Genomic DNA, 55,895 nt, shown 5'->3' with positions numbered 1-55,895 from the left:
AAGAAAAGGAAACGAATACAGCAGCTGTAGAGCACGTCGAAGAAGACATAGAGTCTGAATCTGATTCTGATCCGCATGTGGAAGGCTATGAGCAAAATAAAAAATTTAAAGAAATGACATTAAAAGAACGTATAGAATACTTTGCTAGGACGCCTAGCCATATTCCAAAGATGCGCTGCGAGTTAAAAACAGAAGAGAAAACGTATCGCGGGGTAATCACTGATTTTGATGGTGAAAGCATTACTATGAGAACAGGTCGAAGAACACAAACGATAACAATTCCTTTTGAGGCTGCACAGCAAGTACGAATGCTAGGATTTTAATAGCATTCATTCGCTTGTGGAAAATGGAAGCATGATAAAATACCCCATTGCAATGAGGGGGGCTCGTTGCAATGGGAATAAAGGAAGACTATGCGTTACCAAAAAGAGAAACTGCTGGTAAGCAAGTAACGTGACAGAAGCAGTGTAGATCAACTGTGATACAAATACCTGTTCCGTATAAATTAGTTGTTTCTTGCTTGCACGGATCATCAAGGTGCTTACAAGGTGTATTTTCATCTGCAGATTTAATTAATTCTATTACAGCACAGCAATCATCATCGACACGCTTTACACGGAATAAGAAGCTTGCTTTTATCGGACCTGTACTGTTGTCAGCACTGTTTGGCAAAGCACCGAAGCCCTTAAATGGCTTACAGGAGTCTTTGCAATAAAGAATGATTGGTACCGTGTCTAAGCCATTACCTGGCTCAGTTTCTCCTAATAGATCGCTAATTGATTGCTCACAGCTTGTCGTACAACAATTCTCTACAACATCGTTTTGAGCGGCCTCGATTTCCTTTAGAATGTCACATACACATTGGCCAGTTTTAAAATCTTTACCACATCCACAACCCATGAATGAATTCTCCTTTCTTGTGTTTGATGACTTATCCCTAATAGAATATGTACGGTCGCTTGGAAGGTGTGGGCAGCTGTTTGAATTTAGAAAAAACAAGAAAAAAGCTGCTGAATCCAACTTCTAAATTAATTCGTAAATACGGGCAATCGTCCATACATTCCACTTTTGACCACATAAACTATTAACGACTAACATGCAAAAGGAGTGATAGCAGGATGTCCGAAAAAAATAAAAAGGTAATCCATGTGCGGGATCTTGTCATTAAGGCAGATCAAGTACATCTTGAGCAGCCACCTCCACCGCGTCGTAAATCACCATTTTGGGGATTCGGTCCCGATGATCGTGAGCACGAAAGCAGAGAAGATGGGAGAGAATCTCATAATCAAACTTCGATGAGAAGACAGCGTGGAGAAGAAGGGGAGGAAGGAGAGTCCTCCAATAGAGAACGCGTAGATCCATTTTGGGGTAGACCGATGAGAAGAGAGCCGGAGCATGTTGAATCAGCAAGCAAGGAATCGGAGTCACATGAAAGCAGCAGTCACGAAGATGAGGAAAGTAATGATGATCGTCGTGAGCGAAGGCCATTTTCTTGGATTTAATCATTAAAGCACAGCTTATTACCTGTTCGTAGCCCAACTGCTTTTAAGGATGAGACAAAACAAGCGCATTTGTATCAAAAATCCGAATAATTCCTTGCAGTTTGAATATCGATCTGCTTTTTACCACTGGCATAAGCAAGTCATCGGCTCAAACTGTTCCCGCTGGAGTCTTACTCATTTCAACTGCTAGATAAATCTACTTTATTAATTTTAAATGAATGTCGTCCATATTTCGCTTGGATTTTTGGGTATAAAATTGTTTTGTCCCAGCCTCTTTTTTTTGAAAATATGGACAGACATCTAGTAGCTGTTAGCTCATAAAAAGTGTTGGTATGGTATGCCCCGTAATGTTGAGGAGGAGGCGATAACATGGCAGAAAAGCCAGAAATTCCATTTGTCAAACAGTTGGATATTATAGAAAAGCATTTAGATAAAAATGAAAAATGGTTTCAATACCCCGAGGGAAGAATGCTTGACTTCGATAAAATGATGAGTTCATGGAATACCGGGTTTCTTGAGCAAATGCAGCAGCTTGAAAAAATCATGAAGGATTTAGAAAAGCAATTTGGTGATTGATAATAGGTTTCATCATGTATAAGAAAGGGTATAGCTAAATAAGTCATAAATTTTTGTTGTTTAACGAATCATATAGTAAGAGAAAAGGCATTTGCTGGAGGGGGTATTTATATGGGGTATATCCTACCAATTCAAAGCTTTCAATATACGGATTATCAGAGTCGTCTAAACAAACCAACCAATTCTATTCCTACCGTTGAAAAACCTTATAAGGTTGTGTTTGAATCACAATATGAAGATGTAAAAGAAGAGCCAAAGCAAGCAAGTGGTGCTTTCCCAAAATATTATCAACAAAAATTGTTTGAGGAAGCACGAGGTAAAGACTCTTTCCCGTTATTTACAGGGAAGGGCTATTATATAAATGAACACGTATAATATAAAAGGCAAGTGCAAATCGCACTTGCCTTTTATATATGAAAAAGCATCCCTGATTAATCGCTTTCTCTTTTTTTCTCTTCAATGAATGGCTGAAGAAAGAGCTTTTGTCCTTTTACATATTCACCATAAAAAATATCTTTTACACTAGTATAACCTTGCCGTTTTATCTCGTTATGAAGCCATTCTTCTGTTAATCCAGCTTCAATGATATTATCCATTAGTATCTCCCCATCACTAACAACTGTGAAGGGTAAGAACGGTTCCGTTGGATAAACATTTAAATCTTTTTTATTTGGTGACTGATAGTCGGCTTTCTTTAAAACAGACAATTGTCCATTCGTTTCTAGAATGGCGTATTCTACTTCTTGCACAGAAAAAACATCCTTTACGCGCAATAAATGCTGTAGCTCGCCAATATCAATTTTATTTTTCTTCATTTCTTTGCGGATAATATTTCCTTTATGGATAACGAGAGAAGGCTTTCCTTCTAACAAATACCTTGTACGTTTAAACCTCTGCGTGGTAATTTCTACACCATATAATAATCCACCCCATAAAATAATGACAAAGGCAATTTCTAGGATGCCTGCTTCTTTATCGAACAAGGCGTTTCCCACGAGCTCACCTAATATAACTGCCGAAATAAAGTCAAATGCTGTAAGCTGTGACATTTGGGTTTTACCGAGAATTTTAGTTAGCACAAACAAGGCAAAAAAACCAAAAATCGTATCAACGAACATTAGCAAATACGAATGCATGTCTGTCCCCCTAACGCAATATCATAATAGTCTTAGCGTAACCAGTTAAAGGGAAGTCATGCGTTTCACCAATAAAAAATCAGGCTCTATGCGGAGAGCCTGTTGTTCGTGTAGAATTTATAATTCATTATGAAAATTCATTATCGGTTTACGAGTTCTTTCAGCATGGTAACATGTGGAATACCAGCATCGATAAATTCCTCTGAAATGACCGTATATCCTAGTCGTTCATAAAACGCAATTGCATGTGTTTGGGCGTTTAGCTTTGCTCTCGTGTACCCGTGCTTCTCGATTACCGCTTCCATTTCTTTAATCATCTGTTTTCCGTAACTTTTTCCACGGGCTTCTTTAAGAACACAGATGCGTTCTAGTTTCCCGTAGTTATCAACGAAGCGTAGTCGGCTTGCTACAATAGGCATCTTGTTTTCATAGCCAATAAAATGAATCGATTCTTGGTCAAAGTCATCGAGTTCTTCTTCTGGAGGTACATGCTGCTCTTCAACGAATACGACCATTCGAACGTAGAATGCATCATCGATTTCTGCTTGGCTTGTTGCGATTTGGATGTTCACAGCTGTTCCTTTCCAAAGACAAAGCTTTCATATACTGTCCATGATCCATTTTCCAATTGATACAAAAGCTGAAAGCGATCGATACGATCCTCAAAATTAAAGGTTTTCATTTTCAAGCTTCCAAAAACATCAGAATACTCATCATGTAATAAATTCTGACCAATCGTAATATGGGGGACAAACGGATGCTCATTACTTTTAGGGAACTTGCCAGAATGCATGTGCGCATATAGATCATCTAGCTCTTTCATTGGTTCTACCTTTAAGTAGATTGTGTTCGTTACTGGGACGAAGGAGCTAACCTTCTTAATTGAAATAGAAAATGGATCTGTAGCGTTTGCGATTTTCTTTAATTCTATAACGAGCTCATTTATTGTATGATCGTCTGCTTCAAATGCTTCTTTAATGGTAATGTGAGGTGGAATTAGTGCATAATGTGGGTCATAGCGTTTTCTATATGAATTCGCTTCATCTTGGATTTCTTTGGATGGAAAAATAGCAATACCATATCTCATTGTAAAACCTCCTATTTTATATTTTCTACATACCATTCTCCGTGACCTTTAGTGTATACGGTTTATTATAACAAAAAACTTCCGTGAATTTAGAGAATGATACTATATTTTTGTTAATAAATAACATTTTAGCTAAAAATTCTACTGAAACATTTGCTTTAATGCGTTTGGCAAGTCCTTTTGCCAATACTTCCATGTGTGTACGCCTTCTGGTAATTCCTTATAATGGTAAATAGCGCCCTTTTCTACTAAAAGCTTATTTAGCTGCCTATTTGGTGTTAAAAAATCGACCTCAGGATTGTCTAATGTTTGAACAGCTGTTTCATCTGCACCAATCGTATGGTATATGTCTATGGTTGCTATATTAGATGCATTGCTGACAGCTTCTAGTACGGTTTTATCTACATAAGGTGATTGCATAATTACTTTGCCAAACGTATTTGGATATTTTAATGCAGTCATTAATGCTAATGTACCTGCAAGTGAATCGCCCATTAATGCTCGTGATTGTCCCATATGATACGTAGGAAGGAGACGATCAAGCATTGGGACGACTTCATGTACAAGAAATTGCATATAGGCTGCTTGTTGCTCTCCTGATGGATGGTATTTTTTTCTGCGATCAAATCGATCCTGATAATGAATTCCGACAAAAACGGTGTTTTCGATTTCTTTGTCCCCATGAAGCCTGTCACTAAATGTAGCAACACGTCCCATTTGAAAATAATCATTTCCATCCTGCATCATACAAACATGATATTTATATAGCGGTGAAAATGTCTCAGGCTGATAAATTTTAATTACCATTGCTTCATTTAGATACGTACTGTTTATTTCTTGTTCGATCATTTTTCCTTTTCTTCCCACTTTGTACACCCCAATTAGAATCACAGCTTGGACACATCTATTAATTTATATTTCCCCTTTATTATACAGGTCAATCTTTTTTGAGTAATCCAAAGCTTGTTCTCTAGTTTATCATTAAAAGTCTGAATATTCCATAGGCTATTGGTATAGTTCTTCGCCTTGTTTTCCTTGCAGCTGCCCTTGATAGAGTGCAGCATATTTTCCTTTTTGTTGAATTAGTTCCTTATGGCTGCCTTGCTCTTGGATTTCCCCGTGCTCAAGCAAGATGATTTTATCGGCGTTTTGTATCGTATTGAGACGGTGAGCAATAATGAAGCTCGTTCTTCCCTGCATGAGGCGATCAAGTGCAGCTTGAATTTTTAATTCTGTAATCGTATCGATATTACTTGTTGCCTCATCTAATATAAGAATGGAAGGCTTGGCAATAAATGCTCGCGCAATTGTAAGGAGCTGTTTTTGACCTTGGCTTATTCCACTTCCATCCTGATCAAGGATCGTATCATAGCCATGTGGTAGCTGTGTGATAAAATCATGTGCATTCGCATTTTGCGCTGCTTGTTCAACTTCCTCGTCAGTTGCATCAAGTCGTCCGTAGCGGATATTTTCCCGTATGGAAGCTTGGAATAGAAAAGCGTCTTGTAAAACAAATGCCATATGACTACGAAGACTGGAACGTTTTATTTTTTTGATATCGATGCCATCCAAGGTTATTTGTCCAGCATCGTAATTGTAAAAACGTGCAATAAGATTAATAATGGTCGTTTTTCCTGCTCCAGTATGTCCGACGAAGGCAATAGATTCGCCAGGCTTTGCTTCAAAGCTAACCTTCTTCAGGATAGCTGTATCCTCGTAGCCGAAGGTAACGGCATTAAATACCATATGTCCTTTTGTTGCGGATAAAGTTATTGCTTGTTGTTCATCTGTTTCTTCCTGTGTCTCATCAAGCACTTGAAATACGCGTTCTGCACCTGCAACAGCAGATAATAAAATATTAAATTGATTGGAAAGCTCGTTTAATGGTCTTGTAAATTGGCGAGCATATTCAGTAAATATAACGATTACACCAACCGTTACATAGCCTTTAATTGCCAATAAACCACCAACAAGTGCAATAAGTGCAAAGCTTAAAAAGTTTAACATGTTCATTACTTTTGGTATGAATCCAGAAATCGTTAATGCCCAAAATCCGGAGTGAACAAGCTTTTTACTCTTTTCATCAAATTCCGCTTTCACACGCTCTTCCTGTGAAAAGGCTTTGATAATATGTTGTCCAGAAACAGTTTCTTCTACATAGCCATTGAGTGTGCCTAAATCCTTTTGTTGGACCTTATACAATGGGCCGGTACGTTTTGTAATCCAGCGCATCGCAATATACATGATTGGAATAATTGTCATTGTCACTCCGGTTAGCAAAGGGCTTAAATAAAGCATGACAGCAATGGTTCCAATGAGTGTAAGCACACTCGAGAAAATCTGGATGACTGACTGATTTAGCGTATTGTTGACATTATCAATATCATTCGTAATTCGACTCATTAATTCACCATGCTGCCGTTTGTCAAAATACCGAATCGGAAGCCGATGAAATTGCTGAAAGAGCTCTTTCCTCAAGGTAAATACAGTTTTTTGTGCAATACCAACCATCCAGTAATTTTGTAAAAAGATCGATAGAGAATGAAGGAGAAAGATTCCAATTAATAAAAGTAGCAGGATTCCTAAGCCAGCACTTTTCTTTGTAACGATAAAATCATCAATCGCCATCCCAATCATAAACGGTCCTAAAAGGCTTAGCCCTGAGCTAGCCATAACTGCGAGGATAACGAGTGTTAACGTTACCTTTTCGCGGGCAAGATATGCACTAATTCGTTTAATTGTACCTGCTGCATCCTTGGCCTTGTTGCGTTTATTGTTTGCAACAGTATCCAAGGGGATTTTTTTATATTGAAAAGGCCGCTTTACTTCATTCAGCATGCTGAATCTCCTCCTTCCCAAATTGGGATGCTACGATTCTTCGGTAGAGATCAGAGGTTTTAATGAGCGCTTTATGTGAGCCAACTGCCAGCAGCCTTCCCTGGTCCATTAAAAGAATGCGATCTGCTTTCATTGCTGTAGATACTTTTTGGGTAATGATGAGCATTGTACTTTGATAATTATTCATTGCCTGCAATAAATTCGCTTCTGTTGCTAAATCGAGTGCACTCGTGCTGTCATCGAGCATTAATATTTTTGGATTTCGAATTAAGGCTCTTGCAATTGAGATACGTTGCTTTTGACCACCGGATAGATTGACCCCTTTTTGACCTACCTTTGTTTCATATTGGTTCGGTAGCGTCATGATCGTATCATGTATTTGTGCAGCGGTCGCCGCTTGGATAACCTCATTCCTTGTTGCGTTCTTTTTCCCCCATGCGATATTATCAGCAATTGTTCCCGTGAATAAAAGTGGGCTTTGCGGAACATATCCAATGCTTTGTCGCAAATGATCTAACGAATACGTTGTAATTGGCTTATCATCAATGGAAATGGATCCTTCTTTTGCATCATATAATCGGGGCAACAGCTGGAAAAGCGATGTTTTCCCAGATCCTGTTGCACCAATAATCGCGAGTTTTTCTCTTGGTGCAACAGAAAAGGTAACATGATCAAGTACCACGTCATCAGCAAGCGGATAGGAAAAGGATACATCGTTAAAAGAAATCTTCCCTTGTTTGATTACTTGCTGCTGGTCGGCATCATGATGATCCTTGAGGTCAATCTCAACAGATAATACATCCTCAATGCGTTCAGCAGATGCTTTTGCCCGTGAAAAGGCTAGAATAATAAATGTAAACATCGAAATCGCCATCGCTACGCGCATCGCATAGTTGACGATCGCAACAACATCACCGACCGCTGTCGTTCCTGCTACTGCCTGCATATTCCCAAACCAAAGAATGGAAATAAGACTTAGATTCATAATGAACAAAAGGACAGGCATGGAAGACTCGATAAAGCGAAAGGTAGTTTGTGTTGTATCTGCTAACGCCTTATTTGCTTTATGGAAGCGCGTTTCTTCATGATTTCGTCGTAAGAACGCTTTAATTAACCGCATTCCTGCGAGATTCTCTTGCATGACACGGTTTACTTTATCAACGCTCTTTTGCACGCCATCGAACATAAAGGTAGCTTTTTTCAACACCCACAGTAAAAAGCCTACTAATAAAGGGACTGTAATACAGAAAATCAAAGCAAGCTTAGCGTTAACGACGAATGCCATAATGACCCCACCGATTACAATTAAAGGTGCTTTTGACATAATACGTAGCGCCATAAAAATGGTATTTTGAATTTGCCGAACATCGTTTGTAAAGCGTGTAACAAGCCCAGATGTTGGATATTGATTTAAGCTAGCGAATGAGAATGCCTGGACTTTCTCAAATAACTTTTTCCGAATGTTATAGGCAAAGCCCCAGCTTGTATGGGAAGCAAAGAAGGTGTTTAGAATCCCTGCTATAAACGAGATGAATGCGAGCGCAATCATGATGCTTCCCCACTTGATAATTGTTTGAACATCCTTATTCATAACACCAGAATCAATCATTTTACCAAGAAAAAAAGGGAGTAGCAGCTCCACAGATAATTCAATTAATGTTAACGCATATGCAATAACAATAGCGATTTTATATGGTTTAAGAAAAGATAAAACAGTTCTCACTTGTGAGGTAACCTCCATTTATATGTAAATTCAGAAATGCAATCATAATTTTCATTTTATTATATCGGAATTAAAATGATATATCCATGAATGTATTTCGGGAATAGAAGTAAAAGGGGAGAGGATGATCCTTTCTAGGATTATTCACTAGATAATGTGAGAGAGCTACATAAAAACAATAGCATGCGTAGTGATGAAGTGAAAATAGATTGACAGAAGGGGATGAACTACCTATAATAAATAGTGCAGTTAAATCCCATACGATTCCGTAGCTCAGTTGGGAGAGCGCTACCTTGACAGGGTAGAGGTCGTTGGTTCGAGCCCAATCGGAATCACTAGTTATACCAAGAGGTTAAGACTCTTGGTATTTTTTATTACTGGTTTTAAAACCAGTAATAGAAGGAGACCGCTATTTAATAACGGTCTCCTATTTTTCTTATAAAATATCCAATTGGGCAACTAATGCAATTAGGATTTGAAGAAGAACTTGAATGGATACAGCCACATCTGTATCAGAGGTTGTTACTTCTACATCGTTTGAGCCTTCAATAAGAAGCTGCTGATGGGGAAGAGGGACTAGAAATAGCCGAGCATTTATAATTATCCGTTTTAAGAAAAAATCTCGGACAAATAAAGAAGAATATTCCATAAAACAATATAGTAAATATTTCCTGGTCATAGTATAATTAATCGATGAAAATGAATAGGAGAAGGATGAGATGAAAGAAATTCACTGTTTCCGTTTTGAAGCAGAAATATATACCAATATTGATTTAGTATCAGAATGTTTGAATAAAGATGAACATGTCTTAAAATGGAATACACAAATAATCGAAAATATTTACGATGGAAGTGAAGATGACTTAGGAGAAGGGGCAACTTTCATTACGAGACAAAAAATAGGGAAAAAAGTATATGAGTTGCAAGGGAAATATACAAAATATGATCCACCAAACTATGCTTCAGTTGAAACTGAAACAAAAGAGGGGATTAGTAAGACAGAATATAGTATGGAAGAAACACCAGAAGGTACAAATTTTATTGTTAACGTTTCTTTAGTTCCTTCGAATTGGATATATAAACTAGCCACACATATGTTTAAGTGGTCGTTTAAATACGTTTATAATGAACAATTCGAGAGATTCATAGAATATGTATACGATGTAGAGTATGAAAGAGCTAGATTTGAAAATGAGTTTATTAAAGATAATCTAGAAATTGGAATGACAGAAAGTGATGTAATCGATCTACTTGGAGAAGCAGATGCGGTAGGGGTAGACGATACAAATGCTTCCCATTTATGGAGATATGATATTGGAGCTATAGATGAGTATAAGAATCCGTTAGATAAACAATTCGCAGAAAAGGGCTTTAATGTTGTTGACGAAAAGGGAATACGAGATGGATTTGTCAAAATGCAATTATTTATAGGCTGGAAAGACGGTAAAATCAGCAGCATAAAGAATACTTACTTAGAAGATGATAAATTGGTTACCTACAGCTTGTTATCGGAATAAATAGAGAGAACAACATATTTTTCCTACAAGCAAGGATAGAATTTTAACATGATACACGATATCTTGGTGAATGTGTTAAAGAATTGTTCTTACTTTGGACGGTTCTTATGTTAGTCTGTCTGGAACCGAATTAAAAACTTTGTGAAGAAAGCCTTCAACGAGGCATGAAAAATGGATACGTTTATGCAGACACATCTGAGTCTTATTTGTCGAAGAAGAAAGTGAAAACACTCCCTCAATGTCCCAACCTGAGAGAGTGCTCTTTCTAGTTAATCAAATATATCAGATGGCTCATATTTTTTAAAAATATTAATGATTTGCTTTCCATCGCTTGCATGCGTCTCAGAATATTGAACAGGGAATAAAGCAAAAAATATATAGTACACAGAAAAGTATCCAAACTGATAAAAGAATTGCAGCTCTGGTAGCCAACCAATCATGATCAAGCTATTGACTATAATTACAGAAATTAAGTTTAGCAGAATACCACCAGCATGTACTAAAATATGCGTTAGTCGATTGTCTATTTTTAAAGATTCGTAATGACATGCGGAATCTAGAAAATAAAAAGCTCTAACTTTTATCGACGTACCGATTTCAAATAGCGTCTTTCCTCTACCTACTACAAGCTCTGAATTGCCTCCAAAGAGCAATGCCATAAGGTAATGGCCAAGCTGATGTATAAGTGTTACCAAAGGGAGCAAAACAAAGAATGCCCAAAATGCTGTGTAAAAATCGTCCCATGCAAACATATAAGATGTACCTCTTTCTATCATGATGTATAGGTGTTTAATAGCCCGTGCGAGTTGATATTAAACCTATCTCTATTAAATCAGTGCTTTTGATCTACAGTGCACAGGATGAAAGTAGGAAGATTTACTAGAATCGTTTAATAGAGAATAGAAAGGGTATAACGTATAAGCAAAGGAGGTGCTCTCATGGCTGAAAAAGACAAAGGTAGAGTAAAACCCGGTGAAGTTAGCAAAGAGAACACAACGAATACAAGTAAGAAAGATTCACGCTTAGAGGGACGTTCTGGCCCTAATAAAAATTCAAAATAACCGTTACAGTACCTGTCCAATTGGATGGGTGCTTTTTATTTTTAGAAAGCAGGGAGATGAGCTGCTATTATATAAGGGTAGATAATATGAAACAGCCTGTAGCTTTTTTAGACTACAGGCTGTTGTAAATAATTTAACGTTTTTCTTTATATGCCCTTGCATATTGGTCAGTAGCATAAATAGCATCGACGACATCGTCGGCAGTAATGTTAAATGCTTGGTGAATGGTTTCGCCCTCAACAGTTGCTGCTTCAGCGACTTTTCTAATATCTTCTTGTGATGCATTCTTTAATTTAATATCTTCCAATGTAACTGGTAAATCTAAGCTAATATATAACTCAATGTAGCGTTCGATTTCGTGAATGCTATGCTGTTCTAAAGTAAGCTGAACAAGCGTTCCGAAGGCGACCTTTTCTCCGTGTGTGAGATTATGAATGTCTCCATGCAACGCGGTGAATCCGTTGTGAATCGCGTGTGCTGCTGCTAGTCCACCACTTTCAAAACCAAGACCACTAAGCAATGTATTCGCCTCGACTACTTCTTCTAATGCTGGTGTAACGGATTTTGCTTTTGCCGACTGATACGCGAGGACTGCATATCGAAATAGAGTTTCTTCACATTTTTCAGCAATCGCTTTTGCAGCGATCGTTGTACTCCCGCCAGCCATCGTTTTACCACCAGCATTAATGACACTGCGAGCTTCTACCCAAGTGGCTAAGGCATCAGCAATACCAGAAGTTAATAGACGTGGTGGTGCTTCAGCAATGATTTTCGTATCGACTAACACTAAATCCGGATTCTTACGATAAAAACGATATCCTTCAAAAGTTCCTTTATCTGTATATACAACAGATAGTGCACTCGTTGGCGCGTCAGTTGAAGCAGTTGTTGGCACAATGACCATATAACCTTTAACCTCATCTGAAACAGCTTTAGCAGTATCAATTGTTTTTCCACCGCCGACACCGATTACAATCTTTGCATTCTTACTATTTGCAACCGAGGCAATACGCTTAATTTCAGATACCGAAGATTCCCCTTTGAAAACAATCTCTTCTGTTTCGATTTTTTCCTGTTTCAAATGTTTAACTACATCATTACCAGCAATTTTCCAAACCGTTTTATCGGCTATAAGAATCGCTTGTTCTCCAAATTCCTTTACAAAATGACCAATTCGTTGAATTACATGCTTTCCTTGTACATATTTAGCAGGACTTATAAAAATACGTTCACTCACAGCTATCCACTCCTTTATTTTTTCTATGAATAGTTTTCCCGATATCTCTATTAAAAAACACTTTTATTATTGTTATTTCACTTTTAAGAAGTTAAAAGATTAGATACCTGGATTGAAAATAAATTACAAGGTATAGTTGGGAGTGGTGTATATTAGGATACGTTTGACCACGTATATAAGACAATCCTCGCTCAGAAAATCCTACTTCGATCTTAAAAGATATAGAAGAAGGGTTACAACAAAAGTCTTTTCTATCCTATGCACTTGTGGTAGACCGAGATAAAGCTATTCAGCAAGCGATTGATATGGCAACTACTGGGGATGTGGTACTTATTGCGGGGAAAGGACACGAAACATATCAAATTATTAAGAATCAAACGATACCATTTGACGATGCAGAGCATGCACGAGAAAAGATTCAACAAAAACTTTATTGAATGTGGAGCTCTCTTTCAGCTAAGAGAGCTCCGTTTCCATGCTTTTTTGAACTTTTTTTAATAACTCGATAAGCTCGCGTTGTTCATTTGCATCAAGTCCTAGAAACTGGGAGGCTTGAAATTGCTCTTGTTCTGGAACAATTTCTGCCATTAGGGATTTTCCCTCTTCTGTCAGAGCAATCGTTTTTGTTTTCCAATTTCGTTCTCGTGTAACCCAACCGAGCTTCTCCATTTTCGTGATTAATTGGGTGATGTTGCCCTTTGTAACAAAAAGCTTTTCGCCAAGCTCTTTTTGCGTAATGGCATGATGAACTCCCACTTGAATGAGTACATCAAATTGAGCACTCGTTAGTCCCCATTTTTTAAGGAAATCATTATTTTTCCGAATGCTATGGTTGTATACGCGCGAAAGACGAAACCAGAGCATTAAACCGAGCCGTTTTTCTTTTTGAGTTAAATTCCATACATCATTCATTTCTGTCATTATCCATAGCCTACTCTCCATGAGTTTTCTGTGATTACGTTTATTTAGTTGGTAATGGCTTTAGCTTTGCCACAATTTGATGTCGCTGTGCTTCTAAAAATGGAGGAAGGGAGAGCTGCTCACCTAAATGCTCTAATGATTCGTCGATCATAAAACCTGGTCCATCTGTCGCTAGTTCAAATAAAATGCCATTTGGTTCACGAAAATATAGGGAACGAAAATAGTATCGATCAATGAAACCTGAACTTTGAAAGCCATCCTCCTCGATATGTGCAACCCATTGCTTTAGTTCTTCTTCTGTCTGAACACGGAATGCTACATGATGCACACCACCCCGACCTTGTCTTTCTTCAGGGAGATCCTTTCGTTCTTCCAGATGAATGGCTGTCCCGTTTCCTCCTTGACCAGTTTCCAATACATGAATGATCGAATCAGGGTTATTGTTAGAGGAATAACTCCCAACAGCTCTATAACCCATCAGGTCAGTTAGCACTTGAAAAGTAGGCTCGTAATAGCGAACGGTTAATGTTACCGGTCCAAGGCCGATAATGGCAAATTCTTCGGGGATATCCTTGTTAGACCAGGGCTTTCCACCTATTAGCCCTTTGTCATGCTCATCAGAAACCAATGTCATACGATGCCCCTCTGGATCACGGAAGGAGAGTACAGCATTGTGAAACTGGTTTGTAATCTCATCGTGATCTACGTTAAACTGCTCAAACCGATTTTTCCAAAATGTAAGTGCCTTATTTGATGCAACACGAAGTGATATATTGGAAATACTATTTGTCCCTGGATGATTGACAGCCAAATTTGGAATCTCAAAAAAAGTCAATTCTGTACCAGGGCTTCCTTTTTCATCACCATAAAACAGATGATAATTCGATGTATTATCTTGGTTAACCGTTTTTTTAACTAGACGAAGCCCTAATATATTTGTGTAGAAGTGTAAATTTTGTTCAGCGTTTGCAGTGAGTGAAGATATATGGTGAATTCCAGTTAATTGCATCGGAGTTCCTCCTCTTTGTGATAAGTTGAAGCATTGTTACTTGCAAAAAAATAAATGATTATGTATTATCAGTTTAGAGGTAAACTTAAAGGAAGTCAACTTCTATATCTATTTGGTGAGGGTGAAGGGGTGCGATACTTTTTTCATAGAAGCAAGCATTCAGCAGATACATTTATTTTATTCCATGGAACTGGGGGAAGAGAAACGGACTTGTTAAGGGTTGCAGGAAACGTAAATCCTTATTTTTCAGTATTCGGAATAAGAGGGAATGTGATCGAAAATGGGCAACGCAGATATTTTAAGCGATTAAAAGATGGTTCATTTGATAAAATCGATTTAAAAGCACGTACCCAAATTATGCTCCAATTTATAGAACAGAAATTGAAGGAATATCAGGCTGGAGAAACACGCCTTCATTTAATTGGCTATTCGAATGGGGCGAATATGGCTGTTAACCTGCTGCTTCATTCTCCTGAGCATTTTCAAAGTGCGGTTCTGCTGCATCCAAGTGCTTCACCACATGCGATAAGTCATGCTAACTTGTCAAACGTACCTGTTTTTATCACTGCTGGGGCAACAGACCATATCGTTGCACCAGGAGAAGCTGTAACATTAAAAAGACAGTTAACGGAATCAGGTGCATCTGTATCATTATTTCTTACAGATGGTGGACATGAACTGCGTGAGTCGGAAGTTTCCGAGGTTACAAGCTGGTGGAATCATGGAATGCGCATTTAATAACCAAGGATGAGTCGACTATTTTCAGCTATTCTGTCTTGTTCTGCATATTACTAGTGGTGAAGAACAAAAAGAAATTCCAATTGGATATAGTTTTTAATAATTTAGTTTATCCAGTGATACCGCGAAAGTTGGATTTATTACAATATATTTAGGAGTGAGGCATATGAATCATTTAAAAGGAATTCATCATGTAACAGCAATGACAAGTAGCGCAGAAAAAAATTATACATTCTTTACGTATGTGCTTGGAATGCGATTAGTAAAGAAGACGGTAAATCAAGATGATATACGTACGTATCATTTGTTTTTCGCGGATGATAAAGGAAGTCCTGGAACAGACATAACATTCTTTGATTTTCCTAATGTGCAAAAAGGAAAACATGGAACGAATGAAATTTCGAAAACATCGTTTCGTGTACCTTCGGATGAGGCACTTACGTATTGGGAAAAACGTTTTGACCGATTACAGATAGCACATACAGGGATTCAAGAGCAGTTTGGTAAGAAGACGTTAGCGTTTAGTGATTTTGATGATCAGCATTATCAGCTAATTTCTGATTCGTTAAACAAGGGCGTTGCAGCAGGCACACCGTGGCAAAAGGGACCTATTCCTTTAGAGTACGCTATCACAGGGCTTGGTCCTGTTTTTGTACGAGTAGATAATTACGCTTTTTTCAAACAGATACTAGAGGAAGTTCTGTTATTTGAGGAAATTGCAAGTGAAGATTCATTTCATTTATTTGAGGTTGGAGAAGGAGGAAATGGTGCACAGGTTATCGTTGAGCATAATACAACAGCGCCGCATGCAATCCAAGGGTATGGGACCGTCCATCATGTTGCATTCCGAGTAGATAATCGAGCGGTATTAGACGAATGGACAGAAAGACTAAATCGATTTCGTTTACCTAATTCTGGTCATGTGGATCGGTTCTATTTTGAATCGTTATATGCGCGGGTAGCTCCACAGATTTTATTTGAGTTCGCAACTGATGGACCTGGGTTTACTGGGGATGAGCCATATGAAACGTTAGGCGAAAAGCTAGCCCTTCCACCTTTTTTAGAGTCGAAGCGGGAAGAAATTGAACAGATTGTTCGACCAATTGATACAACTAGAAGCACGAAGATTTTTGAGAAAGAGTACGAATAAGCCTTTATTACATGGATTGCCACCATTTTAAGTGGCAATCCTTTTTTTGCATATTAAAGTTCTTCGATGATGAACTTATAATTGGTAGGTAAAAGTAAATCTGTATTTAGCGTTACAACATATTGTTCTGCTTCTTCTATCGTTTTAAAAACAAGCGCTTCTTCATTTTCAGAAACAGTTGCTTGCACACTGTTCTTTCCAATAGCAATGATTTTATACATTGTTTTCCCCCTATTTGTGTGGCTTAAAGCACAAAAAAACCGAAAAGGATGCTTTCCTTTTCGGCTTATGTCTTAGCGCAAATTGTCTAGACATTACCACCAATTTCTTCTTTTTCTAAGATAAACACAATATAACCAATATTCTTTTCGAAATCCCAATCAACAAAGACATCTTGAATCTTTTGTTGGAGAACGCTTTCGATAAATTCTCTGTTTAGTAAATTCTTTTCTAATCTGCGTTTTGTTAATCGAAGCTGTTCACGAAATCCGGTTCGGATAAGTTCTTTTTCAATTAAAACAAGAATGTCTTCTCTTTTGGATATAATGGTACGTTCATTTAATCTATATGAAACAATATTTCTTGGTGTTTTTTGAGCCTTTTTTGTAAAACGGGCAATTTCTTCATGTACTTTTTCCTTCGCATCATAGTCTAAGCTTACTTGTAATTTTTCTTCATTTTGCTTCTCTGTTAATTCTGCAAAAATAATGCCTGATTCTTTTTCTAAATCCCAATCATAATACAATTGTTGTACGGGCATTTGTATTTGGGTAGAAAGAAGAACTTTTAGCTCGGGTACTAATTCTTCCATCATAATATCTCGTGTTTCCTGCACTTTCACTAGACTATTTTGCTTCAATAGAACTTGTTCCATCGGTGCTAGAAAATGTTGGAGATATATAGTTATAAATTTGTTGCTTACAGAGACGTAAATGGTGCGAGGACCTTTACCAAAATACGAACGAAGTAATTTGCCTACAGAGCTTGAAATTTGTGATTCCAAGTTTTTCATATTCAATTGTTCATTCCTTTTATATAGGAAGGCACATTATATTGCATTCCCAGTTTTTAGTGTAACATTACCACAAATAGGTTCAAGCAAAACCTTTTATTTGATTTCAATAATTATGTTATAAAAGCGAATAAGGGGAATCCAGAGGGTTGGTATGGAAAATGGTGATAGCGATTCACTCTTTTCTTACAGCCGAAACTGGTTCACTAAGAAGAGCAGGGAGAGATAAAAAGCCAAACTCCTTGTAGTTTGGCTTTTGCGTATGGGTAACTTATAAAATATCGTCAATATTTTGCTGTGCTTCTTGTACCTGCTGACGGGTATCGTGAAGCGCTTCGTATGCTTGCTGGAAATGTGGATGATTGATTGCTGTTGTGCCATACGTTTGCTGGGCGTTTTTTAATTCGCCTTCTGCCTGATGTAACTGCTCGTATGCTCGCTCTAATAAGGCTTTATTCGTTCCTTGTGCTTGTAAAATGGCATCCTGTGCTTCTTTTATTTTGCTGCTTACATGTTGAAGCTGTAATTGTAGCTTTTCCGTATTCAAATCGATCCCTCCTTAAGACGTGATAAAAATTAGTTTTCGCATGGAAGGGAATCGATATGTATCAATTTTTCTTGTAGCTATTCATTGTTTACGTATTTTTAGTGAAAACTATAAAAAGAAAACAATTAATTGAGCGGCGATAGCAACAAAGATTAGTGCAAAAGGATAAGCAGCTGCATAAGCGATTGCCGGATCCTCTGAATCAATGAGTTGGTTTAATGCTCCAAGCCCTGGCGTACTCGTCATGCCACCTGAAAGCGCTCCTAGCGAATGAATGACACTCAGCTTAAAGATTTTTTTGGCAATGAAATATCCTACGATAATAGGGATAATAGTAATGAATGTTCCTCCAACCATCAGCTTTAGTCCTTCCGTTTGAATAACCTCAACTAAGCCTTGACCAGCTGTTGTCCCAGCACCAGCTAAAAACAATACAAGTCCTAGCTCACGAATAACGTGGTTCGATCGACCATAATAGCGTACATGAATAGGTCCTAGCTTACCAAAGTGTCCAATAATGAGTGCAACAAAAAGGGGACCACCAGCTATACCAAGTGTGATCGTTCCAAGCCCTGGGAGATGAATAGGCAGCATTCCGAATAAGATACCAATTAACAACGTAATACTAATAGAAAAAATATGAATGTTAGTTACAGCAAGCTTTTTCCGTGTAAATAGCCTCTCCACTTCATCTAATCTGCTTTCACTGCTCACGATCGTTAGCACATCGCCACGAAGCAATGGCATATTTGCATTTTGATTAAGTTCAATTCCTTCACGTTGAATCCGTGTCACCGTTGCTCCATAGTTCCTACGCAGCTTTAATTTTTTAATGCTTTTCCCGATTACGTCATCTGCATCAACGGTAATTTTTCGTAGTTGAATATTATCAGGATTGTCTAAATGAGTGTCTACTTTTTCTCCAACATATGCTCCAAAAGCAATAAGCTCCCCTTGAACCCCGACTGTCACAAGTTCATCACCGAGTAATATGACAGTATCACGAAGCGCAATCATCGTATGCTCGTCCCGAATCACACGGCTAATGACAACCGATTTTTTGCTGAAGGCTAGTTCCTTTAATGTTTTTTTATGAAGCGCAGCATTTGTCACCTTAAAGGTCATCACTTCTGGAGATTGCGCTGTCTTTATTGGATTATTTGTTTCCTCTAAATCCTTTTGCAGATCGACTTTCAGAAGGCGTGGTAAGAGCTGAACAAATAATACGACAGCAATTACACCAAAAGGATAAGCTATCCCATAACCAACAGAGGCTAAGGGATCGTTTGTTGCTTGAAGCGCTGCGGCAAGTCCGGGTGTGCTTGTAAGTGCACCTGTCATTAATCCAACGCTTAATGGCGCGGATAAGTGAAAGATTTTTGCAACGAGAATGGTCGTAACGACAGATACAATAACAATACAAAATGCAATCATTCCAAAAACGAGTCCATTCGAACGGAGCATCCGAAAAAAGCGCGGTCCAGCTTGTAATCCAATTGCCACAATGAATAAGCTAAGCCCTAAGTTTTGAATAATCGGGGAGACCTCGTAACCAAAATGACCGAAGACCATGGCAACTAGTAAAACACCAGCCGCTCCAAGACTAAGTCCTTTTATTTTTATTTGTCCAAGAGAAGAGCCTAGAAACAAGATCACAAATACTAAGATAAGTGGTTCATTAAGTAGTTGAAGTATATCGTCCATTGTTTTCTCCTTTATCCCTTATGTAACTAGCGGAACCCATCTTCCAACTTGCCTATCAGGCAAAGATAAGAGGAAAAGTTTGGGATTAAACTGAAAGTTAATAGTCCAACTTCGTTTAACGAACAATCAGTGGGGATAAAAGAAAATCCACCGATTGAAGTTTTGTACAAAGCTTCTTCAAGTATAGTGTACTATAAGTATTTGGATTAAAACGGAAACAAGTAGAAAATTCACGATTTCTTCAATGATAACGTTTTCTATTAGGTAATATGCTCTCACTAATTAAAGATCGAATTAAGCACATAGTTCGATGGGGAAAGGTGTAAAATAATAGGAAGATGACTTTCTTTTTTCCTCTGATAGAAGTTTCATTTTCAGTAAAAAAAGTAGGGTGTCATACGCTATATGTTGGAGGTTTAAAAAATGAAGAATGAAGCATCAAATAAGGAAACGAACAGGAAGGATTTCAACGCTGAGATGTCTTACAATGAAGCAAAGGAATGGATAGCGAAAACGACGGGTGGTCATGGAACATCGATTTATAGTGATACCGATGTAGCAGAAGTAAGAGAACAGAATGCTAAATCAATGGAACAAGCTAAAACGGAGTAAGTATGACGTTTTAATTGAGTAATGAACAGCATTAGAAATGTCAACCTTAGATTGCGAGGATAAATTCATGGAGCAAGAAAAGAATCAAAAGCCTGTTATTTTACTAAATATAGATTCGCTTATGCCCCAAGCGTTAGAAACTGCTATCCAAACTGGACGAGCACCAGCGTTAAAGTTTTTAATGGAAAAGGGATATTATAGCAATGAGCTTGTAACCTCGTTTCCGACAATGTCTGTCACAATTGATACGAGCCTACTTACAGGTACGTATCCAAATGAGCATAAAATTCCGGGTCTGCACTGGTTTGATACGACCTGGAATTCATTTGTAAATTACGGTACAGGTTTTCGAGAGACGATACGGATTGGTGCACGTCGTACCATACATAATATGCTGTATCGTTTGAATAATGTACATATGAATAAGGAAGTAACAACGATTCACGAGGAATTGGCCAAGCTAGAAATACCTACAGCGTCGATTAATTCGTTTGTTTATCGTGGGAATTTTCCGCGACAACTGCATGTACCACGGTTATTACGTCCATTTACACAACTAGAAGCTAGCACCCTGACACCATCCATTTTTTCGTTAGGTGTTTTTTCGCGAATACGCCCAAGAGGGATACCTTTACAAATTACTGCAGGTAACTTCACATATGCTGCGCGTGAGCTTCGTTATTTGATCCAAGAAGAGAAGCTCCCTGGATTCACGTTTTGTATTTTCCAGGACATGGATGCAAGAATTCATTTAAAAGGCCCGTTTGATATGAAAGGGATTAAAAAAGTCGACAAAGAGATTAAAAAAATATTGGATATGTACGACAGCTGGAAAAATGCACTCGATGAAAATATATGGCTTGTTATTGGAGATAATGGGCACGCGGCGACAGGTTCGAAGCGTCGAAATGTTGTAATTGATTTAAGAAAGCTTCTATCAACATATAAACTTGCTCAAATTGAACGCCCAGTAAGGAAAAATGATCAGCTTGCAATTTGTGTAAATCAACGGATGGCTTATATTTATGTTCTAGACGAGGGGACTAAACTAAAAGCGGTTGCTAATTACTTGCATCGTGATCAACGAATTGATGTAATTGCTTGGCGTGAGAATGAATCGATTACGGTTATTTCTGGTGGAAAAAAGAATTCGCTTGTGTTCCAAAGGGGAGGCGATATAGAAGATAGGTATAAGCAATCATGGCGGATTTCGGGGGATTTAACATTACTTGATTTGACGATTAACGATTCAAAGCTTATTTACGGAGATTATCCTGATGCATTAGCAAGACTCTATGGTGCCTTATTTTCGCAGGAAGGAAGATTTCTAGTAGTTAATGCACAGTCGGGTTGTGAATTCAAAGCACAATCAACACCAACGCATTTAAGTGGTGCTGCTCATGGCTCATTAAATAAGCAAGAATCGCTTGTTCCGTTAATTATTGCGGGCACAGAACAAACACCAACATATAATCGTATCATTGATTTAAAAGCATTTATATTAAAATTGCTCACCGAATAAAAGAACTAGTGTGAATCTGGAGAGTAGCTTGTTTGTTCCTTCTTACTTATGCTACGATGTGAACAAAATAGGAATAGGAGTGAAAAGGATGAAAGTTGGTATGATAGGGATCGGTGACATTGCAAAAAAAGCCTACCTTCCAGTGTTAACACAATTAAGTGGAATAGAATTACATGTTTATACGCGGAATGCACATACGCTACAGGAAGTTGCAGCACAATATCGTATTAAACATATTTACACATCATTTGAGGATTTGGTAAACAGTGGCGTAAAAGCAGTGTTTGTGCATTCATCTACCGAATCGCATGAAGCTATAATTGATAAACTATTGAATCATAATTTACATGTATATGTTGATAAGCCGATTACATACGATGGGCCTTCTTCCGAGCGGTTAATTCAAAAAGCAAAGGATAGAGGGCTCCTTTTAATGGTTGGATTTAATCGTCGTTTTGCACCGCCATATCAAGCATTAAAAGATGTGAAAGATCCTAATTTGCTTATTGTAGAAAAGCATCGTGGACACCAGGCTGCAGATCCTCGAACATTTATCTTCGATGATTTTATCCATGTGATTGATACGTTACTTTATTTATTTCCTTATTCAATAGAACATTACCGAGTACGTGCCAAACTGGCTGATAATCAACTTCATCATGTTATGTTGCAGTTAGAAGCAAAAGAAGGCACCGCTATTGGGATAATGAATCGGGAAGCAGGTACTACGGAGGAACAGGTAAAAATTTGTAGTACAACTGAAACGAGAACCGTTCGTAATATACGTGATGAAGCTAGCTTTCAAAATAAAACAATGACCTTAAAGGGAAGTGATGACTGGGAGCCAACTTTATATAAACGAGGCTTTCACCATATTGTCGAGTGCTTTCTACATAAGGTTAGAACGGAAACGATTCAACCAAAAGACTATGCAGAAGACTTAGAACGGCACCTTGTCGCGGAATTAGTTGTAAATGCTATTCATGAAAAGAATTCTGAATTTAGTTAAGGGAGGTATGGAGGTTGTTTGAAGCATCTAAAGTAAAATTGAGGAAAATGTCGCTAGAGGATATCCCGCTTTATCATGCTTGGCGAAACGATACATCGATTATGCAATCTACGAGTCTATCTTTAGATGTTTATGATATCGAAGAGACCACACAGTTCGTCGAAAATATTATGCTTGGACAAGCGAGCGCGAAAACCAATATCATATTATGCATTCCGGGAAATGAACCTCCATCGAGTATCTTTACGTGTGTTTTCTTTCAATAACCGGGCGATTTAATTATATCAAAAGCTAGGATTTGTCCAGGAAGGAACGGCTAGGCAGAGTTTGTTTAGAGCTGGAAACTGGCATGACATTGTTTTTATGGGGTTATTGCAAGAAGAGTATGTTGATTGATTAAACGAAGAAGTCAATATTTACAGATTGTAATTATTGTAAAGTGGGTGAAAGAATGACATTACAACTTCATTATCCATGCAGTGGTATGCAAAGAAAGCTTGGTACTTACACTCATAATGGTATGACATTGGAATATTCTATTGTAGGAGAGGGAAATGAGCCCATACTTGTAATGCATGGTGGGCACTCAAACTGCATGGAAGCGTTTGGTTATGAAGCTTTAATTGAAGAAGGTTACTCGCTTATTACTCCGTCAAGGGCAGGGTATGGAAATACTTCTCGTGAAATTGGAAAAAGTTTAGAAACAGCTGCACAATATTATTTAAATCTATTAGATTATCTGGGGCATGAAAAAACGCATCTTCTTTGTATGTCAGCAGGAGGTCCAAGCGGGATTTATCTTGCTTATAAATATCCTAAGCGGTTTAAAACTATTACGTTACAAAGTGCGGTTTCGAAAGTTTGGCATCAAAAAGGTGACATGCTTTATAAAACTGCTAAAATATTGTTTCATCCAAAAACGGAACGACTGACTTGGAGGATGATTGCAGTTCTTAATGCTTGTGCTCCACACTATTTATTCCAGCAAATGTGGAGTTCTTTTAGCCTTGTACCATATCAACAAATCAAAAGCGAAATAGAGAAGTCAGATATTGAAGCATTTAAAAAAATGAACCAACGCCAGCGCTCATATGAGGGATTTATGATAGATATTGATCAAACGAAAGATATTACGTTAGAACTTTTGCAATGCATTACGACACCTACGCTTATTATGCATAGTGAACAGGATGCAGCAGTGCCAATCGAACATGCTTATCATGCCCATCGTCATATAAACTCGTCGGAATTACTTGTACTTAATTCTCCAGGGCATCTAATCTGGATTGGAAAGGGAAGTAAAGAAGTCACCAATAAATATGTAGGTTTCTTGGAGAAGCATCGGATAAGAAAGTAAGTATAAAAGGTGATTTTTCAATCCATAATCTTCATACGATGGCATACTATAAATATATGTAAAGTCACTATTATTTGTACAGTGGCTTTTTTTATATAAAATGAGTGAATATGCCTTCCCCTTTATATAAAAAATATATTGTTATATCTACTGTTGTTGGTACATGCACGAAATCAAGAAAAATTGAAAATCATGAAATGACACATTTCAGACGAAAATAAAAAGTATATCCGAGAGAACTTCAGCTATAATAAAAATATAAAGTATGTTCAACATTTCACAAAGGTGGAGGAGATCTTATGAAGAATGTATTTATACTTGGTGGAACAGGTTTATTAGGTTATCATACAACGAGAGAGTTATTGAAGCGTGGCTATACAGTTTCAACGGTTTCATTGCCACCGATGCCTAGTGCGGAATTATTACCTCCTGAGGTTGAATGTGAGCTCGGTGATATTAATGAAATGAGTGATGATAAGATACTTGCATTATTAAAAGGAAAAGAAATGTTTATTTATGCGGCGGGTGCAGATGAACGAATTGTTCCAGATGCGCCAGCAGTGCGTTTTTTCTATGAGCAAAACGTGTTACCTACGCAGCGGTTAGCAAGACTAGCGCGTCAAGCAGGTGTGAAGCGTTTTGTGCTTTATGGTTCTTACTTTGCCCACTTTGCAGAAAAATGGCCAGAATTTAAATTGGCAACCGACCAAGCTTATCCAAGAACTAGATTGCTACAGGAAGAAGTAGCGATATTAGAAGGCGAAGGTAAAATGGACGTAATGACCTTGCGTTTGCCGTATATTTTTGGAACAATGCCTGGACGCACACCATTATGGAAAATGTTCCTTCCACAAATTCAAGGAAAGGAATTTGTTCCTGTATTAGGTGGAGGTACGGCAATGGTTACAGTCAAGCAAGTTGCGGAGGCAACCATCGGGGCATTAGAATTCGGGAAGCACGGTGAAAAGTATGCCATTTCCGATACAAATATGAAGTATCAAGCATTTTTCGAGTTGATTGCCGATGTACTAGGGCAAAAAGATACAGTTGTTCAAGTGGTTCCATTAGAGAAAATGAAGCCTGCCTATGCGAAAAGGGATGAACAAGCGGCAGAAGCAGGGAAGGAGCATGCAATTCATGCTGCTGTAACAGCGGATCTTCAAAACCGGGATGCATACATTGACCCGAATGATACGATGCCAATACTAAAATATAACAAAGATGATGTAAAGGCTTCGATTATTGAAACGATAAAATCATGCATAGAATAAATGATTGCAAAGACTATGGTTCTCGAGATGGATAGCAAGATCTAACTTCAAGCCTAAAAGATAAAGGTATACAAACGGAAAATGTCCAGTTCTTTTCTATTAGAAAAAAGCGTCTGATTGAATTTTCGCGTGATAAGGTCAAACTCCCCTCCAACCCATGGAGGGTTTTGTTTTATGAAGGGACGATTTAATTGGTGGAATAATGTGTATTTTCTCAATAAATGCAGAAATTTGTTTTCTTATTACGATATTTAGTATATGATTAAAATTGAAAAAATATGGGGGAGTGAGAGATTATGGATGAAAGAACGACAAGTGATGATCGTTTATTTGCAATGTTAATTTATCTTGTTAGTTTATTTGTTCCAATAATTGGACCGCTTATCATTTGGATGATCAAACGTGATGAATCAGAGTTCGTGGATTATCATGGAAAGGAATATTTTAATTTCTTTATCTCATTTGCCATTTATTCTTTTATTAGCGGAATATTAATACTGGTTTTGATTGGAATTCTTTTAATATTTATTGTTGGTGCGTTAGCATTAATTTTTACACTCATCGCATTGTTTAAGGCATATAATGGAGAGCGTTATCGAATTCCACTTGTTTTTCGTTTAATTAAGTAAATATGTATTCTAAAAAGAGGAAGCTACCATTTTAAACATCATTTTTATGGTAGCTTCTCATTTTTATTGGAAATTACACGGCTATCTTTTATTCTCCTAAATCAACATTATGGTAGACTTGCTGCACATCCTCTAGATCCTCTAAAGCATCGACAAGCTTCTCGAATTGCTCTTTATCCGCTGGTGACAGATTGACCTCGTTTTGTGCGAGCATCGTTAATTCTGCAACTGTGAAATCGGTTATATCAATCTTGCGGAATACTTGTTGAATGGCATGGAATTGGTCTGGCTCCGCATAGATGATAACATGGTCTTCTTCCTCTGAAATATCTCGTACATCGATATCATTATCTAACAATAATTCAAATACATCATCAGAAGACTTTCCTTCTACACCAAACACAGCTACATGATCAAACATATAAGCAACTGAACCACTGACCCCCATGTTTCCGCCGTTTTTCCCAAAGGTAGAACGGACTTCAGATGCAGTTCGATTTACATTGTTTGTTAGTGTATCTACAATTAGCATCGATCCATTTGGACCAAACCCTTCATATCGGAGCTCATCATAGCTTTCTTCAGATCCACCTTTTGCTTTTTCAATGGCACGATCGATGATGGATTTCGGTACACTATATGTTTTTGCACGCTCTAGAACGACTTTTAAAGCTTGATTCGACTCAGGATCTGGCTCGCCTTGCTTGGCAGCTACGTAAATTTCTCGTCCGAATTTTGCATAGATGCGACTTGTATTTGTATCCTTCGATGCTTTCTTTTCTTTAATATTTTGCCATTTTCGGCCCATAATGAACACTCGCTTCCCGTTTCTTTCAAATCTACATTAAAAATAGTAATACAAAACGTTCCATTTGTTCAACATTTTTTTATTAAAGAGATCTAGATAACTACCATTCATGTTTTAAATTAGAAGGCCGATATAAAGGGGGAGTTGGAAAGGAGTTTTTAGATGCGAAATATTTTAAATGTATTTTCAAAGAGAAAAAAACCTGCAGATGAAAAGATAAGGAAACAGCCTTCGGAAAAGAAACAAGAGAAGGTTGCTTTACGAAAAGGAGAAATTGGGGAGTATAAAATAGATATACAATTAAGTCAGCTGCCAAAGGAATATCGATATATAAATGATTTGATGATCGAAAATAAAAAGTCTATTTCTGGCTATTCACAAATTGATCATCTCGTTTTGACTCCTTATGGAATTTTTGTCATTGAAACGAAAAACTATCAGGGAACCATTTATGGAGAAAAAGATAAAAAAACATGGCTTGTGAACGGAAAGTTTAAAATGCTGAATCCAATCGTTCAAAACTATGGGCATATCAAAGCAATGAAGCCATGGATTGATAATAAATTCTATTCTAGCTTCTATTCGATTGTCACGTTTACTAAAAGATGTACATTAAAAATTGATCAAACGCTAAGAGAAATTACAGCAAATGAGATGGTAATATATGATCTTTATTTGACGGAAACAATAACGAGGAAAATTTCACGAGCAAAGCTATTACATAAAGAAGCTATACTAAGTAATGAGGATATAAACGAAATTTTTCAAGCACTTTCAAATGTAAACATTACGGATCCAGAAAAAAGAATGGAGCATAATGCTGCGATTAAAAAAAATAGAAAGGCAAACGAAAGAACGAGTACTGCAAAATGTGCTATATGTAATAAAAGCGTTTCTGAAAAAGTGGAAAAGTATTGTCAATCGAATGCAAAATATAATGGAGAGATTTATTGTTATGCGCACCAAAAAGGATTTTAGACCATTTTTGAAATCACGGTTAGTTTTCAAGCATATTTATCATTAGTTTAGCTGTTTTGGTTTACAATAAACATAGGGAAGCATGTTGCTTTCTAGATAAGTTGATTTAGAGCAGTACGGTGAGGAATACAATATCTATGAAGGAGTTGGATGTTTATGGATATGACAATTAAGTGGGATGGAAAAATGGCGTTTTCGGGAGATACCCCTTCTGGACATGAAATAAAAATGGATGCATCTCCAGATGTCGGTGGTGAAAATGGTGGATCACGTCCAACGGAGCTACTATTAAATGCGGTAGCTGGTTGCACAGGGATGGATATTATCTCGATTTTAAATAAGATGCGTTTGGATCCTTCATCCTTTCAAATGGATGTAACAAGTGAGCGGGCGGATGATCATCCAAAGCGTTTTACAGCGATTCATATTCATTATGCATTAGAGGGTGATTTGCCAGAGGATAAAGTTGCTCGGGCAGTACAGTTATCTAAGGATAAATATTGTTCTGTTGCCCATTCGTTAAGTGCGAAAATGACAGCTAGCTATTCGATTAATGGCGTAAAAGGTAACGTATCCATTTAACATTAATAAGGTGTTTCATATAAGACGTTTCTCCATATCTGGGGGAGCGTTTTTTATTGACAGTGCTACAGCACATTGGAAATTTGATTGCATATGCTATGTATTAAGTATGACATCCTTTTCATTCGGAGGTAGTGTGCATGCAGTACGCGAACTTAGTATATCACCCATATCCATTCATTTTAGAGCCTATTTATGTTCATCCTCTTTCCTTTGCATATCCACATGATGCCTACATACCTTCTACTCGACAATATCCACCAGTTGATCCTACGATTTTTTCAAAATCAGCTCAATCCTTTGAGCCTTTAATGGTGGATGCCAAGCGAATCGTTGAAAAGATCTCAGTTTCAACTGATTTTGCCAGAGACGTCATGAAGGCAGCACAGGAAAGTGATAAAAAGACTGTGCAGCGTCTTATTAAATCAACCGGTATAAGCTCCCGTTCGGTAATTGACTATAATCCAGATGGGATAAATATTCGACTGGAAGCAGATATAGGCGAAGTAGAGTGCTGTAAGCTGACAATGGCTATTCGCTGGCGATAATGAAGTTACTCCCAATTAAAAAATGAAAAATCGGATTCTGTTTTATAAAAAATTAGTCAAGCTACCAAGCATTGAGATTGGTGCATATAACAATAAAAAAAGAATCGTTATCCCGCTGTTGCAAAGGACGATTCTTATGTTTGATCTTATAAATAAGGTCTTTTTTATTTTTCGTTTTTCTTGTTCGTAAGTCTAACTCAGCATAAGGGCTTCGCATCAATTCTGGGTCAAGTCTTCCTTCTCTTACCCGTTTCTTTCGTGTTTTTGCTGCTTTTGATCTAGCCAATGTATGCACGCTCCTTTTTCATTTTAAAGCTATTATACACGAAAAAAGCAATGATTCCTGCCTTTTTATGCAATTGATCACCTATGTTATATAAAATGATCTTCGAGAACCATTTATTATCCTAAATGAAGTTTTATTTTATTGAAACTTTTATTTAATTGCTGCGTATTACAAGTAAGAAAGTCTTTCTGAATTCTGGTATGATAGTAAAAGGGAATTATAGAATTGTTTAGGAGGAACAGTATTGGATTTTAATGGAAACATCAACGTTACGCAGTTACATAAAATGAAACGAGTAGGCAAGCGAATAGGCTTTATAGTAGCCATTTTGCTCGCATTAATTATTATTGCCCTGATTTCCTTCCAGTGGGTTACTGATTATATTTGGATGGATTCACTCGGCTTTAGTAACGTATTTACAACTATTTTTTCTAGTAAAATCATGCTTGGTGTAGCAGGCTTCATTTTGTTTGCGATAGTCAGTTACTTTACCTTGTTTTGGATTCGCCGCTCGTATATGACTCATTTAGGCCCGCAGAAGGTTCCACCAGTAATCCAATATCGTAAACCGAGCACGCTTATTATGCTTGGAATTGCGCTATTTCTTGGATTAATTGGTAGTATGATCGTTCAAGGGGTTGGTTGGGAGCCGGCTTTAAAAGTATTAAATTATGCTTCCTTTGGGAAGACGGATCCATATTTTAACATGGATATATCTTTTTATATTTTCGTCCTACCATTTGTGGAATTTATTTTGTATGTATTGCTAGGTTTAAGTATTTTTTTCCTGTTTATTGAAATTGGAGCATACTCTGTTTTTAATATGTACTTAAAGAGTAGATCCGCTCAGTTTCATTTAGGTATAACATTAGCAGTTATTGGTGTGTTATTAGCAGGTCTTCATTTGCTTGCACCTTATGGTACGTTGTTAACAAACAGTGTGAATATCTTTCAGGATAGTGTTGTTCATGGATTAAGCTATACGGATAAAGTAATCAATATTCCGAAGGCTTATATATTAGCGGCAGTGGCGATTATTGGAACGATTTGGATGATTGTTTCACTTGTTCGTGGCAAGCTACATGCAATGGTAGTGCCGGTAATTGCATATGTAGGCTTAGTCATCGTTGGGCAGGCGGCTTCGATTGTCGTGCAAAACTTTATTGTGTCACCAAATGAATTTACCAAAGAGAAGCCCTATTTAGAGCATAATTTGAATTTCACCCGAGCTGCCTATGATCTAGATAACATTAAGGAAAAGGAACATCCAGGTAATCATTCTTTAGATGAAGCGATGGTAGAGCGGAACGCGTTGACAGTCAATAATGTAAGAATTAATGACTCGCGACCATTACTTGATATTTATAATCAGCTTCAGACGTTTCGAACGTATTATAAGTTTAATGATATCGATATCGATCGCTATCAAATTGATGGAAAGTATGAACAGGTTTTTGTTGGTGTTCGGGAAATGAATACGGATAGTCTTCCAGATCAAGCAAAGACTTGGAGAAACCGCACGTTACGCTATACACATGGCTATGGAGTGGCAATGAGTCATGTGAATAAAGTAACCTCACAGGGACAGCCGGAATATATGTTGAAAAACCTGCCGCCAGAAGGCGTGATGGATGTAAAACGTCCGCAAATTTACTTTGGGGAAGAGTCCTATCCGAACGTGGTAGTAAACTCAAAGGTGGATGAATTTGACTATCCATCTGGTGATGAGAACCAGACAAATCGTTATGAAGCGAAAGCGGGTATTCCATTAAAAGGAATAAACCGATTTTTGTTCGCGATTCATGAAGGCTCTTTCCGTATGTTAATTTCCGATCAGGTAACAGAGGAAAGTCAGCTATTAGCGACGAGGAATATTAAGGATCGTGTAAAACGTATTGCACCATTCTTTAAATATGACAAGGATCCATATATCTTCGTTCGCGAGGATGGAAGCTTGGCGTGGATGCTCGATGCATATTTATCTGCTGATAACTATCCTTATTCAGAGCCACATAAAGGAAATGAAAGCTATGTGCGAAACTCTGTGAAGGTTGTCGTTGATGCCTATACGGGTGAAGTGAGCTTTTATGTGGTTGACGGAAAGGATCCATTGCTGCAAACATATATGAACATCTTCCCAGATATGTTTACAACGAAAATACCTGCTGATGTGCAAGCGCATTTCCGTTATCCAGAGGAGCTATTCAAAATCCAAGCAGCAATGTATGGTACGTATCACATGTCTAATTTAGAAATTTTCTATAATCGGGAAGACTATTGGCAATTCCCGACAGAGAAATATTTTAATAAGGATATTCAAATGGAGCCATATTATATGACGATGAAGCTACCAGAATATGATGAAGAAGAATTTATCCTCATGATGCCATACACGCCAAAAAAACGGCAGAACATGATTTCATGGATGGGTGTACGAAATGATGGAGAAAATTATGGCGAGATTTTCGTTTACCGTTTTCCAAAGCAGAAAAATATTTATGGACCACAGCAAATTGAAAATCGAATTAACCAGGATAGTGTGATTTCACAGCAATTAAACTTATGGTCACAAGGTGGATCTAAGGTGATTCGTGGTAATTTGCTAGCTATTCCGATTGAGGATACGGTGCTTTATGTAGAACCGGTTTATATCGAGTCGTCCAATGAAACATCGCTTCCTGAAGTAAAGCAAGTGATCATGGCTTATGAGGATCATATTGTAATGGAAGAAACCTTTGATAAGTCATTACAAAAAATCCTTGATTTAATAAATCCAGATCGTAATGGTACGACAGAACAAAAGCCTCCTCAAAAGGATGAAGGGGAAGATTCACAGGAACAAACAGATCCGATTCTTGGTGCAGAAGATGTGTTGCGGGAGCTTTCACAGCAATTTGAGGCTTATCGTGAGGCAATGGCTGAAGGGGATTGGAAAAAAGCGGGCGAAATCATGGAAGCAATTGAAGCTCGTTTAAATGAAGTAGAATAAGTAATAAGCTAAAAATAACGAATCGGTGGTCATGCAAAATGACCACCGATTTTTTTACTTCTGTCGATTGCAATGCCGCCAGATGTGTAGCTAGAAGCTCTTAAAATGGCGGTATATCCATATTTATCTCGAATCTGATCCATCACGAATCCAATATCCTTACGCTTACTTGTATCTTGAAAAAGGCTGAGCTGTGTTTCATTGTCATCAGACAAGTTATCAAGTGTCACATACACCCGGCGGATGCTACTATGTCCATCATAAAACTGATGAAATAATTGCATACAAACGTCGTACATATCCATGGTGGTGTTTGTTGGAAGGAGGAGGGATCGGGATCTGCTAAAGCCACCACCAACCTCTTTCGAATAGCCAACACCAAGGTGGACCGTTTTTCCTACCTTTTTTGCAGTTCGTGCTCGTCGGCAGGCTTCTTCACATAAATCAAGGATGCAAACCGGAATATCTTCCTTGGAATAGTCTTGTAATAAGGTCATTCCATGTCCAAAGCCTTTTTGTTCTGTTTTCGTAAAGTTTCCAAAGACAGGGCTTAAGTCAATCCCCCAGGCATGCCAATAGAGTTGTTCTCCCATTACGCCATATCGTTTTTTTAAGTGCTGTAGATCGGTCTTTGCTAATTGTCCGAGGGTAATGATTCCCATTCGATTAAGATTTCGCTTCATATTACTGCCAATCCCCCAAATTTTTTCAATTGGAGCGGGCCATAGCTTATTTTCAACATCTTCATATCGACACTCGGCAATGCCAGTTTTCTTTGCGTGGAGATCCATGACAACCTTAGCAAGAAATTTATTATCGCCGATGCCGATAGAGCATGTAATACCAAAAGAGTGCAGGATATCTTCTTTAATGGTATGCGCGATTTGATGTACATCCCCGAAGAGCTTTTGTAAGCCATCCACTGTAATCCAAACCTCATCAACCGAATACGGGTGAATTGCTTCTTTAGGCGCATAATTGTTGAGGAGCCTTGTAATAGCAAGTGAGACTTCAACATAATCTGCCATATGGGCTTGAACGATAACGAGGCTTGGATCATCGGTTGGAAGCTCAAAAAATCTACTTACATTACTTATCCCGTATTTTTGTTTTAAAGCAGGCGAAGCGGCTAAAACAATGCTGCCTGATCGGCTTGGATCTCCAACAACTGCAAGTAATGCTTTCATTGGATCAAGTCCAAGCTTTATCGCTTCAACACTTGCATAAAAAGAACGCATATCAATACAAAGTACATCATGACGAGGAAAACGTGTGTAGTCCATTTTATCTCCTCCAAAAATAGAACATTTGTTCTTATTATACCAAGAAGAGATCGAACTACCAATGGGAAAAAATGGTGCATGGAAAAGGCTTGTATCAATCTAATTAAATCCGTATTTGGGAATAAAAAACAAAGCAACCGCTTTCAAAATAACAAAAATATTTTCTTAATAAAAAATAGTCAAAAAACAATAGACAAATAAAGTAGAGGGTGATATATTACATACAATATTTTAAAAATTGCAACATGAGGAGGGTATTACATGCTTAGTAATCCACTAATTGCTACAGTAATGATTTTCGCACTAATTGCATTTGGAGAGTGGCTTTCCATTATTTCAAGGGCAAGAATTCCGATGCTGCTCACTGCCATGGTAGGCTTTCTTGTATGTGTATGGACAGGGGTTTTTCCAACGGATATTTTAGAAAAATCTACGTTGCCTGCACTTGGAGCTATTTTAATCGGACCAGCTATTACACACATGGGTACGTTAATTCCCTTCTCGTTATTAAAGAGTCAAATAAAAGCGGTTCTCATTGCTCTAGGCGGACTAATTGTATCAGGGATTTTAATATTAACGATTGTACCGTTGGTCTTTGATTATCCAACAGCGGTGGCGGGAGTTGGTCCAATTAGTGGAGGCATTATTGCATTACTTATTACTTCGGAAAAGCTAACAGAAATCGGCTTATCAAGCTTGGTCATCATTCCAGCATTAATCGTAGCATTTCAAGGTGTGATGGGCATGCCAATTGCGATGAGCTTTATGCGAAGGTATGCAGCAAAAATTATTCAGGAAATGGACAAAGGGACATTTGTTCCAATGGTAAAGGAAGTAGATAAGATAGAAGGCGGAAAGAAAGCTGAAGGCTTAGACCCGCTAAAATCAAGTATGACTTTAAAGCTGTTCTATGTGTTTGTTGGTGCGGGAATTGGTGTAGCATTAGGAAGCGTTACCCCTATTCATTATAGTCTATGGTGTCTAGCAATTGGGATTGTAGGTTTAAAGCTTGGATTATTAGAGGAAAAATCACTTGAGAAGGCAAATTCGTTTACGATTACGATGATTGGTATCATTTTTGTAGTGATTGGTACGATGGCAGATGTTACTCCAGGAGATGTATTAGAAAATCTTTCAAGCATTGTCCTTATTCTTGTTATCGGTACAATTGGCATAACTATTGGTGGATATGTTACCTCGAAATTAGTGAAATGGCATCCATATAAAGGAATGCCTGTAGCGTTGACAGCATTATTTGGTTTTCCTGGTGATTACATTCTTTGTGAAGAAGTTAGCAGGAGTACAGCTAGAAATGAAAAGGAATCCTCCATCATTTTTAATGAACTTTTAGCTCCGATGCTTATTGGTGGTTTTACAACAGTTACGATAGCTTCGGTTGTGTTAGCAGGTATATTAGTACAAACATTATAGCTCTATCTTTAATTGAAAATAAGAAGCTGCTTAGCAGCATAGGATTATAAAAAGCTTACTCTATATAAGGGAGGACATAGCATGGCAATCGTATTTAAAAATGGACGAGTGATAGATGGCAATGGTGGTGAACCAATTTCAAAGGGGCTAGTAGTTGTTGAAGGAGCCTACATTGCTTATGCAGGACCTGAAGATGGATATGAATTAAAGGGGGAAGAACAAGTTGTTGATGCGCAAGGTGGTACGATCATGCCAGGCTTGATTGATACACACGTACATATGATGATGGAATATTCCCCATTAGCGGAACGATTAGCAACTCCATTTTCATTTATGTATTATCAAGCCGCGCAATATTTAAAAACGACTTTACATGCGGGAATCACTTCTGTAAGAGATGCCCTTGGAACCGATTTAGGCGTGAAAAAGGCTGTAGAGGAGGGGGTTATTCCTGGTCCGAGGCTACAGCTAAGCATTAATGCCTTAACAATAACAGGTGGGCATGGGGATGGTTATACGGTCTCTGGAAAGGAAATGGACATTTTGCCATCAGATTATCCCGGTATGCCAAATGGGAAGTGTGATGGTATCGAAGAAGTTAGAAGAAAGACGAGAGAAATGCTACGGGCTGGTGCTGAGGTTATCAAGGTACATGCAACGGGCGGTGTATTAAGTGCAACCGATCATCCAGAATTCACCCAGTTTTCCTTAGAGGAGTTAAAGGTCATTGTAGAAGAAGGGCGATTCCGTAAAGGGATAAAAGTAATGGCACATGCACAGGGAGCAGAAGGAATAAAAAATGCGGTACGAGCAGGAATTCATTCGATCGAGCATGGTATATTTATCGATGATGAAGCAATTGAATTAATGCTGGAAAACGGAACTTATTTAGTGCCTACTTTGCTCGCACCGGTGGCAGTTTTAGAAACGGCCAAAGAAACAGGAATGCCAGAAACAGCTGTGCAAAAATCAAAGGAAGTAATCGAACAGCACCAAGCAAGCTTTCAAAAAGCGTACCGTGCAGGTGTTAAAATTGCAATGGGAACCGATGCTGGTGTCATGAAGCACGGCACAAACCTCCGAGAGCTTGGACTAATGGTTGACGGAGGAATGACGCCAATGGAGGCGATTGTGGCTTCCACAAAAACCGCTGCAGCTTGTCTAGGCTGGGAGGATCGAGTTGGAACGTTGGAAAACGGAAAGCTTGCCGATGTAATTATTGTGAAAGGAGATCCGTTAGCTGATATTTATTCTCTTGCCAATAATAATACGGTGCAAGTCGTTATGAAAAATGGCAAAATCGAAAAAAATGTATTATAGGTGATGAGGCTGCCAAATTGGCGGCCTTATTATTTTTTATAAGAATTGGTCTTTACTGGAAAGTGGCACGAAGGATAGTATATGATATTCATAAAAGCACAGAAAGCTTATTGGAGGATAAGGGATGACTGCCAAAATCATATTTGCTTCAAATAAATTGGAAAATATTAATGACCAACAAATAAAGCAAATGGTTGACAAACAAGGGCTTGGTCAATTCATTTCCGCACAAAGAACAGCACAAGGTGCAATGGGACAAACGATGTATGTTTGCACGACAAAGGGAGATTATGTGTTAAAAGGAAACCCGTTGTATGAAGGGCAGCTTAAAGAGGAAAAATACTTTATTGAACAGCTTCATAAACACACGGATATTCCCGTTCCAGTCCCATACATTCTTGATGAATCTGAAGATATTTTCGGATGGAACTATGCAATTATGCCTCGTCTCAGTGGATATCATCTAACAGATAAACAGCTTTACGAAAAGCTTCCTTATGAGGAGAAAATAAAAATCGCCGAGAGGATCGCACATACATTAACAGCATTTCATCAATGGCGGGTTCGTGATTGTGGAGAATTAAATCCATTAACATGTTCTATTACTCCATTCCAAGAGGGATACCAAGCTTGGCTATATAAACGAATTTATTTTTGGTTACAGGATGCAACGAAGTATTCATTGATTTTACCGAAGGATATCGCATGGGTGCAGCACATATTAGATACATCGCAATCCGCATTTGCAGCGTTTTCATCGCCATGCTTTGTGATGGGAGATTTTAAACCGGGAAATTTTTTAGTTGATCACACAGAAACGGAAGGATGGAAAGTAAGTGGTGTCTTTGATTTTACGAACGCTTACTTTGGTGATCCATTATCTGATTTAATAAAGCTTGTCACGCTATATATAGATAAGGAAGAAGAGAGCATCGCCTTGCATTTGATGAAAACGTATATAAACGGTTGTATGCATTCGTATGAAAAAACGGAAATAAAGCAACGTCTTATGGTGCACATGCTTCATCAGCGTATATTGGATTGGGGATGTGCAAAGGCTATAAATAAAGTCGATTGGGATAATGATCTTGCATTCTTTATATGGGCTAGTCGTTACACAGAGAAGGTTGCAGATTTCGTAGACAAAATCGATAACCCTTCCTGCTTACATCAATAAAGCAAGGAATTTTCTGAATTAATTTGATCATAAGCTGTGTATAATTTCTGATTTCGTGGTATAATACGTTTAGAAGTTAATTTATCATTAAAAACCGCCCCATGCGGATGCATGGAACGGTTACAATAGACCAACCCCAGCAAGAGGGGAAGGCACGATTTGGGAATAACCCTTCACGTCTCGGCTAAAGCACATGAGGGGTTATTTTTTATTGTTCTTCTCGGACATGATAAAAGCGATTAACATGCCGAATGAAATCATCAGCGTTAATACACCCTCCATATCCATAGGCATCACCCCCCTTCAAGGAAAACATCCTAGAAGGTTAACAGTGTGCCCGAACCCCTCATGTGAAGCCGGCCTATTGTTAACTAAATTATACCATATTCGATCGTATGTTCCTAATTTTTTTTGGCTATTTATAGTCCGAAACGAAAGGATGCTGCTTATGCACAGCATCTTTTTTTGATTTTAAATATTTTTTGAATTTATTTCGTCATCCCCCCCTCAAAATTCGACACAATGGCGTATGAATGATAGATATTTTCAAAATAAAAGATGAAAAAGGCAAAACCATTGAAAGGTGGTGACGCAAAGCTAGAGGGACTAAAGATGTTTAATGGAGAATATCTATGTCAGCCAGCTGCCGTGTTACATAGGAACTAAAAATTGTCTTTATAGTACTCATGTCTAATTTTTAATACAAGGAGAGAAGTCAAATGGAGAATAAACTAAAAAAAATCTTAACAACGACTGTGTTTGCGGGGACTTTACTCGTTGCAAACTCCGCCTACGCGGATACAACTGGAGTAGAGGGGAATAACACAACAAAGGAGCCAGCAACCGAGCAAGCAGGAATGACACCTGATCATTTCTTTTATTTCTTTGATAAGCTTGGAGAAAATATGCAGTTGCTCTTTACAACAGATCCAGAAAAAGAATCAGATCTATTATTACAATTTGCTAATGAGCGCTTATCTGAAGCAGAACAAATGGCAGGAAAAGATAAAGATAAGTACGTTAATAAACTTATCGATGCTTATTTAACAAATTTAGAAAAAGCACAGGAAAATGTGGCGGAAATTGTAATTTCAGAGAAAATCGATCAAACAGTAAAAGAGGATTTATCGACAAAACTGGAAGATGTAACGTCCGTTTCTGATGCTGTAACAGAAAAACTGGAAGAAGAAAAAGCAGTAACCCTAGAGGAAAAAAGACAAGAAGCTTATTTAGTTGCTAATGTAGTAAAAGACCTTGATCCAGAGAAAGTAAAAACACTTCGTGAACAAGGATTTGGCTTTGGTGAAATTGTTAAAGTAGTGGCTTTAGCACAAGAAAGTGGTAAAACCGAAGATGAAATAGCAGCCATGCTTAATGAAGGAAAAGGATATGGCGAGATAGCGAAGGAATTAAATGTAGACCCAGGTCAAATTATGAAAAAAGTAATTAAGAAAAAAGAGAAATACATTGATCAAATGCTTGAAAAAGCAAAAGAAGCTGGCGATGAAACTGTCTTTCAAAATCTTCTAAAAGCAAAGGAAAACATTAAGCGTAAGAAAATCGAGTTTAAAATTGTCAAAGAATATGCAGAGCTTGAAGAGGAAATTAAAAAAGAGTTATTAGAAATTAAAAAGGATCTAGCTGCTGGAAAGATTACACAGGAAGAAGCGGATCGTAAAATTAAAGAATTACAAGAAGAAGCGGCAGAAGAATTTAATGAGTTAAAAGAGGAAGCCGAAGATGAAGCAAGGGAAGAAGACGATGATCTTGATGATGATCAAGAAGATGCAGATGATGAAGCGGAAGAATTAGCAGAAAAGCAAAAGGAAAAAGCTGAAAAAGCACGTGAGAAACGAGAAGAAGCAGAAGAAAGAGCAAGAGGAAAAGCTGAAAAAGCACAAGAGAAACGCGAAGAAGCTGAAGAAAAAGCAAGAGAAAAAGCTGAAAAAGAGCGCGAGAAACGAGAAGAAGCAGAAGAAAGAGCAAGAGAAAAAGCTGAAAAAGAACGCGAAAAACGCGAAGAAGCTGAAGAGAAAGCAAAAGAAAAGGCTGAAAAAGCCAATAAAAAAGAAGCCGATGATGACGATCAAGAGGACGATGAAGATTAATTGAACTTGGCTGGAACAAAACAATTTTTCATCCGAAAAGTCCGAATGAAATAATGATGATAATCATTTAAATTTAATTGCATGCAGTTGAAATGGGTGAGATTCCTTCAGGAACAGGAACCATGGAACGCAGACTAAAATCGCTAAATCCTCTGGCAACGTCTGCGCTAGCCTGTCCTGTACGTCGAACACCAACACGGAAAAGCAGACTTTCTTTTCCGTGTTAGCTGTGGCCGTGCCTGGGGAAAGCGAACCCATTTTTAAACTGTGATGCTATTGTTCATATTTTGAGGCAAACGATTTCGTATTGTCTCATTCTTATTTGGATTTACTTAAAGAATTAATGGGTAGTAGAAAAAGACTTTACCCCCAACATGGAAACACGTATGATTATTCTAGAAATGATTATTCGATCGGGGGAAATGGAATGCAGGAACTGGAAATCGCCGATTACGTTACATTAGCTGCGGAGGGCGATGAGCTAACAAGAGAAAAGCTAATCCGGCATTACAGACCATATATTATAAATGTAGTCGGTCAAATTTGTAAAAGGTATGTTACGTGGAGTGATGAAGAAGCAAGCTTAGGATTATTAGCGTTTAATCGCGCAATCGATACATATGACAAGAAAGAACGAAAATCATTTCTAAATTATGTCTATTTATTAATAAAAAGAGATTTAATTGATTTTTACCGAAAAGAAACAAAGATGCAGCACGTTCCGTTAGTTATACCCAAAAAAGATGGGACAGGCAATGTAAATGTGTATGATGTAGAAAAATCAATGGATACATATCAGCAATCTATGGAAGAAGAAGATTTAGTTGAAGAAATATTGGAATTAAATGAAGTACTGCATCAATATGATATTGCATTTGAGGAATTAGAGAGATACTCCCCGAAGCATCGAGATACGCGTTATATGCTACAACAATTGGTAGGAGAATTTTTAGTTTATCAAGATTTAGTAGCGGAATTCAAGCAAAAGAAACAGCTGCCTGTAACCCTTTTTTTAAAACGTACAGGCTATAAGCGGAAAACAGTGGAGCGTCATCGAAAATACATTGTTACACTCCTCGTGTTAAAGCTTCATCCCGAATGGAACAGGCTGTCGGAATATGTAGAAGGATCTGCTAGAAAGTGGGGGAAATCATGAAGACGAAACAATATGATGGAATAGTTGTCAAAGTAACTTCAACAGATATTGTACTCTTATGTTCAGATGGACAATTTAAAAATGTTCCCCGTGCTAAAAATGATGTACCTCGTATTGGACAAGCATATACTTATACAGAAAAACGACAAATGCCATTTTATAGAACAACAAAAATTTTGACTGCAATAGCTATTATCTTTATATCTCTTGTTGCTTATACCATGCTAGATACAATGAAAAAAGATGAAGCATATGTCTTCGCCCTTGATATAAATCCAAGCTTGGAAATATATACGGATAAAGATTTTCAAGTAATGCGCGTAAAGTCATTAAATAAAGATGCTAGCGCTGTTGTAGAAGGTATTAAAAATAAGAATAAAGCACTTTACGAATATCTTGATGAAGTCGTGACAAATTCTGTGAAAAAGCATTATTTATCAAAAGAACATAACAATCGGATAGCTATCACAGTTGTATCACTAGGGAAAGATGAACATTCGATACCAAGTGAAAAGGTATTGGAACAAAAGGTCCAGCAATCTTTAAAGGCTCATGCGATTGCTTCTGTTGTTACGATAAGAAAGGGAAATAAAAATTTATTAGAAGAAGCAAGAAATGTAAATTTATCCTTAAATAAATATCAAGTCTATGATGAATTAAATAAATTAGGTGTACGTGTTAGTGTAAAGGACTCACGAGAAAAATCAATTTCTACCATTTTGAATGAGAACAAACAAAACATTAAAGAAGCAGTAAAAAGAAATAAATCAAAAAAGCCAACAACGAATGCTCCTGCTACACCTAAGAAAGAAAAGTCGTATACAAATGATGAAAAGAAAGATCGCGAGCCAGTTCAAGATAAAAGTGAACAACGAACAGACGATGATGATAATAATGAGGAAGATCGACAAGAATTAATAGATGAAAAGAAAGAGCGTGAAAAAGAAAGACGTGAAGAGCAGGCAGAACGTGAAAAGGAACGTCAAGAAAAGTTAGCAGAAGAAAGAGAAAAGAAACGTGAAAAGCAAAACGAATTAGAAGAAAAAGAGCGTGAAAAACAAGAAGAAATGAAAGAAAAAGAGCAGGAAAAAGAGGAAGCGGAAGAAGATGATGAGGAAGAGGAAGAAGATTAAGCACATTGTAATGGAATGTTATTAATAGCGGTTTGCATAAGAGTCTTCTTATGCAAGCCGTTGTTTAATTGACATATAAAAAAGTAAAGAAGACGGCCTCCTAGATTAGACGTAGGAGGCCATTTTTAAAGCAGTAGTCGTTATGCTGCTCGTTTCTTTTCAGATTTGTCTACGACGGCAGCACCAACGATATCGCCGATGACATTTGAAGCAGTTCCGGCCATTCCAATAATGGCATCTACACCCGCAATAAGTGCAACAATTTCAAGCGGTAATCCAAACATACTCAAAACAGCTGATAAAGTAACTAAACCAGCAGCAGGAACACCAGCAGTTCCAATCGATAACAATGTCCCTATTAAGATAATGATAAGAAAATCAGTTGGAGAAAGTGCTAGATTCGTTATGTTTGCAGCAAAGACGAGTGAAACCCCCATACGTAAAGCACCACCATCAGAATTAAAAACAGCACCTAATGGTAGGGCAAAATTTGCGGTAGTTTCGGAAACACCAGCTTTTTTTGCGGATTGAATTGCAATTGGTAACGATGCAATACTGCTTGATGTAAAGAAAGCAGTCGTATAAGCTTCTTTTGTCTCCTTAAAGAAGGAGAGGATTGGGGTGCCAGAAAGTTTAAGAAATGCTGTATAAACAAATACCCAAAGCAAAAGAATACCAATGTAAAACACAGCTGTAAATTTAAAAAGCGATTGGATTGTTGACCAGCCTTGACCGCCAAAGGCAGAAGCACTAATAGCAAAAATACCAATTGGTGCGTATAAAAGAACCCCTTGCAAAATCTTATAAAACATTTCATTTAAAGCAGTAAAAAACGTATCGAGCATAGTTCCATATTCCTTCATCTTTTTATCAGTAGAGAATCGCATGGATGAAATAGCAACACCAATAATGATAGCTAAAAACAATATTGCCATTAAATCGCCAGCTGTAAATGCTGCAAAAATGTTTTTAGGAACGATTTGAAGTAAGATGTCAGAAAAGCTTGGTGTTGTTGGTTTGTCGACTTGTACATTTGGTAAAGAAAGATTTTCACCAGGGTTAATCCAAAGTGCTAGGCCTAAGCCTATTAATACGGCTGCTGCAGTAGTAGCAACATAGTATAAAATCAGTTTTCCACCCATTCTTCCGAGCTTTGTTATGTTCATTTTATTAACAGCGAGTACAACAGTAAGAAAGATAACTGGGATAGCAACTAAGCTAAGTAAATGAATGAGTAATGTGCCAAGCGGTGCAACAATACTTGCTTGTTGACGAAAAATGATTCCGAAAAGAATTCCTAATAAAAAAGCAACTGACATTTTTAATACAAATGATGTAGATTTGTATTTTTTCCATATGTTCATCATGGTTATTCCACGCCTTTTTCGATAGATTTAATGTGTATTCTTATCTTACCAAAAAAAGACGGATTACTACATTCAGATGATGTAAATGTGAAAAATAACCCTTTTTGAATGATTTATGATGACAATGAAAGCATGGATTGTCTCATTTTTTTGTAGAATATGTGACAAAACGTTGATTTCACTCTTTTTCCTCTGAATTATATTAGATTTTAAAGTATAATTAGTGGGAGAAAGAGAGGAATGTAAGTATGTCAAAAATGCTTTATTTTTTTATTATAGTTTCATTTTTAGATACATTTATACAGCTTCCGATTATTACTCCTTTTGCAATAGAATTGGGAGCTTCGGAAATATTAACTGGTGCAATCGTCGCAGTATATTCCTTAACCAATATGGTTGGAAATATAATCGGTGGGCATTGGATTGATAAATATGGTCGAAAGCGGATGCTTTTTACAGGGATGATATCTGTTTTTGTTATTTTACTGTTTTACCCACTTGCACAATCTGGTGAGCAGTTGTTCGTCGTTCGCTTTATGCATGGGTTAGCAGGAGGTCTCTTAATCCCTGCAGCATTTGCTTATATCGGAGATCAAACAATAAAAGGATCTCGAGGAAAAACGATGGCATATACTGGAGCGGCAATCGGAATCGCTGCTATTATCGGGCCTGCTATTGGTGGATCAATGGCGGCGCGCTCTGAAGTAGAATATGTCTTTTTACTTGTGGCAGGATTGTTCTTTATTACATCACTGCTTGTACTAAAATATCTTCACGAGTCTTTTGTTTCTAGAGAACGTGGGAAAGTCAATTTAAAACATTTTATTCCGTTATTAAAAACACCTGCATTGCTTCAAGCGTCACTTGGTGCATTTGCCTTAATGGTGAGTAATGGAACACTTGCATTTGCTTTGCCACTTAAGGTTCAGGAATTAGGAATGACAACAGAAACAACGGGCATGCTGTTGAGTACGTTTGGAATTATGGCACTTGTCGTGTTCTTAACGCCAATTAATCAAATATATGATCGGTTCAGCCCTTTATCTTTAGTAGCTGCTGGACTCACACTAATTGGAATAGCCCTCTTTATTTTAAGTGTTACCCCGTTCTTATGGATTGGAATTGTAGCAATGATCGTTTATGGAACTGGCTTTGCCTTTGTATTTCCTTCCATGAATCGAATGGTAGCTGATGCGTCAACACAAGTAGATCGCGGAAAGGCGTATGGTATTTTTTACGCGTTTTTCTCTTTAGGTGTTGTTGCCGGTTCGTTTATTTCAGGAATTATTACAGAGATATGGGGAATTCCGTTTATATTTAGCGGTGTAATGATGCTCTTTAGTGCAGGGCTGCTTCTTTATATTGCTAAAAAATGCAGTTTTCATACACGTGCAAGAAAAATTTCCCTTTAATATTTTAAGACGTATAACCAATCCTATTCTATGAAAGGAGAGGTTATACAATGAGCCAACAATTACGAAATGTAATGACTTCGGACGTTGTAACTGTAAACGAAACACAGTCTGTTCAAGAAGCAGCAGCTTTAATGAGTGAAAAGAATATTGGCGCAATACCAGTCGTGAATAATAGTGGTCAAATGACTGGCATTATTACAGATCGTGATATTACGTTAAGAGCAACTGCACAGGGGGAAGCAGCTCAAACCCCAGTATCCCAAGTGATGACTGCGCAGCGTGTTGTGCAAGCAACAACTGAAATGGAAGTGGAGCAAGCTGCCCAGCTCATGGCACAACAACAAATTCGTCGCTTGCCAGTCGTTGAAAATGAAAACATCGTCGGGATGGTTTCACTTGGTGATTTAGCTGTTGATAAGCAGCATGATCAAAAGGCGGGACAAGCGTTATCTAGTATATCCACTCCTTCCGCGCCACAGCAATAGAGAAGATAGCCTCTCATTTTTTGAAGTGAGGGGCTATTTTTTGTTTTACATGGTAAAATGAGGAAAAATGAGGGGGGAGTAGATGGAGCCTATAACACGGAATGAGATCCCATTAAAAATAAAGAAAAAATGTGGTGATATCGTAAAGATTTCTTTTCCAAAACAAGGATGTACATCAGATGTCGCATTTATAGAAACAAAAGAAATCGATTATGTATTGAAACGAGCAAAAGGAAACCAGTATCGGTCTTGGCTAGAGAAAGAAATAGAGGCTTTAGAAATGGTGGATAAAACGAGCTTACCGACCCCAAAGGTCTATGAGAAAGTAGTACAACAGGAGTTAAATCAATGCTGGCTATTAATGGAAAGACTAAAGGGAATCTCGCTAGGAGAGGTGTTAATACAGCTGTAGAAAAAGAACAAAAAGAAAAGCTGCTTTTTCAGTATGGAAAGATATTAAAAACAATACATCTTACTCCGTGTCCGAAAGAATGGCAACAGGCGAATAATATTTGGTTAGATGATATGCTCGATAATGCCATGATTAACTTAACGCATTATCAAGTAGATGGCTCACCAAGCTTACTGCAGAAGCTGAAACAGAACAAGCCTGCTTTTTATCCACAAAGACTAATTCATGGGGACTTTACTGTTGATAATGTATTAATTAGTCATGGGAAGATTAGTGGTGTCATCGATTGGAGTGGAGGTGCATATGGAGACCCACGTTATGATGTTGCACTTGCCATTCGCCCGAAGCCATTCGCTTTCCAAACGGAAGAAGATAGGATCCATTTTTTTGCGGGATATGGCGAAAGGTTACTAAACAAGATGGAATATACATATTTTGCGGAAGGATTATACGAATTTTTTTAAGAGTTTTTTTATAAAAGATAGTAGGTCATTTACCTTAAATATATCTGAAAATTTATAAAATATAGTAAAAAAACGTCTGTTTTTTAAAATATTTCCAATGTTATTCAATAAATTTTAAAGTAATAAAGCTTAATTTTATTGGGGTTTCCTATTTTTTCTCAAGATGAAAGGGATATTTTTGATAAAAAATAGGCAAATAGTTCGAAAAAAAATGGTTCGAATCGACATTTTTTTCCCAACCCATAAGAAGCAGGATATCAGCTCTTTTTTTAGAATACATATGTAAATCTTAAAAAGGAGGAATTTGCAATGAAATCTAAGTTTCTGAATGGGTTGGCTATCGCATTATTTATTATCGGGATGCCAATAGTGAGTGAAGCTGCTGTCAGTCAAGGTGGAGAAGAATTGACGAAGGAGACGTTAGAAGGTAGTGCTGTTACTGAAAGTCGCTTTGTCAAAGATGAAGTTATCGTAAAGTTTAATGAAACCGTATCAAATAAAGTGCAGCAAGAGCTTTTAAAGAAATTGGATGCCAAAGAATTGCCAGATTTAGATGCTGTCAAATCTCCGTTTAAGATATTAAAGGTAAAAAATGTTGAAGCAGTAGTGAAAGCATTGAATAATAATCCTAATGTGGCATATGCAGAGCCAAACTTTAAATTTAATGTAGCGTGGTCACCGAATGATACGTATTTTAGTCCTAACTATCAATATGGGTTATTCCATACGTATGCCAATACAGCCTGGGATGTTGCTAAGGGGAGCACGGGTCAGGAAATCGCTGTCTTGGATACAGGTGTTGATTATAATCATGCCGATTTAGATGGAAAAACAATTCTTGGATATGATTTTGTTGATCAAGATTATACCCCTAATGATTTAAATGGGCACGGAACACATGTCGCTGGAATTGCTGCGGCAGAAACAAATAATGGAGTTGGTATTGCAGGGATGGCTCCCAATACTCGAATACTCGCAGTTAGAGTACTTGATGCAAGAGGAAGTGGGTCACTTGCTAATGTTGCGGATGGGATAAGATTTGCGGCAGATAATGGCGCAGAAGTTATTAATCTATCACTCGGATGTGATTGTAACACAACAACATTAGAAAATGCAGTTAATTATGCATGGAATAAAGGAGCAGTTATTATTGCAGCAGCTGGAAATGATGGTGTATCCACAACATTTGAACCTGCCTCCTATGCAAATGTAATCGCAGTTGGTGCAACAGATCGTAATGATCGAAAAGCAAGCTTTTCGAATTATGGTACATGGGTAGATGTAATGGCACCAGGAGTAGATATTGCTTCTACCTATCCTAACAATCGTTATGTTTATTTATCAGGTACATCTATGGCTTCTCCTTATGTAGCAGGATTGGCAGGTCTATTAACAGGTCAAGGGAAAAATAATTCCCAAGTACGTGCAGCAATTCAAAATACTGCTGATACAATCCCAGGAAAAGGAACCTATTTTAAGTATGGAATAATTAATGCCTTTGATGCAGTAAACTATTAGTATAGAAAAAAGAGCAACGTTCCACTTTACTTTGTGGACGATGCTCTTTTTTTATTAAGGAATTTTTTTGACTATTCATGGCTTTTTTGCCGTTATTTATAATCTATTTTACGACTTAGTAATACCAAGCTGCTCCAACAATTACTAAGAGGATAAACAATACAACGATAAGCGCAAAAGCACTACCTGCGCCAGCGCCGTATGCAGGAGCTGAATATCCATATCCTCCACATCCACAACCATAAGACATAACAATTCCTCCTTACTTACTTATTTGATTAGTACCCAATGTAGGCAGCACCTACGATAACTAAAAGAATAAACAACACGACTAGTAGGGCAAATCCACCACCATAGCCGTATCCAGCACCTCCAGCAGCTCCGCTCATAAACAAACACCTCCATACGCTATTTATTTTCAATATATGCAGTCAGGAATGGTTGGTATAGTTGTTATCCCATTTTTTTAACGATTAGGCGTTGTTCATAGATAGTTAGATTAACCTTTTGAACATTTGGGGGATTTTTAAATTTCTGTGTGGTTACTATCCCTGACTAATTGGCAGCTTTAATCAATGTGTGATTTATATTAGCACCAAGCTGCTCCTACGATGACTAGTAGGATAAATAATACAACGATTAAGGTAAAGGTTTTTCCCGCTCCGTACGCTGGCGCTACTGGAGCTGTGTAACCATAACTTGGGCAACCATAACCATATCCTCTACCGAAACTCATTTAAATTCCCCCTTTCTAATTAGAATTTCACTGTGAATGTTGCATTAAAGAAGGGAAGTGTGTCACGTGAAATGTTACATAGGAAATGCTCGTTGTAGGTGAATTCTTATTGCGATTAATAGCCGCAGCAAATAAATTTTTTTCTCCTTCTTTCAAAATGCCACGGTAGCCAATCTTATAGATGCCGGGGTTGTAATTGGCGAAAAGAACGCTGGTGTATTTCTATATTTGTGTAAGAATACTACACAGTGATTAGCAAAGAACACCATGTTCTTTTGCAATTAATATATGTAAAGCGACTAAGTTTGCTATGGTTATTCCCCCAAATCCGCTGTATTAGGGCAGATGCCTAGTGGAGGTTTTTTCTCCTAATTTTCGAAAGTGCATGTGAATCGAGATGACAAGGTTTTTCAAATGATGTGAATTATTCTCCGCATTTTCCCTGATACAGTTGTCCCTTACGGTAAATAAACGATCTACATATAATGTCATATGCTCATAATTTTTGGAGGTGAAATAATGTCTGTACAGCACTATCATCAATTATGCAATCGTTATAAAGGTAGGGCAGTTGAGATTAAAACGAGAGATGGAAGAGTCCATCGAGGAATTATTCAAAATGTAGATCACAATCGTGTTTATCTACGTCCGCTTGGTCAAGGCGGGGGATATGGATACGGATTTTACGCACCGTTCTATGGGTTTGGCTTCGGTCTTGCGCTTGGTGCAATTGCCTCATTTGCATTACTTCCATTTTTCTTATGGTAATATTGCGATGTAAAAATAGAAAAAAATGAACAATTGGTTCATATGGTTGTTTTTAATAATCCCCTTTTACGTTAAGAAAACAGACGGCGTATTATTTCCGTCTGTTTTCATTTTCCATAAAAAGTCCAGCTATTTGTTCGGAAGGAATTTTAAATAGGGTTTTACTATCGCATGTATGTTTTAATAAATATTGCTTTACTTTATAGTACCCTGCACAATAACCAGCCATTTTAGGGTAAAAACGCATTCCATATAAAATATCTCGATGTTTTCGGAGCGCTTTTGGTAAATCGTACGATGGAAGAATAATATCATTCCATATTTTTTCTAATTGTTTATCTGAATAAAGGGAGGTCCAGCTTGCAGTATATGCTTCTCCAAACCTTTCTTGAACAGCATTTTCGGCGAGCCCTTCTAAAATGATTGAATCTAAAAGTATATAATCTGCTTCGTCTTTTTTATCATAATGCAATCGACAAACATGATTATATTCATGTGTAAAGAGTGCTTTTATTTCTGTTGCGGTGTTTTTTTCGGATACGAATAAGAAGAGTTTGTCGCGAAAGGATAATCCTGATTTAGAATTATAATTATCTCGAAGCTCCTTGTTGTATGAATCAGAGGGAAAGATAAAGATAGGAATATCTGGTCCGTTCCATTTTGCTTTTAGTTTTTTTACGTCTGATCGAACGAGCTCCCATATTTTCATTTTATTTAGCTTCTCAATAATAGTATTGTCTTTTCCTAGCTGTCTATCTAACCCGTGCATTTGTAAATATCGAAGGATATTTACACCATCATATCCACTGAAATAGGGACTGAGTTTTTCCCCGATTGATTGAGCATCTCCATCGTTATCGAGCAACCAATTGTTCGTTGGAATAACGCCCATTTTTCTACCTCCTCGCTTTAGGGTTTATCTTAATAGCCTTTCAACACCGCCTTAATAAAAGTGTATGTATTGCTTCGTATCTATGGCACTATCTCGAAAGTAGTGAAAATTTACTAAATGCTGGACATTTATCTTTTTCAAAGTAATAGAATCTAGAATATGATAGTACAAATCGGAAAATAGGAGGTGATGCAGGATGTTTCCGTTTGGACCCCCACCGAATCAAGGTCCGCCTCAGCAGCCACCAAGACCAGGACTTTTTTCTAATCGCCCGCCATTTCAACAACCTTTTCAACAGCAGCCTCCTCAGCAAAAAAATACAACATCTAACCTAATGTCTATGTTTCAAACCCCTGATGGGAATTTTGATATGAATAAAATAACCAATACAGTTCAACAAGTAGGAAAATTATATGGTCAGGTAAGTCCGATGTTAAAGTTTTTTAAATAAGAATCCATCATCGTTAGATTTCGTAGATATGGAACAATTGGCTGCTGTAGTCATACAATAACGTATGAAAAATTAAAGGCGGAATGTGATTTGGAAAAAAATAAATACTTGGAGTGTTTGGCATATATGGGAATTGGTGGTGCACATCCCGGAGGATTACTAGCTACCAAATACGTGCTTAATGAAGTGAGCATCCCAAGAGGACTAAACATCCTAGACGTTGGATGTGGCACAGGTCAAACAGCAGCCTTTCTCGAAAAACAGTATGAGGCAAACGTAACCGCACTAGATAATCATGAAATGATGGTAGAAAAAGCTTTAAAAAGAAAGGAACAGGAGCAACTCACAATAAACGTTGTAAATGGCAATGTAGAAGCACTTCCTTTTGCAGACGATTCATTTGATATGGTTATTTCTGAATCGGTGCTTGCATTTACGAATGTATCAAAAGCGATATCAGAAATATGTCGTGTATTGAAAGACGATGGTATCTTCTATTGCATTGAGATGGTGCTAGAGAAATCGAGTAAAGAGCTTAATCAGATTACTGATTTTTATGGAATGGAAAAAATATTTAAAGAAGAGGAATGGGTGTCTTTACTTCAGAATGCTGGCTTTAAAATGACTAATTCTAAAACGTTTGAATATGATATCCATCAGATAACAGTTGATGACGCACCTGAATTTCAGCTTTCAGAAAGCGTTGATGATGCACATGTAGATACACTGCTAGAGCACGATTATTTAACAAAACAATTTCAGAAAGAGCTTGGTTTCCGTATTTTTCATTGTAAGCTGTAAGGATATGAATTGGTGTGTTTATCAGACAATAAAACAAAATGGGGATGGTTAAGGGATGCTAATAACAAAAGCTACAAATGATGAAATAAAGTTTATCCAAAGCCATTCCCTTGTTGTAATGCATGAGGCTACAGTTGGAATGGTAAAGCCAAGTGAATTGCTCGTACAGACAATGGCATCCTTTTTAGCAGATGGTGGATATTATCTTGTCTTTAAAAAAGACTTCCAAATCCAAGGATGGATTGGTGTCGGAAGAACGTTTGATATGTACTCGAACGAAATAATTGGCATGTTAACCGAGCTTTATGTCTTTCCCCGATATAGAAAGCAAGGTATTGCAAGAAAATTATTTATAGATGCATGTCAAAGATTAGAACAAGAAGGCTATTCGAAAGTACAATTAAATGTATTTGCTGGAAATGGAGCAAAGCTGCTTTATGAGGAATTAGGCTTTTACGATGTGATGACATTAATGGAGAAAAAATTTAAAGATTAGAAAATAATTAAGCCGGGCATAAGTTCCGGCTATCTTTTTGTTCCGGTAAGTAGCTTGGAAAATCAGAAGGAATGTAAAACTTATCATTATCAATATACATTCCATTCAATAAGCGACTTTTCGGATGTTAGATTCCTTGCCCATGTAAAGAAAAATCCCGAAAAAAGCATTCGCAATAGAGGGATGCGAATGCCATTAGAATAAAGGTTATTCCTCATGGATGTCGATATATTTTCGGTTTTGATTCTTTTTGGGTATTAGAACCTTTAATTTACCGTCTTCAAATTGTGCTTTCGTTTCTTTTTCTGGGATTGTAAATGGTAATGTGATAAACCGTTCCATTCGTTGCAAGGAGCGTTGACTATGGAAATATTGCTTGTTATCATGTTGTGTTTTCTGTGATGCCTTATCCTCCGCAGCAATGCGTAATTGATTTCCAATTATCTCTAGCTCGATTTGATCACGCTTATAGCCAGGTAAGTCCGCCTCCACAATGACATTTGCTTCCGTTTCACGCACATCAACCCAAAATGGTCTTAAATGAAAGATTGAATTGGCTTCACGAAAGGATTCATTGAAAAAGCGGTCCATGTGTTTAACGAAATCCCTAAAAGGAGACATATCCACATCGAAGCGGGAAAGGTTATTCTTTCTAGAATCCATATCATTTCCTCCTCCAATATTAATTTACATTAATAACCTATGCGTGAAATAGGAAAGAGTAGTGGGCGAATAAAACTATTTTATGATTAGCTTGAATCAATGTGAATGCATAAAAAGGAGAGTCACAACAGACAATAAGTAAAAATGTTCCTGTTATTTTTGAAGGGGGACGTAAAGTGAATGAAACGTTAGTTGTATTCTCTAGAGCACTAATTGCTTTTTTTTCTTTGTTGATTTTTGCGCGTATTCTTGGCAAACAGCAGGTAAGCCAGCTTACTTTTTTTGATTATATTCTTGGCATAACTATTGGATCTATTGCAGGTTCGCTTACCATTGATTTAGCAAATAGTACATGGGCACATTGGGTGGGACTTGCTGTTTGGGCATTGTTTGTATTAATTTTTCAATGGTTAACAATTAAGCGGAGAAAGCTAGAAAAATATATTGATGGGGAGCCGACGATTGTCATCGAAAAGGGGAAGCTATTGGAGGACAATATGAAAAAAATGCGATATCGGCTAACAGATTTATTAGTTCAGCTTCGACAAAATGGTGTTTTTGAGATGACGGAAGTAGACTATGCGGTCCTTGAAACAGATGGAAAGCTATCGATATTAAAAAAACCGGAATATCAACCAGTTACATTAAAGGATTTGCGGTTAAAACCGAGTTATAAAGGGATGAGTACGGAGCTTATTTATGACGGAGAAGTGATGGAGAAAAATTTACAGCAACTTCGTTTAAATTATGCTTGGTTAGAAAAACAAATAAACGATTTTGGATTTCAACATCCAAAAGAGGTATTTTTAGCAGTGATTAATGAAGCAGGAACTATTTTTATCGATGGCTATCAAGATAAATTGCAGCAACCAAAAGATATAAGTGACTATAAGGATCTAGAATGGTGATGATATGAAGAAAGGTTGGCTGAAGATAATCCCAATCATTGTGTTGGCGGTGTTTATTTTTATTATGACCTCAGGTGCTTTCTTGAAGCAACCATTATGGGGGGATGATGATGTTATCCATTATATAAAGCAAGTGGAAGGTAGTGTGAAAGAAAATGATTGGAAGAACGCTACCGAGAGCTTAAAAAAAGCGCAACATGCATGGAACAAAGTAGTGATGCGCATTCAATTTAATGCAGGACAGGATGAAATAAATGATATTAGTAGAATGCTTGAACGGGCACATGGACATATTGATGCCAAGGATCAGATTGGAGTCATTGCAGAAATGGCGGAATTTCGATATGTATGGGCGGAAATTGGACATTAGCAGATGAGAGCGATGAAGAACGATGAATAGGATGCTACTCTTGTTCTTCTTCATGGAAATGCTTGTATGGAATTGAAATATGATATAATTTCTGTGAATACAAACGTTTTTTAGCTAAGAAATGAGTAATTACTGAAAAACTTTTTTCAAGGGGGTAACACGCTTGCCAATAGTTTGTCTAATCGATTATGTCAATGATATTTTTAATTCGGATGATTTGGAATGTATAAGCAGGAAGGAATATGTGATGTGAAGCCTCTGAACATAGTGGAGGGAAAGCTGGATACGGTCGGAATTGATGCTGGAGGAACATTAGTGAAGGTAGCTTATCAGTTGGATAACAAGTTATATCTTAAAACTTTTGCAACGACAGAATTGCATAAGCTATACAAATGGCTCGAGACGAATGCGCCAGATGCAAAGCTTGTTGTAACGGGTGGAAGAAGTATGGAAATAAAAGCACAAATAACACATGCTGCAAGCATTGCTGATGAATTTTTAGCTACGGTGACAGGAACCCGTTATTTACTCCAACAGAAAAGAAGTGAAGAAGCCTTTATTCTAGTTAATGTGGGGACAGGTACATCGATTTTTTCGGTGACGGCGGATCATTATGAGCGTCTCTTTGGAAGTGGAATCGGTGGAGGTTTGTGGATAGGTCTAGGAAGCTTGTTAACAGAGAAAGCTGATTTTAAGTCTCTGGTATCATTAGCATCAAACGGAGATCAGCAGAAGACAGACTTACTAGTGAAGGATATTTATCGACAAGGCGAAGCTCCACTTAATGGAAATTTAACGGCAGCAAATTTTGGCAAAGCACATTTAAACATGGAAGGAACGAAAGCAGATCGAATGGCTGCTCTTGCACAATTAATTGGCGAGACTCTTATTGTATTTTCGTATCAAGCGGCTGTTTCGAAAGGAGTTTCCTCTATCGTATTCGTTGGTAGCACAATACATGAAAATGCCCCATTAAAAAATGTGTTAGCTCAGTTTAAAGGGATGCTAGATTATGAACCTATTTTTTTAGAAAAAGGAACTCATGCAGGTGCAATTGGGGCATTATTTTTGGTTTAAGCGGAATTTATAGCATATATTTTTTAGAAATAAGACGGTGTGAGGAGTATTCACATCGTCTTATTTCTCATCTCCTTCCTTATCATGAAGATTTATTAATTGCATTCTTTCATTAAATAAAGCTGGATAGCTCAAAAAACCAAGTAGTACACTTGTAATGACAGCTGCAGTTAACAATAGAAACAAGATCAGTAACTGAAAGAAAACAGCTTGTACAGGGTCTGCTCCTGCAATGATTTGTCCACTCATCATCCCAGGAAGCTGTACAAGCCCAATTGTTTTTTGACTTTCAATCGTTGGAATTGTACTAGCTTTTATAGAGTTAATTAATTGTTTATGAATGGCTTGTTTTGGTGTTCCTCCTAGTGAAAGAATTAATTCGGTTTCATTTCGATGTGTTTCTGTTTCCGCAGTAAAGCGGTTTAAAAATAAGATAGACAAGACCATTGAGTTCCCAATCATCATGCCACTTATTGGGATAATGTATTGAGCGGTTGGTGGTGTGATTTGTAATCCAATCAAGATTCCTTGCGTTAAAATTTCAACTGTGAGAAATGTTACTACTAACTTCCAGGTAATTCCTCGAATTGAAGCGCCTTTTTTTCTAGCGTTATGTGTAGCGGCGGTAATCATTAGTCCGATCATGAGCAGAATATATATGAAATTATTTGCATCAAAGACAAATTGAAGTACATATCCAACTGCAAGCAATTGAATAATCGAGCGGATCGTTGCAATAACCGTATCTTTTTCTAGCCCTAATTTTAATGTTTTTGATAAGAGAAGCGGTAGGAGCACAAAAATTAATGCTAGTGATAATGTAAGGTAACTCATTCAAGCTCCCCCTTTATAAATTGCTTTGCACGATCGGTTGTTGGATTTTCTAGCATCACTTCAGACCTTCCTGTTTCGACTAATTCGCCTGCCATCATAAATGCAGTATAATCACCAATTGATCGAGCCTGCTCTAAGTTATGCGTAATCCATAGGATCGTCGTTCCATAAGTATCATTAATCCTTTTAATTAATTTTTCAATTTCTCGTTGCGATACACGATCAAGTGATGACGTGATTTCATCAAGCAATAAAATGTCTGGTTGGTTTACAAGTGTTCT

General features: G+C 37.5%; 63 protein-coding genes, 1 tRNA gene, 2 pseudogenes and 1 riboswitch (2 of these 67 cut by a window edge). Of the genes and pseudogenes, 39 read left to right on the top strand and 27 right to left on the bottom strand.

The window, feature by feature from the left end; translation table 11 throughout:
• Positions 1 to 323 carry the 3' portion of a CotO family spore coat protein gene (locus tag QBK89_RS02305; protein WP_284139397.1) on the top strand. Its footprint begins 241 nt before the window's first position, so the window shows 323 of its 564 coding nt (coding positions 242-564); the start codon falls outside the window, past its left edge; its stop codon occupies positions 321 to 323.
• An 88-nt stretch (positions 324 to 411) separates the two neighbouring features.
• Here the strand turns inward: QBK89_RS02305 and QBK89_RS02300 are convergent, their stop codons facing one another.
• Positions 412 to 900, bottom strand: coding sequence for a CotY/CotZ family spore coat protein (locus QBK89_RS02300; protein WP_284139396.1), 489 nt, complete (start codon positions 898 to 900; stop codon positions 412 to 414).
• 218 nt (positions 901 to 1,118) lie between these two features.
• Here QBK89_RS02300 and QBK89_RS02295 point away from each other — a divergent pair, with 218 nt between their 5' ends.
• From QBK89_RS02295 to QBK89_RS02285, 3 genes are all read left to right on the top strand, one after another.
• Complete coding sequence (locus QBK89_RS02295) at positions 1,119 to 1,502, top strand: hypothetical protein (protein WP_284139395.1); 384 nt, start codon at positions 1,119 to 1,121, stop codon at positions 1,500 to 1,502.
• A gap of 369 nt (positions 1,503 to 1,871) precedes the next feature.
• The gene (locus QBK89_RS02290; RefSeq protein ID WP_284139394.1) at positions 1,872 to 2,078 is read left to right on the top strand and encodes a hypothetical protein; all 207 of its coding nucleotides are present in this window, start codon (positions 1,872 to 1,874) and stop codon (positions 2,076 to 2,078) included.
• Between the two features lie 111 nt (positions 2,079 to 2,189).
• Positions 2,190 to 2,453 carry a hypothetical protein gene (locus QBK89_RS02285; protein ID WP_284139393.1) on the top strand — a complete coding sequence of 88 codons (264 nt, stop codon included), beginning with the start codon at positions 2,190 to 2,192 and terminating at the stop codon, positions 2,451 to 2,453.
• 56 nt (positions 2,454 to 2,509) lie between these two features.
• Here QBK89_RS02285 and QBK89_RS02280 read toward each other — a convergent pair whose 3' ends face one another.
• The 6 genes from QBK89_RS02280 to QBK89_RS02255 all read right to left on the bottom strand — a co-directional run bounded on the left by QBK89_RS02280 (position 2,510) and on the right by QBK89_RS02255 (position 8,862).
• Positions 2,510 to 3,214 (bottom strand): DUF421 domain-containing protein, encoded by a 705-nt coding sequence (locus tag QBK89_RS02280; RefSeq protein ID WP_284139392.1) that lies wholly within the window; start codon positions 3,212 to 3,214, stop codon positions 2,510 to 2,512.
• A 140-nt stretch (positions 3,215 to 3,354) separates the two neighbouring features.
• Positions 3,355 to 3,786, bottom strand: coding sequence for a GNAT family N-acetyltransferase (locus QBK89_RS02275; protein WP_284139391.1), 432 nt, complete (start codon positions 3,784 to 3,786; stop codon positions 3,355 to 3,357).
• Entirely contained in the window at positions 3,783 to 4,301 is a 519-nt protein-coding gene (locus QBK89_RS02270; protein WP_284139390.1) for a YjcG family protein, read from the bottom strand. Before QBK89_RS02270 ends, QBK89_RS02275 begins: the two co-directional genes overlap by 4 nt.
• A gap of 141 nt (positions 4,302 to 4,442) precedes the next feature.
• A complete protein-coding gene (locus QBK89_RS02265; protein WP_284139389.1) occupies positions 4,443 to 5,168 on the bottom strand; it encodes an alpha/beta hydrolase in 726 nt (241 codons plus the stop codon).
• Between the two features lie 138 nt (positions 5,169 to 5,306).
• Positions 5,307 to 7,139: an ABC transporter ATP-binding protein gene (locus QBK89_RS02260; protein WP_284139388.1), complete on the bottom strand. Its 1,833-nt coding sequence runs from the start codon at positions 7,137 to 7,139 to the stop codon at positions 5,307 to 5,309.
• Positions 7,129 to 8,862 carry an ABC transporter ATP-binding protein gene (locus tag QBK89_RS02255; RefSeq protein WP_284139387.1) on the bottom strand — a complete coding sequence of 578 codons (1,734 nt, stop codon included), beginning with the start codon at positions 8,860 to 8,862 and terminating at the stop codon, positions 7,129 to 7,131. The genes QBK89_RS02260 and QBK89_RS02255 overlap by 11 nt, the downstream gene beginning before the upstream one ends.
• 262 nt (positions 8,863 to 9,124) lie before the next feature.
• Here QBK89_RS02255 and QBK89_RS02250 point away from each other — a divergent pair.
• Positions 9,125 to 9,197: transfer RNA gene (locus QBK89_RS02250), tRNA-Val, on the top strand.
• A 101-nt stretch (positions 9,198 to 9,298) separates the two neighbouring features.
• On the opposite strand, the gene QBK89_RS15080 is transcribed toward QBK89_RS02250, so the two are convergent.
• Complete coding sequence (locus QBK89_RS15080) at positions 9,299 to 9,511, bottom strand: spore coat protein (RefSeq protein WP_349774616.1); 213 nt, start codon at positions 9,509 to 9,511, stop codon at positions 9,299 to 9,301.
• A gap of 70 nt (positions 9,512 to 9,581) precedes the next feature.
• Here QBK89_RS15080 and QBK89_RS02240 point away from each other — a divergent pair, with 70 nt between their 5' ends.
• On the top strand, positions 9,582 to 10,379 hold the full coding sequence (locus tag QBK89_RS02240) for an SRPBCC family protein (protein ID WP_284139386.1): 798 nt from the start codon (positions 9,582 to 9,584) through the stop codon (positions 10,377 to 10,379).
• Positions 10,380 to 10,648: 269 nt separating this feature from the next.
• On the opposite strand, the gene QBK89_RS02235 is transcribed toward QBK89_RS02240, so the two are convergent.
• Positions 10,649 to 11,131: a hypothetical protein gene (locus QBK89_RS02235; RefSeq protein WP_284139385.1), complete on the bottom strand. Its 483-nt coding sequence runs from the start codon at positions 11,129 to 11,131 to the stop codon at positions 10,649 to 10,651.
• Positions 11,132 to 11,317: 186 nt separating this feature from the next.
• Between QBK89_RS02235 and QBK89_RS02230 the strand changes: the two genes are divergently transcribed.
• Positions 11,318 to 11,440 (top strand): hypothetical protein, encoded by a 123-nt coding sequence (locus QBK89_RS02230; RefSeq protein WP_284139384.1) that lies wholly within the window; start codon positions 11,318 to 11,320, stop codon positions 11,438 to 11,440.
• Positions 11,441 to 11,573: 133 nt separating this feature from the next.
• Here the strand turns inward: QBK89_RS02230 and QBK89_RS02225 are convergent, their stop codons facing one another.
• Complete coding sequence (locus QBK89_RS02225; protein ID WP_284139383.1) at positions 11,574 to 12,677, bottom strand: glycerol dehydrogenase; 1,104 nt, start codon at positions 12,675 to 12,677, stop codon at positions 11,574 to 11,576.
• Positions 12,678 to 12,856: 179 nt separating this feature from the next.
• Here QBK89_RS02225 and QBK89_RS02220 point away from each other — a divergent pair.
• Positions 12,857 to 13,114 (top strand): annotated as a pseudogene (locus QBK89_RS02220) (glutamate ligase domain-containing protein); the annotation flags it as partial.
• A 19-nt stretch (positions 13,115 to 13,133) separates the two neighbouring features.
• Here QBK89_RS02220 and QBK89_RS02215 read toward each other — a convergent pair.
• Together QBK89_RS02215 and QBK89_RS02210 are read right to left on the bottom strand one after the other, a co-directional pair.
• On the bottom strand, positions 13,134 to 13,589 hold the full coding sequence (locus QBK89_RS02215; protein ID WP_284139638.1) for a MarR family winged helix-turn-helix transcriptional regulator: 456 nt from the start codon (positions 13,587 to 13,589) through the stop codon (positions 13,134 to 13,136).
• A 49-nt stretch (positions 13,590 to 13,638) separates the two neighbouring features.
• Positions 13,639 to 14,607, bottom strand: a complete 969-nt coding sequence (locus QBK89_RS02210; protein WP_284139382.1) for a ring-cleaving dioxygenase — start codon at positions 14,605 to 14,607, stop codon at positions 13,639 to 13,641.
• Between the two features lie 129 nt (positions 14,608 to 14,736).
• Here QBK89_RS02210 and QBK89_RS02205 point away from each other — a divergent pair, with 129 nt between their 5' ends.
• Positions 14,737 to 15,345, top strand: coding sequence for an alpha/beta hydrolase (locus tag QBK89_RS02205; protein ID WP_284139381.1), 609 nt, complete (start codon positions 14,737 to 14,739; stop codon positions 15,343 to 15,345).
• A gap of 166 nt (positions 15,346 to 15,511) precedes the next feature.
• Positions 15,512 to 16,495, top strand: coding sequence for a ring-cleaving dioxygenase (locus QBK89_RS02200; RefSeq protein WP_284139380.1), 984 nt, complete (start codon positions 15,512 to 15,514; stop codon positions 16,493 to 16,495).
• A 53-nt stretch (positions 16,496 to 16,548) separates the two neighbouring features.
• Here QBK89_RS02200 and QBK89_RS02195 read toward each other — a convergent pair whose 3' ends face one another.
• The 4 genes from QBK89_RS02195 to QBK89_RS02180 all read right to left on the bottom strand — a co-directional run bounded on the left by QBK89_RS02195 (position 16,549) and on the right by QBK89_RS02180 (position 19,758).
• Positions 16,549 to 16,716: a hypothetical protein gene (locus QBK89_RS02195; RefSeq protein ID WP_284139379.1), complete on the bottom strand. Its 168-nt coding sequence runs from the start codon at positions 16,714 to 16,716 to the stop codon at positions 16,549 to 16,551.
• An 86-nt stretch (positions 16,717 to 16,802) separates the two neighbouring features.
• A complete protein-coding gene (locus QBK89_RS02190) occupies positions 16,803 to 17,507 on the bottom strand; it encodes a Na-translocating system protein MpsC family protein (RefSeq protein ID WP_284139637.1) in 705 nt (234 codons plus the stop codon).
• A gap of 271 nt (positions 17,508 to 17,778) precedes the next feature.
• A complete protein-coding gene (locus QBK89_RS02185; RefSeq protein WP_284139378.1) occupies positions 17,779 to 18,054 on the bottom strand; it encodes an efflux RND transporter periplasmic adaptor subunit in 276 nt (91 codons plus the stop codon).
• A 108-nt stretch (positions 18,055 to 18,162) separates the two neighbouring features.
• Positions 18,163 to 19,758, bottom strand: coding sequence for an aspartate:alanine exchanger family transporter (locus QBK89_RS02180; protein WP_284139377.1), 1,596 nt, complete (start codon positions 19,756 to 19,758; stop codon positions 18,163 to 18,165).
• A 423-nt stretch (positions 19,759 to 20,181) separates the two neighbouring features.
• Here QBK89_RS02180 and QBK89_RS02175 point away from each other — a divergent pair, with 423 nt between their 5' ends.
• The 7 genes and pseudogenes from QBK89_RS02175 (at position 20,182) to QBK89_RS02145 (ending at position 26,158) form a co-directional block, all read left to right on the top strand.
• On the top strand, positions 20,182 to 20,370 hold the full coding sequence (locus tag QBK89_RS02175) for a gamma-type small acid-soluble spore protein (protein ID WP_284139376.1): 189 nt from the start codon (positions 20,182 to 20,184) through the stop codon (positions 20,368 to 20,370).
• 67 nt (positions 20,371 to 20,437) lie between these two features.
• Entirely contained in the window at positions 20,438 to 21,892 is a 1,455-nt protein-coding gene (locus QBK89_RS02170) for an alkaline phosphatase family protein (protein ID WP_284139375.1), read from the top strand.
• A gap of 88 nt (positions 21,893 to 21,980) precedes the next feature.
• Positions 21,981 to 22,901: a Gfo/Idh/MocA family protein gene (locus QBK89_RS02165; RefSeq protein WP_284139374.1), complete on the top strand. Its 921-nt coding sequence runs from the start codon at positions 21,981 to 21,983 to the stop codon at positions 22,899 to 22,901.
• A 47-nt stretch (positions 22,902 to 22,948) separates the two neighbouring features.
• Positions 22,949 to 23,297, top strand: a pseudogene (locus QBK89_RS02160) (GNAT family N-acetyltransferase).
• Between the two features lie 88 nt (positions 23,298 to 23,385).
• Complete coding sequence (locus QBK89_RS02155; RefSeq protein ID WP_284139636.1) at positions 23,386 to 24,258, top strand: alpha/beta fold hydrolase; 873 nt, start codon at positions 23,386 to 23,388, stop codon at positions 24,256 to 24,258.
• A gap of 299 nt (positions 24,259 to 24,557) precedes the next feature.
• Positions 24,558 to 25,529, top strand: a complete 972-nt coding sequence (locus QBK89_RS02150; RefSeq protein WP_284139373.1) for an NAD-dependent epimerase/dehydratase family protein — start codon at positions 24,558 to 24,560, stop codon at positions 25,527 to 25,529.
• Between the two features lie 296 nt (positions 25,530 to 25,825).
• Complete coding sequence (locus QBK89_RS02145; protein WP_284139372.1) at positions 25,826 to 26,158, top strand: DUF4870 domain-containing protein; 333 nt, start codon at positions 25,826 to 25,828, stop codon at positions 26,156 to 26,158.
• An 88-nt stretch (positions 26,159 to 26,246) separates the two neighbouring features.
• On the opposite strand, the gene QBK89_RS02140 is transcribed toward QBK89_RS02145, so the two are convergent.
• On the bottom strand, positions 26,247 to 26,966 hold the full coding sequence (locus QBK89_RS02140) for a YebC/PmpR family DNA-binding transcriptional regulator (protein ID WP_284139371.1): 720 nt from the start codon (positions 26,964 to 26,966) through the stop codon (positions 26,247 to 26,249).
• Between the two features lie 162 nt (positions 26,967 to 27,128).
• On the opposite strand from QBK89_RS02140, the gene QBK89_RS02135 reads away from it, so the two are divergent.
• The 3 genes from QBK89_RS02135 (at position 27,129) to QBK89_RS02125 (ending at position 29,074) form a co-directional block, all read left to right on the top strand.
• Complete coding sequence (locus QBK89_RS02135) at positions 27,129 to 27,944, top strand: nuclease-related domain-containing protein (RefSeq protein ID WP_284139370.1); 816 nt, start codon at positions 27,129 to 27,131, stop codon at positions 27,942 to 27,944.
• Positions 27,945 to 28,100: 156 nt separating this feature from the next.
• Positions 28,101 to 28,526 (top strand): OsmC family protein, encoded by a 426-nt coding sequence (locus QBK89_RS02130; RefSeq protein ID WP_284139369.1) that lies wholly within the window; start codon positions 28,101 to 28,103, stop codon positions 28,524 to 28,526.
• A gap of 140 nt (positions 28,527 to 28,666) precedes the next feature.
• Positions 28,667 to 29,074 carry a YuzC family spore coat inner layer protein gene (locus QBK89_RS02125; RefSeq protein ID WP_284139368.1) on the top strand — a complete coding sequence of 136 codons (408 nt, stop codon included), beginning with the start codon at positions 28,667 to 28,669 and terminating at the stop codon, positions 29,072 to 29,074.
• Between the two features lie 61 nt (positions 29,075 to 29,135).
• Here QBK89_RS02125 and QBK89_RS02120 read toward each other — a convergent pair whose 3' ends face one another.
• Positions 29,136 to 29,360, bottom strand: a complete 225-nt coding sequence (locus tag QBK89_RS02120) for a hypothetical protein (RefSeq protein ID WP_284139367.1) — start codon at positions 29,358 to 29,360, stop codon at positions 29,136 to 29,138.
• A 244-nt stretch (positions 29,361 to 29,604) separates the two neighbouring features.
• Between QBK89_RS02120 and QBK89_RS02115 the strand changes: the two genes are divergently transcribed.
• On the top strand, positions 29,605 to 32,349 hold the full coding sequence (locus QBK89_RS02115; protein ID WP_330948477.1) for a UPF0182 family membrane protein: 2,745 nt from the start codon (positions 29,605 to 29,607) through the stop codon (positions 32,347 to 32,349).
• A gap of 29 nt (positions 32,350 to 32,378) precedes the next feature.
• Here QBK89_RS02115 and QBK89_RS02110 read toward each other — a convergent pair whose 3' ends face one another.
• On the bottom strand, positions 32,379 to 33,632 hold the full coding sequence (locus tag QBK89_RS02110) for a DNA polymerase IV (protein WP_284139366.1): 1,254 nt from the start codon (positions 33,630 to 33,632) through the stop codon (positions 32,379 to 32,381).
• A gap of 261 nt (positions 33,633 to 33,893) precedes the next feature.
• On the opposite strand from QBK89_RS02110, the gene QBK89_RS02105 reads away from it, so the two are divergent.
• The 6 genes from QBK89_RS02105 (at position 33,894) to QBK89_RS02080 (ending at position 41,957) form a co-directional block, all read left to right on the top strand.
• Positions 33,894 to 35,063, top strand: coding sequence for a hypothetical protein (locus QBK89_RS02105; RefSeq protein WP_284139365.1), 1,170 nt, complete (start codon positions 33,894 to 33,896; stop codon positions 35,061 to 35,063).
• Positions 35,064 to 35,144: 81 nt separating this feature from the next.
• On the top strand, positions 35,145 to 36,383 hold the full coding sequence (locus tag QBK89_RS02100) for a metal-dependent hydrolase family protein (protein WP_284139364.1): 1,239 nt from the start codon (positions 35,145 to 35,147) through the stop codon (positions 36,381 to 36,383).
• A 124-nt stretch (positions 36,384 to 36,507) separates the two neighbouring features.
• The gene (locus QBK89_RS02095) at positions 36,508 to 37,560 is read left to right on the top strand and encodes a phosphotransferase family protein (protein WP_284139363.1); all 1,053 of its coding nucleotides are present in this window, start codon (positions 36,508 to 36,510) and stop codon (positions 37,558 to 37,560) included.
• A gap of 556 nt (positions 37,561 to 38,116) precedes the next feature.
• Positions 38,117 to 38,211: riboswitch (cyclic di-GMP riboswitch) on the top strand.
• A gap of 68 nt (positions 38,212 to 38,279) precedes the next feature.
• Positions 38,280 to 39,668 carry a DUF5667 domain-containing protein gene (locus QBK89_RS02090; protein WP_284139362.1) on the top strand — a complete coding sequence of 463 codons (1,389 nt, stop codon included), beginning with the start codon at positions 38,280 to 38,282 and terminating at the stop codon, positions 39,666 to 39,668.
• A 427-nt stretch (positions 39,669 to 40,095) separates the two neighbouring features.
• On the top strand, positions 40,096 to 40,824 hold the full coding sequence (sigI, locus tag QBK89_RS02085) for an RNA polymerase sigma-I factor (protein WP_284139361.1): 729 nt from the start codon (positions 40,096 to 40,098) through the stop codon (positions 40,822 to 40,824).
• The gene (locus QBK89_RS02080; protein WP_284139360.1) at positions 40,821 to 41,957 is read left to right on the top strand and encodes an anti-sigma-I factor RsgI family protein; all 1,137 of its coding nucleotides are present in this window, start codon (positions 40,821 to 40,823) and stop codon (positions 41,955 to 41,957) included. Before sigI ends, QBK89_RS02080 begins: the two co-directional genes overlap by 4 nt.
• A gap of 140 nt (positions 41,958 to 42,097) precedes the next feature.
• Here QBK89_RS02080 and QBK89_RS02075 read toward each other — a convergent pair whose 3' ends face one another.
• Complete coding sequence (locus tag QBK89_RS02075; protein ID WP_284139359.1) at positions 42,098 to 43,324, bottom strand: dicarboxylate/amino acid:cation symporter; 1,227 nt, start codon at positions 43,322 to 43,324, stop codon at positions 42,098 to 42,100.
• A 248-nt stretch (positions 43,325 to 43,572) separates the two neighbouring features.
• On the opposite strand from QBK89_RS02075, the gene QBK89_RS02070 reads away from it, so the two are divergent.
• From QBK89_RS02070 to QBK89_RS02050, 5 genes are all read left to right on the top strand, one after another.
• The gene (locus QBK89_RS02070; protein WP_284139358.1) at positions 43,573 to 44,736 is read left to right on the top strand and encodes an MFS transporter; all 1,164 of its coding nucleotides are present in this window, start codon (positions 43,573 to 43,575) and stop codon (positions 44,734 to 44,736) included.
• 50 nt (positions 44,737 to 44,786) lie between these two features.
• Positions 44,787 to 45,224: a CBS domain-containing protein gene (locus QBK89_RS02065; RefSeq protein WP_284139357.1), complete on the top strand. Its 438-nt coding sequence runs from the start codon at positions 44,787 to 44,789 to the stop codon at positions 45,222 to 45,224.
• Positions 45,225 to 45,306: 82 nt separating this feature from the next.
• Positions 45,307 to 45,636 carry a phosphotransferase gene (locus QBK89_RS02060; RefSeq protein WP_284139356.1) on the top strand — a complete coding sequence of 110 codons (330 nt, stop codon included), beginning with the start codon at positions 45,307 to 45,309 and terminating at the stop codon, positions 45,634 to 45,636.
• Entirely contained in the window at positions 45,573 to 46,100 is a 528-nt protein-coding gene (locus QBK89_RS02055; protein WP_284139355.1) for an aminoglycoside phosphotransferase family protein, read from the top strand. Before QBK89_RS02060 ends, QBK89_RS02055 begins: the two co-directional genes overlap by 64 nt.
• A 309-nt stretch (positions 46,101 to 46,409) precedes the next feature.
• The gene (locus QBK89_RS02050; protein ID WP_284139354.1) at positions 46,410 to 47,618 is read left to right on the top strand and encodes a S8 family peptidase; all 1,209 of its coding nucleotides are present in this window, start codon (positions 46,410 to 46,412) and stop codon (positions 47,616 to 47,618) included.
• A 115-nt stretch (positions 47,619 to 47,733) separates the two neighbouring features.
• Here QBK89_RS02050 and QBK89_RS02045 read toward each other — a convergent pair whose 3' ends face one another.
• The 3 genes from QBK89_RS02045 to QBK89_RS02035 all read right to left on the bottom strand — a co-directional run bounded on the left by QBK89_RS02045 (position 47,734) and on the right by QBK89_RS02035 (position 48,354).
• Positions 47,734 to 47,868 (bottom strand): YjcZ family sporulation protein, encoded by a 135-nt coding sequence (locus QBK89_RS02045; protein WP_284139353.1) that lies wholly within the window; start codon positions 47,866 to 47,868, stop codon positions 47,734 to 47,736.
• A gap of 28 nt (positions 47,869 to 47,896) precedes the next feature.
• A complete protein-coding gene (locus QBK89_RS02040; RefSeq protein ID WP_284139352.1) occupies positions 47,897 to 48,007 on the bottom strand; it encodes a YjcZ family sporulation protein in 111 nt (36 codons plus the stop codon).
• 200 nt (positions 48,008 to 48,207) lie between these two features.
• Positions 48,208 to 48,354, bottom strand: coding sequence for a YjcZ family sporulation protein (locus tag QBK89_RS02035; RefSeq protein ID WP_284139351.1), 147 nt, complete (start codon positions 48,352 to 48,354; stop codon positions 48,208 to 48,210).
• Positions 48,355 to 48,873: 519 nt separating this feature from the next.
• On the opposite strand from QBK89_RS02035, the gene QBK89_RS02030 reads away from it, so the two are divergent.
• Complete coding sequence (locus tag QBK89_RS02030) at positions 48,874 to 49,122, top strand: hypothetical protein (RefSeq protein ID WP_284139350.1); 249 nt, start codon at positions 48,874 to 48,876, stop codon at positions 49,120 to 49,122.
• Between the two features lie 91 nt (positions 49,123 to 49,213).
• Here the strand turns inward: QBK89_RS02030 and QBK89_RS02025 are convergent, their stop codons facing one another.
• Positions 49,214 to 50,014 (bottom strand): DUF2268 domain-containing putative Zn-dependent protease, encoded by an 801-nt coding sequence (locus QBK89_RS02025; RefSeq protein WP_284139349.1) that lies wholly within the window; start codon positions 50,012 to 50,014, stop codon positions 49,214 to 49,216.
• Between the two features lie 196 nt (positions 50,015 to 50,210).
• On the opposite strand from QBK89_RS02025, the gene QBK89_RS02020 reads away from it, so the two are divergent.
• From QBK89_RS02020 to QBK89_RS02010, 3 genes are all read left to right on the top strand, one after another.
• Positions 50,211 to 50,465, top strand: a complete 255-nt coding sequence (locus QBK89_RS02020; protein ID WP_284139348.1) for a YppG family protein — start codon at positions 50,211 to 50,213, stop codon at positions 50,463 to 50,465.
• 90 nt (positions 50,466 to 50,555) lie between these two features.
• Positions 50,556 to 51,266, top strand: a complete 711-nt coding sequence (locus QBK89_RS02015) for a class I SAM-dependent methyltransferase (protein WP_284139347.1) — start codon at positions 50,556 to 50,558, stop codon at positions 51,264 to 51,266.
• Positions 51,267 to 51,321: 55 nt separating this feature from the next.
• A complete protein-coding gene (locus QBK89_RS02010) occupies positions 51,322 to 51,762 on the top strand; it encodes a GNAT family N-acetyltransferase (protein WP_284139346.1) in 441 nt (146 codons plus the stop codon).
• 207 nt (positions 51,763 to 51,969) lie between these two features.
• Here QBK89_RS02010 and QBK89_RS02005 read toward each other — a convergent pair whose 3' ends face one another.
• The gene (locus QBK89_RS02005) at positions 51,970 to 52,425 is read right to left on the bottom strand and encodes an Hsp20/alpha crystallin family protein (protein WP_284139345.1); all 456 of its coding nucleotides are present in this window, start codon (positions 52,423 to 52,425) and stop codon (positions 51,970 to 51,972) included.
• 176 nt (positions 52,426 to 52,601) lie between these two features.
• Here QBK89_RS02005 and QBK89_RS02000 point away from each other — a divergent pair, with 176 nt between their 5' ends.
• The 3 genes from QBK89_RS02000 (at position 52,602) to coaW (ending at position 54,780) form a co-directional block, all read left to right on the top strand.
• Positions 52,602 to 53,333 carry a DUF421 domain-containing protein gene (locus tag QBK89_RS02000; RefSeq protein WP_284139344.1) on the top strand — a complete coding sequence of 244 codons (732 nt, stop codon included), beginning with the start codon at positions 52,602 to 52,604 and terminating at the stop codon, positions 53,331 to 53,333.
• A 4-nt stretch (positions 53,334 to 53,337) separates the two neighbouring features.
• Positions 53,338 to 53,703, top strand: a complete 366-nt coding sequence (locus tag QBK89_RS01995; protein WP_284139343.1) for a DUF4363 family protein — start codon at positions 53,338 to 53,340, stop codon at positions 53,701 to 53,703.
• Between the two features lie 222 nt (positions 53,704 to 53,925).
• A complete protein-coding gene (gene coaW, locus QBK89_RS01990) occupies positions 53,926 to 54,780 on the top strand; it encodes a type II pantothenate kinase (RefSeq protein ID WP_284139342.1) in 855 nt (284 codons plus the stop codon).
• A gap of 60 nt (positions 54,781 to 54,840) precedes the next feature.
• On the opposite strand, the gene QBK89_RS01985 is transcribed toward coaW, so the two are convergent.
• Positions 54,841 to 55,614, bottom strand: a complete 774-nt coding sequence (locus QBK89_RS01985; RefSeq protein ID WP_284139341.1) for an ABC transporter permease — start codon at positions 55,612 to 55,614, stop codon at positions 54,841 to 54,843.
• On the bottom strand, positions 55,611 to 55,895 hold the end of the coding sequence (locus QBK89_RS01980) for an ABC transporter ATP-binding protein (protein WP_284139340.1). It continues 450 nt past the right edge of the window; only the last 285 of its 735 coding nucleotides appear in the window; its start codon lies off the right edge, out of view; it ends in the stop codon at positions 55,611 to 55,613. The genes QBK89_RS01985 and QBK89_RS01980 overlap by 4 nt, the downstream gene beginning before the upstream one ends.

The organism is Virgibacillus sp. LDC-1 (genome assembly GCF_030137545.1).
Taxonomy (GTDB): domain Bacteria; phylum Bacillota; class Bacilli; order Bacillales; family Amphibacillaceae; genus LDC-1.
This window is presented reverse-complemented; position numbering and strand designations above follow the sequence as displayed.

What these genes read in the sequence shown, in the direction of transcription:
- QBK89_RS02135 (WP_284139370.1), top strand. Translation starts at nt 27,129, where the DNA reads ATGCGAAATATTTTAAATGTATTTTCAAAGAGAAAAAAACCTGCAGAT.
- QBK89_RS02295 (WP_284139395.1), top strand. Translation starts at nt 1,119, where the DNA reads ATGTCCGAAAAAAATAAAAAGGTAATCCATGTGCGGGATCTTGTCATT.
- QBK89_RS02095 (WP_284139363.1), top strand. Translation starts at nt 36,508, where the DNA reads ATGACTGCCAAAATCATATTTGCTTCAAATAAATTGGAAAATATTAAT.
- QBK89_RS02240 (WP_284139386.1), top strand. Translation starts at nt 9,582, where the DNA reads ATGAAAGAAATTCACTGTTTCCGTTTTGAAGCAGAAATATATACCAAT.
- QBK89_RS15080 (WP_349774616.1), bottom strand. Translation starts at nt 9,511, where the DNA reads ATGGAATATTCTTCTTTATTTGTCCGAGATTTTTTCTTAAAACGGATA.
- QBK89_RS02170 (WP_284139375.1), top strand. Translation starts at nt 20,438, where the DNA reads ATGGAGCAAGAAAAGAATCAAAAGCCTGTTATTTTACTAAATATAGAT.
- QBK89_RS01995 (WP_284139343.1), top strand. Translation starts at nt 53,338, where the DNA reads ATGAAGAAAGGTTGGCTGAAGATAATCCCAATCATTGTGTTGGCGGTG.
- QBK89_RS02235 (WP_284139385.1), bottom strand. Translation starts at nt 11,131, where the DNA reads ATGTTTGCATGGGACGATTTTTACACAGCATTTTGGGCATTCTTTGTT.
- QBK89_RS02035 (WP_284139351.1), bottom strand. Translation starts at nt 48,354, where the DNA reads ATGAGTTTCGGTAGAGGATATGGTTATGGTTGCCCAAGTTATGGTTAC.
- QBK89_RS02215 (WP_284139638.1), bottom strand. Translation starts at nt 13,589, where the DNA reads ATGAATGATGTATGGAATTTAACTCAAAAAGAAAAACGGCTCGGTTTA.
- QBK89_RS02285 (WP_284139393.1), top strand. Translation starts at nt 2,190, where the DNA reads ATGGGGTATATCCTACCAATTCAAAGCTTTCAATATACGGATTATCAG.
- QBK89_RS02105 (WP_284139365.1), top strand. Translation starts at nt 33,894, where the DNA reads ATGCTTAGTAATCCACTAATTGCTACAGTAATGATTTTCGCACTAATT.
- QBK89_RS01985 (WP_284139341.1), bottom strand. Translation starts at nt 55,614, where the DNA reads ATGAGTTACCTTACATTATCACTAGCATTAATTTTTGTGCTCCTACCG.
- QBK89_RS02290 (WP_284139394.1), top strand. Translation starts at nt 1,872, where the DNA reads ATGGCAGAAAAGCCAGAAATTCCATTTGTCAAACAGTTGGATATTATA.
- QBK89_RS02125 (WP_284139368.1), top strand. Translation starts at nt 28,667, where the DNA reads ATGCAGTACGCGAACTTAGTATATCACCCATATCCATTCATTTTAGAG.
- QBK89_RS02055 (WP_284139355.1), top strand. Translation starts at nt 45,573, where the DNA reads ATGCTGGCTATTAATGGAAAGACTAAAGGGAATCTCGCTAGGAGAGGT.
- QBK89_RS02190 (WP_284139637.1), bottom strand. Translation starts at nt 17,507, where the DNA reads ATGAAAAACTTGGAATCACAAATTTCAAGCTCTGTAGGCAAATTACTT.
- QBK89_RS02300 (WP_284139396.1), bottom strand. Translation starts at nt 900, where the DNA reads ATGGGTTGTGGATGTGGTAAAGATTTTAAAACTGGCCAATGTGTATGT.
- QBK89_RS02040 (WP_284139352.1), bottom strand. Translation starts at nt 48,007, where the DNA reads ATGAGCGGAGCTGCTGGAGGTGCTGGATACGGCTATGGTGGTGGATTT.
- sigI (WP_284139361.1), top strand. Translation starts at nt 40,096, where the DNA reads ATGCAGGAACTGGAAATCGCCGATTACGTTACATTAGCTGCGGAGGGC.
- QBK89_RS02145 (WP_284139372.1), top strand. Translation starts at nt 25,826, where the DNA reads ATGGATGAAAGAACGACAAGTGATGATCGTTTATTTGCAATGTTAATT.
- QBK89_RS02195 (WP_284139379.1), bottom strand. Translation starts at nt 16,716, where the DNA reads ATGTATAAAATCATTGCTATTGGAAAGAACAGTGTGCAAGCAACTGTT.
- QBK89_RS02110 (WP_284139366.1), bottom strand. Translation starts at nt 33,632, where the DNA reads ATGGACTACACACGTTTTCCTCGTCATGATGTACTTTGTATTGATATG.
- QBK89_RS02060 (WP_284139356.1), top strand. Translation starts at nt 45,307, where the DNA reads ATGGAGCCTATAACACGGAATGAGATCCCATTAAAAATAAAGAAAAAA.
- QBK89_RS02200 (WP_284139380.1), top strand. Translation starts at nt 15,512, where the DNA reads ATGAATCATTTAAAAGGAATTCATCATGTAACAGCAATGACAAGTAGC.
- QBK89_RS02100 (WP_284139364.1), top strand. Translation starts at nt 35,145, where the DNA reads ATGGCAATCGTATTTAAAAATGGACGAGTGATAGATGGCAATGGTGGT.
- QBK89_RS02020 (WP_284139348.1), top strand. Translation starts at nt 50,211, where the DNA reads ATGTTTCCGTTTGGACCCCCACCGAATCAAGGTCCGCCTCAGCAGCCA.
- coaW (WP_284139342.1), top strand. Translation starts at nt 53,926, where the DNA reads ATGTATAAGCAGGAAGGAATATGTGATGTGAAGCCTCTGAACATAGTG.
- QBK89_RS02075 (WP_284139359.1), bottom strand. Translation starts at nt 43,324, where the DNA reads ATGATGAACATATGGAAAAAATACAAATCTACATCATTTGTATTAAAA.
- QBK89_RS02090 (WP_284139362.1), top strand. Translation starts at nt 38,280, where the DNA reads ATGGAGAATAAACTAAAAAAAATCTTAACAACGACTGTGTTTGCGGGG.
- QBK89_RS02180 (WP_284139377.1), bottom strand. Translation starts at nt 19,758, where the DNA reads ATGGACGATATACTTCAACTACTTAATGAACCACTTATCTTAGTATTT.
- QBK89_RS02010 (WP_284139346.1), top strand. Translation starts at nt 51,322, where the DNA reads ATGCTAATAACAAAAGCTACAAATGATGAAATAAAGTTTATCCAAAGC.
- QBK89_RS02050 (WP_284139354.1), top strand. Translation starts at nt 46,410, where the DNA reads ATGAAATCTAAGTTTCTGAATGGGTTGGCTATCGCATTATTTATTATC.
- QBK89_RS02080 (WP_284139360.1), top strand. Translation starts at nt 40,821, where the DNA reads ATGAAGACGAAACAATATGATGGAATAGTTGTCAAAGTAACTTCAACA.
- QBK89_RS02155 (WP_284139636.1), top strand. Translation starts at nt 23,386, where the DNA reads ATGCAAAGAAAGCTTGGTACTTACACTCATAATGGTATGACATTGGAA.
- QBK89_RS02230 (WP_284139384.1), top strand. Translation starts at nt 11,318, where the DNA reads ATGGCTGAAAAAGACAAAGGTAGAGTAAAACCCGGTGAAGTTAGCAAA.
- QBK89_RS02210 (WP_284139382.1), bottom strand. Translation starts at nt 14,607, where the DNA reads ATGCAATTAACTGGAATTCACCATATATCTTCACTCACTGCAAACGCT.
- QBK89_RS02165 (WP_284139374.1), top strand. Translation starts at nt 21,981, where the DNA reads ATGAAAGTTGGTATGATAGGGATCGGTGACATTGCAAAAAAAGCCTAC.
- QBK89_RS02150 (WP_284139373.1), top strand. Translation starts at nt 24,558, where the DNA reads ATGAAGAATGTATTTATACTTGGTGGAACAGGTTTATTAGGTTATCAT.
- QBK89_RS02065 (WP_284139357.1), top strand. Translation starts at nt 44,787, where the DNA reads ATGAGCCAACAATTACGAAATGTAATGACTTCGGACGTTGTAACTGTA.
- QBK89_RS02175 (WP_284139376.1), top strand. Translation starts at nt 20,182, where the DNA reads ATGAAGAATGAAGCATCAAATAAGGAAACGAACAGGAAGGATTTCAAC.
- QBK89_RS02280 (WP_284139392.1), bottom strand. Translation starts at nt 3,214, where the DNA reads ATGCATTCGTATTTGCTAATGTTCGTTGATACGATTTTTGGTTTTTTT.
- QBK89_RS02130 (WP_284139369.1), top strand. Translation starts at nt 28,101, where the DNA reads ATGGATATGACAATTAAGTGGGATGGAAAAATGGCGTTTTCGGGAGAT.
- QBK89_RS02025 (WP_284139349.1), bottom strand. Translation starts at nt 50,014, where the DNA reads ATGGGCGTTATTCCAACGAACAATTGGTTGCTCGATAACGATGGAGAT.
- QBK89_RS02005 (WP_284139345.1), bottom strand. Translation starts at nt 52,425, where the DNA reads ATGGATTCTAGAAAGAATAACCTTTCCCGCTTCGATGTGGATATGTCT.
- QBK89_RS02140 (WP_284139371.1), bottom strand. Translation starts at nt 26,966, where the DNA reads ATGGGCCGAAAATGGCAAAATATTAAAGAAAAGAAAGCATCGAAGGAT.
- QBK89_RS02070 (WP_284139358.1), top strand. Translation starts at nt 43,573, where the DNA reads ATGTCAAAAATGCTTTATTTTTTTATTATAGTTTCATTTTTAGATACA.
- QBK89_RS02045 (WP_284139353.1), bottom strand. Translation starts at nt 47,868, where the DNA reads ATGTCTTATGGTTGTGGATGTGGAGGATATGGATATTCAGCTCCTGCA.
- QBK89_RS02270 (WP_284139390.1), bottom strand. Translation starts at nt 4,301, where the DNA reads ATGAGATATGGTATTGCTATTTTTCCATCCAAAGAAATCCAAGATGAA.
- QBK89_RS02030 (WP_284139350.1), top strand. Translation starts at nt 48,874, where the DNA reads ATGTCTGTACAGCACTATCATCAATTATGCAATCGTTATAAAGGTAGG.
- QBK89_RS02260 (WP_284139388.1), bottom strand. Translation starts at nt 7,139, where the DNA reads ATGCTGAATGAAGTAAAGCGGCCTTTTCAATATAAAAAAATCCCCTTG.